Origin of the sequence: Pseudoalteromonas sp. DY56-GL22 (assembly GCF_041414715.1) — a bacterium.
Taxonomy (GTDB): Bacteria; Pseudomonadota; Gammaproteobacteria; order Enterobacterales; family Alteromonadaceae; genus Pseudoalteromonas; species Pseudoalteromonas simplex.
The window spans coordinates 115,344-173,014 of the sequence record NZ_JANHZR010000007.1 but is presented as its reverse complement, the minus strand read 5'-3'; the positions used below and the strand labels follow the sequence as shown (position 1 = coordinate 173,014).

The following is a 57,671-nucleotide window of genomic DNA, read 5'->3' as shown; positions in this document are numbered from 1 at the left end:
AGCACAAGTTTAGCTGGAAGACCCCCTTCAGAGGCGTCTCCTAAAATAACAACAAACTTTTGAGACACAAAAATAGTCATCAAAGTTAAAAATACGGCGACCTGCGACTTGAAGACTTCAGTGGTCAAATAACGAAAAATTAGCAATGCTCGCCCCTGTTAAACATCGAGTTTCACTGGAATAGTAAGGATTTTTGAGTAAACTAGTTATTTTACTCACTTTATTATATGTCATCAGTGTCAAATATCATACCTAGCAAGCGCATATAATCTTGCATTAATGGTACAGATGACATCTATTATGTGATATTGATATTCACATTAAGATAAAGTTCAAAAACACATAAATAGAGTCATGGTTTATGTACTAAGATTAGTGCTACTAAACTAAAAAATGTAAGAAAAGACTCGAAAAAGAAATTCTTACCCTTATAAATTAAGGTTATACGACTCAATATCAGGAGCAACAATGGAATTTAGCGTAAAAAGTGGTAGTCCAGAAAAGCAACGTAGCGCATGTATTGTAGTAGGCGTTTATGAGCCACGTCGTTTATCCCCCATTGGTGAACAATTAGATAAAATCAGTGACGGTTATATCTCAAACTTATTGCGCCGCGGCGATCTTGAAGGTAAGCCTGGCCAAGTATTACTATTACATCATGTACCTAATGTACTAAGCGAACGAGTATTGTTGGTAGGTTGCGGCAAAGAGCGCGAGCTTGATGACAAACAATACAAACAAATTATCTCAAAAACGATAAACACACTTAACGAAACAGGTTCAATGGAAGCGGTATGCTTTTTAACTGAGCAACATGTTAAGAGTCGTGATACTTATTGGAAAGTACGCCAAGCAGTTGAAACAACTCAGGACTGCTTATACACCTTCAATCAACTGAAGAGCAAAAAAAGCGACCCTCGTCGTCCTTTACGTAAAATTGTTTTCAACGTACCAACGCGTCGTGAGTTAACCATTGGCGAAAGTGCAATTGAGCATGGCTTAGCCATCGCTGCAGGTAGCAAGTTATGTAAAGACGTTGCCAATATGCCGCCAAATATCTGTAATCCTGCGTATTTAGGTGAGCAAGCGCAAGAAATCGCTGATAACTTCGATAATGTGACTGTTGATATTATTGGCGAAGAAAAAATGGCAGAGCTGGGCATGAATTCATACCTAGCGGTTGGCCGTGGTAGTGCTAATGAATCGGTTATGTCAGTGATCAACTATCAAGGTGGCGACAAAGACCAAGCGCCAATCGTGTTAGTCGGTAAAGGCTTAACTTTCGACTCTGGCGGTATTTCAATCAAGCCAGGCGAAGCCATGGATGAAATGAAATACGACATGGGTGGTGCAGCGGGTGTTATTGGTACTATGCGCGCACTTGTGCAAATGCAATTACCGATTAACGTTGTCGGTGTTTTAGCGGGTTGTGAGAACATGCCTGGCTCAAACGCTTATCGCCCTGGTGATATCTTAACCACTATGTCGGGTCAAACAGTTGAAGTGTTAAATACCGATGCTGAAGGCCGTTTAGTACTGTGTGACGCACTCACTTATGTTGAGCGCTTTGAACCAGATACTGTTGTCGACGTAGCAACACTGACTGGCGCATGTATTATCGCGCTAGGTTCGCATGCCACTGGTTTACTTTCAAACCACAACCCGCTTGCCCATGACCTACTAAAAGCGTCTGAGCAAAGTGGCGACCGTGCTTGGCAACTACCACTGTGGGATGACTATCAAGAGCAACTTGAAAGCCCATTCGCAGATTTCACCAACTTAGGTGGCCGTGCAGCAGGTACGATTACAGCGGCATGCTTCTTATCTAAATTCACCAAAAAATATAACTGGGCGCATTTAGATATCGCAGGTACAGCATGGCGTAGCGGCGGTAAAAACAAAGGCGCAACCGGTCGTCCGGTGCCTATGTTGACTCAGTATTTGCTTAACCGCGCAGGCGTGAGCGAAGCAAGTCACGATTAAGCCTTACCGCAAGCTTAAAACTAACCCTAAATAAGGCGCCAAATGGCGCCTTATTAATTGAAGCAATTCGCGTTCTATGTCAAAATCCCTGCTTTGATCTGTGTATCTGTGGGGACGAAAGTCACTATGAATATGAACGCACAATTTTACGTTCTAAAACAAGATGATAGTGCCCACCAAGCGGCTGGCGCTGTTTTCGATCTGGCAGCTAAAATTGCTGCGGATCAGTATCGTCTAGGTCATCGCGTATTTATTTACGCTGATAACACCGACACGGCCCACACAATCGACGACATCATTTGGTCATTTGAACCAGATAGTTTTGTACCACACAACTTACAAGGTGAAGGCCCTAAAGGTGGCGCTCCGGTTGAAATTGGTATGACTCCACCTGTCGGCAACAGAAAAATATTAATCAACCTAGCTGAACACCTACCGGATTTTATTCGCCGTTTTCAGCAGGTTTATGATTTCGTACCCGTTGAGCCAAATGCTAAGCAAGCCGCCCGTGAGCGGTTTAAAAAGCTTCGCCAACTGGGCGCCCATATTGCAACGCAAGAAATTGACATTTAAGCATTTATTTAAGGTTCTGTGTAATGGATAAAACCTATAATCCGCAAGATATTGAACAGTCTTTATACCAAGGCTGGGAAGAAAATGGCTACTTTAAACCGTCTGGCCAAGGTGACGCATACTCAATTATGATCCCGCCACCAAACGTCACGGGTAGCTTACACATGGGCCACGCGTTCCAAGATACAATCATGGATACGCTAACGCGTTTAAAGCGTATGCAAGGCAACAACACATTATGGCAAGTAGGTACTGACCACGCGGGTATCGCAACACAAATGCTTGTTGAGCGTAAGCTTGCTGCTGAAGAAGGTAAAACTCGTCACGACCTAGGCCGTGAAGCATTCATCGATAAAATCTGGGAATGGAAAAACCACTCTGGCGGCACGATCACTAAACAATTACGTCGTTTAGGCGCCTCTGTAGATTGGGACCGTGAGCGTTTCACTATGGACGAGGGCCTTTCTGAAGCGGTAAAAGAAGTATTCGTACGTCTTCACAAAGAAGATTTAATCTACCGTGGTAAGCGCCTAGTTAACTGGGATCCTAAACTTCACACGGCTATTTCTGATCTTGAAGTTGAAAACAAAGACAAACAAGGTCACATGTGGAACCTACGTTACCCTCTTGCTGATGGCGTAAAAACCAAAGATGGTAAAGACTACATCATTGTTGCGACAACACGTCCTGAAACAATGCTAGGTGATACAGGTGTTGCTGTTAACCCTGATGATGAGCGCTACCAAGATCTGATCGGTAAAGACATTTTACTGCCTATCGTAAACCGCCGTATTCCAATTGTTGCCGATGAACATGCAGACATGGAAAAAGGCACAGGTTGTGTGAAAATCACGCCTGCCCACGACTTTAACGATAACGAAGTAGGTAAACGTCACCAACTACCAATGATCAACATCTTCAATAAAGATGCAGCGGTATTAAGCGAAGGCGAAAGCTACACATTCGACGGTAAAGAGCTTGAATTAGATGCGCCAATTCCTGAGCGCCTACATGGCCTTGACCGCTTTGATGCACGTAAAGCGATTGTGAGCGAATTTGAAGAACTTGGTCTATTAGAAAAAATCGAAGATCACAGCTTAACTGTACCTTACGGTGACCGTTCTGGCGTAGTGATTGAGCCTCTTCTTACTGATCAGTGGTACGTGCGCGTAGCACCTCTAGCAGAGCCTGCAAAAGAAGCAGTTAAAAATGGCGATATTAAGTTCGTACCTCAACAATACGAGAACATGTACTTCTCGTGGATGAACGACGTACAAGATTGGTGTATTTCACGTCAGCTTTGGTGGGGTCACCGCATCCCAGCTTGGTACGACAACGAAGGCAACGTATACGTTGGTCGTGACGAAGCTGAAGTACGCCGCGACAACAACCTTGCTGATGATGTTGCACTTAAGCAAGACGAAGACGTTTTAGATACCTGGTTCTCATCTGCGCTTTGGACTTTCTCAACGCAAGGCTGGCCGGCAAACACTGATGATTTAAAAACGTTCCACCCGTCTGACGTATTGGTAACAGGTTTCGACATCATCTTCTTCTGGGTTGCGCGTATGATCATGATGACCATGCACTTCATCAAAGATGAAGACGGCAAGCCACAAGTACCATTTAAAACCGTTTACGTAACAGGCCTTATCCGTGATGAAAACGGCGATAAGATGTCTAAGTCGAAAGGTAACGTACTTGATCCTATCGACATGATTGACGGTATCGACCTTGAAAGCCTAGTTGAAAAGCGCACTGGTAACATGATGCAGCCACAACTAGCGAAGAAGATTGAGAAAAACACTCGTAAAACATTCGAAAACGGTATCGAAGCACACGGTACAGACGCACTGCGTTTTACCCTTGCGGCAATGGCTTCAACGGGCCGTGACATCAACTGGGATATGAACCGCCTTGAAGGTTACCGTAACTTCTGTAACAAGCTATGGAACGCGAGCCGTTACGTATTAATGAACACTGAAGAGCAAGACTGTGGTTTCGCTACAGATGCTGAGAAACAGTACTCACTTGCTGATCGTTGGATTTTAGGTCAATTTGAAGCAACGGTTAAAACCTATACTGAGCATCTAGAAAACTATCGTTTTGACCTAGCAGCAAACACCATTTATGAGTTCACTTGGAACCAATTCTGTGACTGGTACCTAGAACTGACTAAACCTGTACTGTTTAAAGGTAACGAAGCACAACAACGTGGTACTCGTCATACCCTAATCACGGTATTAGAAAGCCTACTTCGCTTAATGCACCCGTTAATGCCATACATCACAGAAACGATTTGGCAACGTGTTGCACCACTTGCAGGTATCGAAACTGCGGGCACTAGCATCATGGTTCAAGGGTTCCCTGTATATAATGAAGCAAATGTTGATAGCCAAGCGATGGACGACCTTGAGTGGGTTAAACAATTCATTCTTGCTATTCGTAACATCCGTGGTGAAATGGATATCAGCCCAAGCAAACCATTATCGGTATTGCTTGCGAATGCGTCTGACGAAGACAAGCGCCGCTTAACGGATAACGAAGCATTCTTAGCGTCGCTTGCTAAGCTTGAAGAGTTCACGCTTCTTGATAACAAAGACGATGCACCAGCGTGTGCAACATCGTATGTTGGTAACCTTGAGATCATGATCCCAATGGCTGGCCTAATCGATGTTGAAGCTGAATTAGCTCGTATTGCGAAGCAGCTTGAAAAAGCAGAAAAAGGCTTAGCACAGGTTCAAAACAAGTTAGCTAACGAGAAGTTCGTAAATAATGCGCCAGAGGCTGTACTTGCTAAAGAGCATGCTAAGCTGGCTGAGTTTACCGATGCGAAAGACAAACTATTAGCGCAAAAAGCGAAAATCGAAAGTCTATAACAGCATATATCAAGCGCGATTTATTCGCGCTTACAAAAAAGCCGCGCTATAACAATGTTATAGCGCGGCTTTTTAATGCTCTGTAGCAGCGACTTTACGTCGCGTTACAATTAAAATTTGTAGTTGTACTGAGCACCTACTAGAACTGCGTGACCTTTTGATTCATAGTCCCATGAAACATCTTGGCCAACTGATGCAGCTAGGCTGTCTTTTTCAGAGAAGTTTTGTGTTTTACCACGAAGAATACTTACACCTAGGTCAATATTTGAGTTTTCGCTGAATGCGTAGTTACCACCAAATGAGAACCAGAAACGATCTGTATCAGGGATAGAGATTGAAAGGTGAGATTGGTCTGCTGGCGACTCATCGTATGCAATACCTGCACGAAGTAAAAGAGCGTCGCTGTACTGGTAGTCAGTACCGATAGAGTAACGCATTGAATCAGAGAAGTTCTCTTCTTTAGAGAATACAGGTGCTTCTTGACTAGGCGTATAAGCTTCTAATTTTTGGAAGCTATCCCAGCCAGTCCATAAAATGCTGTAGTGCACGCCAAGCTTCTTATCGATTTGGTGTGAACCAGAGAACTCAGCAATGGCTGGTAAGGTTAATTTTAACTCACCCGGAACTTTAGTACCCGCTAAACCGCCAACAGCAGCTGGTAGTTGGTTTGAGTACTCACCTTCAAAGTCGATATCTGTTTCGCTGCGGTAGTTAAAACCAAAACGGTTGTTTTCGTCTAACTGATACATAGCACCAATGTTCCAACCAAAGCCGTAGTCGTCACCTTCAAGGTGAGCGATTTGCGTGCTCGCTGGTAAACCTAATGGGTTTGCACCTGCATTACGCACCACTTTCGCATCAGCATAAACATAGTTTAAACCAAGGCCTAGGCTGAACTGTTCGTTGATTTTGTATGAAGCACTTGCATTCATGTTAACAGTCACGATTTCAGTTTCGCCTGCGATAGAGCCTGCTGCGTAATCGTCTTTAAATTCAGTTGAAAGACCAAAGTTTGAAAAAGCACCAAAGCCTAAAGATACTTTGTCGTTTAATGGCATAGTGAAGTAACCAGCAGGAATAAATGCTGATGGCGCGATGCTATCGTCATCGATAGAGCTTTCATCTAAGCCGTATGCAGCACTTTCACCTTCTAAGCTAACATCTGGAATTACAGCAATACCTGCCACTGAGATTTGCTTGTCTTTAAATAAAGACATAAGTGCAGGGTTACGAGCAACAACTGAGGCATCGTCAGCAACGGCTGCTTCACCAGCGTATGCACGGCCTAAACCTGAAACGTTTTGCTCTGCTAATTGGAAAGCTGCAGCAAAGCTGTCAGCAGAAACAACAGCAAGTGATGCTGCAATTAGTGTTTTTGTGAACTTCATAAATCTGTGTCCTCTTGCAAACTTGTGCGAAAACTAATCCAACAATGAGGGCAACCTATTAGTTAAGCATAAAAGATTAGCACTGTATGTTGGCATTAGATGTTTTATTCTAATGATTATAAACTTTCGAACATTACCTTAATTAAGATCAAAAAACTGTAATTTTTCGTTAGAAATAGGTAAAAAACCCGCATTTTAACAACAAGATAACAACTTATTAAAACTCATCAGATCTCTGATTACAAACCAAACAAACGATATTAATTATCATTTGCATTGACTTATCGCATTTGTAGCTTTAGACTAAAAATAAAAGTTTCTCAGTTGAGTTTGAGTATGGAAATCGCCTTTATTATTGTGGCACTAATGTTATGCGGTGTGAGCGTTCATTATTTTTGTAAAGCAAATTATTGTGCATGTACTAAAGCAGGTGATTGCGACAACCCAGTCAATCACTATTGGTTAGGCGCTATGTTTAGCTCAGTTTTGTCTCTTTTATTGTGTTGCGTAGCCTTACATGTCGAAAAAGGGACGCTATTGTGGTTAGTTTTAATGATAAGTTGTTTTAGTGGGGCATTTATTTCAGCTAAACGCAGCGCCAAAAAACGCTGTGTTAAGTCTAAACAAGCAGATGCTCTTTTAACAAACGAGCCAAATTAAGCTGATAATCTAAGGGTTTAATACTGGCAATAATTTTTAGTTCTTTTTCCACGTTCAAATCGACATCTTTCGCCGTCACGTGGTGCTTATGTTTAGCATTATAAAATACTTTTACTTTTGGTTTGATTGGATTCTCGTGATTCCCTTCCATTACTAACGCTAAACGATCATTATTTAACTTAACAATAGTACCGACAGGGTGTACACCTAGACATTTAATAAAGCGCTGCACTAATTCAGAATCAAACATTTGTTTGTTCGCAAGTAAATAACGAAGCGCTGAGATTGGCTCTTCACCCATTTGATGAGGCCTATCTGCCGTCATAGCATCATAAACATCAGCAATTGCCATCATTCTTGCAGGGCGGCTAAGCTTTTCAGCGGTAATACCGCGTGGATAACCTGTACCATCTAAACGTTCATGATGATTTACTATCATATCAAGCATTAGTGGAGTAATGCCCTTCTCGCCTTTCACTAAACCTAAACTCTGCGCCACATGTTTTTTAACGACTTGCATTTCGTTATCATTCAATGCGCTTGGCTTAGATAAAACACCTTGCGGCATTTTAGCTTGGCCAATATCATGCAGCAAAGCTCCCATCGCCAGTTCTTTGATCGTCTTTTCTTTATAGCCTAAATACTTAGCAAACACACTCACCAAAATCGCAGTGTTGATCATGTGACGCCAGTTATAAATATGTTTATCTTTGAGACGAGTTAAAATAGTTAATGCATTGTGATTTCGAAAAACGGAGCCGACTATATCAACAGCAATGTCGTCAAGCACTGCCATATTCATTTTTAGTCCAGCTGTAATATCGGAATATAAACTTTGTAGCTTACGACTATGCTGCTCATAGTGAACACTAGCTTTTAGAAACTCTTGTTGAACCGTGATCCCTTGCGGCTCTTCATTAGCAGCAGGTTTTTGTTCAACCTTCGGTTTAGCCGGTTCAGGCTTTGGTTGGTATTTTTTAGGGAGTGCAACATCGCTTTGTGTAAAGTCGATGAGTAGCTCTTCAACCCCCTCAGAGATCAGGCGCTGAATAATTGTTTTATCACGCACTAAACCACGTGTTTTGATCTTAATACTATTTACATGCTCTTGTTGCTTACTGACACTGTCAACAAACATCCCTGGAACAAGTTCGGCAATGGGTAAGGTAATAAGCATAGGTAAGCTTAGCGCATATAAACATCGAGTTTTTTATTATCGCTAATTGATTACAAATGTCTATAGATTGAATAACGAATACGAAATAGGTATTAGTCGGAAGGGTAAACTAACGAGTCAAGCAACTCGCTAGATTGTGGTAGTTCAGTCTAAGAGCTGACGGCAGATAGCTGACAGCTCTCTAGCTGTTTATTCCTGAAAGTAAGTGCCCCAGCCGTCGTATTCAACGTCTGTTTGCTGAGCAAGCGCTTCTAACTTGTCTACGTCTTCCATAATGGCTTCTACATCAAGTTCACACTCAACAACCACGTCAAAGCTCCATACTTTCTCGCCGTCTTCTAGCTCAAGTTCAGCTGGTTCTTCAACATCGTAACCTAGTTTAAAAGCGGCTAAAGCTGCTTGCTCTAATTTTTCAAAATTTTCGCTAACAAAGTGGTGTTCCACTTCATAAAGTACTTCAGGATCTGAGCCATCTTCAAGCAATGAAGTAACGATGTCTTCAGTAATTTCGCGCCAATTTTCCATTATTTGTTTCTCACTTGAGCATCTAATTCAGTTATTTTAGCGGCCATAATCTGATGAACATGTGAAGCATGGTCACGAGCAGATACGTCTTTATCAAGATAAATCGGCGCTAACATTTCGAGGTAAATTGTACCATTATCCCAGCGATTTAGCTTAATAGTTTTGTGCGTTGTACTCATACAAACTGGTACAACTGGCACATCAGCACTCATTGCTGTGTGAAATGCCCCGGTTTTAAAGGGTAATAAACCGCGACCATAGCTTCGCGTGCCCTCAGGAAACATCCAAACCGACAAGCCTTTTTGTTTTATTTTCTCAGCTGATTTAGAAATTGTGCCCGCCGCTTTTGAGCGGTTAGCACGATCAATTAAGATATTGCCCGATAACCAATATAGCTGACCAAAAAACGGGATCCATTTGAGGCTTTTTTTACCAAGGCTTACGCAGTTCTCTGGCACCATGGCAGGTAAAGTGAATAGGTCATAGTTATTTTGATGATTTGCTACATAGACAGCAGGACCAATATTTTTTGGAGTCTCGTGATATTTAAGCTCTAGTTTGACACCTAAAATTTTAGCTACCTTGCAAAACCAACCCGCAATAATATGCACGTTATTTGTATGAAACGGCTTCACAATGCATAAAAGCAGCCCAAAAACACAGCTTAAAACAATAAATAACGCCATGAAAATTATGCGAAAAATAGCTAACAAACGAATTCTCCTCGTATTAATCAGCGCGCATTATAACGTGAAAAATAGCATTTCCATAGCTTTAAGCGCACATGTGTACGCTTAAAATTTCATAACGTTTTAACAATAAAAAGGCCTGCAATTGCAGGCCTCTGGTTTACTCAGTTACTTCACTTGGCGACTCATCACTGTCATCAGTTTGAGTCACTTCGACTACAGCTTCATCAACACGCTGTAAGCCTCGGGGTAACTTATTACCTCGTCTACCACGTTCACCATGATAATGCTCAAGATCAGCCGGTTTGAGTGTCAGTTTTCGTTTACCTGCATGCAGGGTTACGCTACTGCCCGCAGGCACCACAGCCAGCACTTTTACAAACTCTTCACGGGCTTGCACTTTCGCACTTGGGATAGAAATAATCTTATTTCCTTTACCTTTACTAAGCTTAGGTAAATCTCGCAGTGGGAATAACAACATGCGGCCTTCGTTAGAAATTGCCATACAGTAATCTGTTGCTACGTCAGTTACTCTAATTGGCGCGAGTAATTCACCGCCTTTAGGAACACTGACCAGCGCTTTACCGTTTTTGTTCTTACTCACCAGATCTTTAAAGTCACTTATAAAGCCATAGCCTGCATCGGAAGCCATTAACAACACTTGGTTGTCTTCTGCCATCACCACATGCTCAAAGTTGGCGCCAGAGCTTAAGTTAAAGCGCCCTGTCATTGGTTCGCCTTGGCTTCGAGCTGAAGGTAAACTATGTGCATCAGTAGCAAAAGCACGACCACTTGAATCTAAGAACACTGCAGGCTGGTTACTCTTACCTCTTGCTGAGGCTTTATAGCTGTCGCCTGACTTATAACTCAGCCCTTCAACATCTAAATCATGGCCTTTACCAACTCGTGCCCAGCCTTTTTCAGATAACACAACAGTTACTGATTCTGAAGGGATAAGGTCTTTTTCGCTTAGTGCTTTTGCTTCTAAACGTTCAACAACTGGTGAGCGACGATCATCACCATACATTTCAGCCGCTTCTTGAATTTCTTTTTTCATCAAGGTCGACATACGACGCTCTGAACCAAGCGTTTGCTCTAACTTGTCACGCTCAAGGGCAAGTTCATCTTGCTCACCTTTAATCTTGAACTCTTCAAGTTTTGCTAAATGACGTAGTTTTAACTCTAAAATCGCTTCTGCTTGAATATCTGTTAAACCAAAACGCTCCATTAAAACAGGCTTTGGTTTATCTTCAGTACGGATAATTTCGATAACTTCATCAATATTTAAAAAGGCCGTTAATAAACCTTCTAAAATATGTAAGCGTGCTAATACCTTGTCTAAACGGTGCTGTAAGCGACGGCGAACTGTTTCACGGCGGAACGTTAACCACTCAGTTAAGATACTACGTAAATCTTTAACTTGCGGACGACCATCAAGGCCAAGCATGTTTAAGTTTACGCGGTAGTTCTTTTCTAAATCTGTGGTTGCAAATAGGTGCGCCATTAATGGCTCAGCCTTGATGCGGTTAGAGCGCGGAACAATCACGATGCGGGTTGGATTTTCGTGATCAGATTCGTCACGTAAATCAGCAACCATCGGCAACTTTTTAGCATTCATCTGCGCTGCAATTTGCTCAAGCACTTTAGCACCTGAACACTGATGAGGCAGCGCGGTGATCACGATGTCACCTTGCTCTTCAGTGTAAATTGCACGCATCTTGATAGAACCACGTCCGGTTTGATAAATCTTACGAATATCGTCTTTCGGTGTGATGATCTCAGCTTCTGTTGGGTAGTCAGGCGCATGCACTAACTCAAGCAACTCTTCGATTTCTGTCTTTGGCTTATCAAGTAATAAACAACAGGCACTAGCAACTTCACGCACATTGTGTGGTGGAATATCGGTTGCCATACCTACTGCAATACCCGTTACACCATTGAGTAAGATGTGTGGTAAACGCGCAGGTAACACCATTGGCTCATCAAGTGTGCCGTCAAAGTTTGCGGTCCAATCGACAGTGCCTTGACCCAGCTCTTTTAGTAAAACTTCTGAGAACTTAGATAAACGCGCTTCGGTGTAACGCATTGCAGCAAATGACTTAGGATCATCGGCAGCACCCCAGTTACCTTGACCGTCCACCAGCGGGTAGCGGTAAGAAAACGGCTGCGCCATTAACACCATGGCTTCGTAACAAGCACTATCACCATGAGGGTGATATTTACCCAGTACATCACCCACGGTACGGGCTGATTTTTTATATTTTGCTTGCGCCGATAACCCCAGTTCGCTCATTGCATAGATGATACGACGCTGTACAGGCTTTAGACCGTCACCTACATGAGGTAAGGCACGGTCCATAATGACGTACATTGAGTAGTTTAAGTAGGCGTCTTCAGTAAAGCGCCCCATTGTTTGTTGTTCTATGCCTTGCATCAGCAAGGTATCTGTATCACTCATTAACGCTTACCTATTTTTTCTTAGCACTAACGCGATAGATCACATTAGCAAAGTCGTCTGAGATCAATAAGCTGCCATCTGCAAGCTCTGCAAATGCAACTGGGCGACCAAATGTTTCTTCGTTTTGCATAAAGCCTGTGATGAACGGGGTGTACTTAGTAATACGACCTTGTTCAACATTCGCTAGCATCACTTTGTAGCCTGACTTTTTACTACGGTTCCATGAACCATGCTCAGCAACAAAAAGCTGCTCTTTGAATTTAGCAGGAAACTGCTTACCGTTATAAAAATGAATACCTAAAGGAGCAACATGAGCACCAAGTGCAAGGGCTGGCGATTTGTAGTCAGCAATACTTTTACCTTTACCAAACTCAGGATCTAAAATCGCCCCAGCGTGAACATAAGGGAAACCATAATGCGCACCCTCTTCACCTTCACCAACACGGTTAATTTCACAAGGTGGCATGTCATCGCCCATCATGTCACGGCCGTTATCACTAAACCAAAATGCATTCGTTATAGGGTGATAATCAAAACCAACTGAATTACGAACGCCTTTGGCAATTGTTTTAATTTCTTTTGTGTCAACATCTAACGAGAAAATACGACCATATTTTTCGTCTTCAGCACAAATGTTACATGGTACACCCACTGGCACAATTAACTCACCGGTAGGTGCAAAACTAATGAATTTCCAGCCATGGTGACGATCAGTTGGAAACTTATCGTATACCACGTCGTATTTAGGATCTTTTAAATTTTTATCAACGTCTTTAAAACGGATGATACGTGACACTTCAGCCACATATAAATCACCATCTTTAATCGCTAAACCTGATGGCATTTCAAGACCTGTGGCAATAACCATTTTTCTGTCAGCCACACCATCACTGTTATGGTCAATCAACGCATAAACATTGCCTGCTTTACGTGAGCCTGCGTAAACAATACCTCTTTTTGATACCGCAATTTGACGTGCATTTTCTACATCATCAGCAAACAGGCTAATAGAAAACCCATCAGCAACTGTTAACTTATCAAGAATATCTTTTGCCATTGCAGGCGCTGATAACAAGCTCAGCGACAATAATGAGGTCAGTAGTTTTTTCATTTTTTCTTGCCCTTTAATTCGTTGCTAGCAACTAGGTTGCTACACCTTTAACTAAACTTCTGCGCGGTTACCGTGATCTTCTAACCACTGACGACGGTCTGACGAACGTTTCTTTGCAAGAAGCATATCCATCATTTCCATGGTTTGCTCTTCTTCATCTAAGGTTAATTGCACTAAACGACGCGTATTAGGATCCATCGTGGTTTCGCGTAATTGTAACGGGTTCATTTCACCTAACCCTTTGAAGCGTTGAACATTAACCTTACCGCGTTTTTTCTCAGCTTCAATGCGCGCTAAAATACCGTTCTTTTCGTCTTCATCAAGGGCGTAGTAAACCTCTTTACCAATGTCGATACGAAATAGCGGCGGCATAGCTACATACACATGGCCTTGTTTGATAAGCGATGGAAAGTGACGAACAAACAGCGCACAAAGCAAGGTAGCAATGTGTAATCCATCCGAGTCAGCATCGGCCAAGATACAAATCTTGTTATAACGCAGACCAGATAAATCACTTGAATCAGGGTCAATACCCAAAGCGACAGAAATATCATGCACCTCTTGCGATGCTAAAATCTGTCCAGATTCAACTTCCCAGGTATTTAAGATTTTACCGCGCAGCGGCATGATTGCTTGGAATTCACGGTCGCGCGCTTGTTTTGCTGAGCCACCCGCTGAGTCACCCTCTACTAAAAACAGTTCAGTACGGTCATTATCTTGGGCACTGCAATCCGTTAATTTACCCGGTAACGCAGGGCCTGAGGTAACACGCTTACGCACGACTTTTTTTGCAGCACGTAAACGGCGCTGCGCATTTGAGATACATAACTCAGCTAATAATTCTGCCGTTTCTGTATGCTCGTTTAACCATAAACTAAATGAGTCTTTTACCACACCTGATACAAACGCAGCGCATGAGCGAGAAGACAGCTTTTCTTTTGTTTGGCCAGCAAACTGTGGGTCTTGCATTTTAACCGACAATACGTAGCTACAACGCTCCCAAATATCATCTGGTGTTAGCTTTACACCACGTGGTAATAGGTTTCTAAATTCACAAAATTCACGCATTGCTTCAAGCAAGCCTTGGCGTAAACCATTAACGTGTGTACCGCCTTGTGCAGTAGGAATTAAGTTTACATAACTTTCAGCGATTGATTCACCGCCTTCAGGTAGCCAAACAACCGCCCAGTCAGCGCCTTCGGTTGAACTTGAAAAATCACCAATAAACGGCTCTTTTGGTAATACTTCAAAACCTTTAACTGCTTCAACTAGGTAATCTTTTAAGCCTGTTTCGTAATACCACTCTTGGCTTTCTTTGGTTTGCTTGTTAGTAAACTTAATGCGCAAGCCTGGGCACAATACCGCTTTGGCTTTTAATAAGTGATTAAGCTTAGTAATTGAAAAGTTAGCTGAGTCAAAATAGCTCGCATCAGGCCAAAAACGTACAGTTGTCCCTGTGTTACGTTTACCCACAGTACCAATGACGTTTAGATCTTCAACCTTGTCACCGTTTTCAAAAGCCATACGAAATTGCTGCGCATCACGGCGCACAGTGACTTCAACACGAGTCGATAGCGCATTTACAACCGAAATACCTACCCCGTGTAAACCACCTGAGAACTGATAGTTTTTATTAGAGAACTTACCACCGGCGTGCAGCTTGGTAAAAATAAGTTCCACACCCGGGATACCTTCTTCAGGGTGAATATCAATCGGCATACCGCGGCCATCATCGATAACCTCAAGAGAGTTATCTTCATGAAGGATGACATCTATTTTAGTGGCATGGCCTGCCATTGCTTCATCGACACTGTTATCGATAACTTCTTGACCTAAATGATTAGGTCGAACCGTGTCGGTATACATACCTGGGCGGCGTTTTACGGGCTCTAATCCGTTTAAGACTTCAATTGCTTCGGCGTTATAATTTTGCTGACTCATAGTTTTTATATCTTTTATGCGCTTAGCTATGTTTTACGTGATTTTAAGAAAATCTACAATACTTGCAAAGGTTTGTTCGAAGCCGATAAAACTATGATCGCCTCCAAATTCAACGTGTTGCTTACACTGAGAATAATATTTAACCGCCTGCTGAAACGGCAGTACTTCATCGCCCGTTTGCTGTAGCAAATAAATCAATGAAGGGGTGTCTAATTGCGGCAAATATAAACTGCGCAATGCATCCATGTGACGAGTACCAAGTTCATAATGACTATCTTGATACGGGTTATAATTTTCCCCTAAATAGTTACCGAGTAACTCAAATGGGCGAACCGCAGGGTTAATGACTACCGCGGGTATTGAATAACGCTGCGACAAATAGGTCGCATAAAAACCACCTAATGAACTACCTAGTAATACAGTATCATCATTTAGCAGTTGTTCTAATTGTAAAATTGCATGTAATGGCTCATGAGTTAATCGCGGCACCTGATAATCGACATCAAATTGCGCCATGTGCTCACCAAAACGAACAGCTTTGTAAGATTGCTCAGAGCTATTAAAGCCATGAATATAAATTACTCGTTTAGCCATACTACATCCGTGGTTAGCAGTAAGCTTTGTTGCTCATCAACTGTTAAGTCGATGAGTCGAAATGCGGGGCCTAAATCCTCTTGCTGCCACGCCATCGTGTGTTTGCTAAATTGGATTGAACTGGCAGGTGTCGCATACACACTAAGATTACGGTAGGTTTGCGTGTATTCATGATGCACATGACCATGGAACACGCCCACACACTGCTCAGTATTAACGCAGGTATTTAAAAACTGCGGGCCATTTTCTAGCATATGTTTATCTAGGTAGGCTTGAATAGGCAACGGGTTATGATGACAAAACACCACACTTTGAACCTGCCCTACCACTTGGCTCAACTCATCTAAATGCGTTTGTGTTACCCAGCCGGCCGGTGTCGGGCCTTTTGAGTTAGCTAACAGCAACTGCCCACCTAAAAAGGTAATGCGTTTATTGTTTAAAATTTGCGGGCTTATAAGCTTTTCATATTCAGCAAGTTCATCATGATTACCCGGCAGCCAAAACACCGGACAACTCAGCGCTGAGTCTGCTATTAATTTAGCAAAAAGCTGGTAAGACTCAGTGCTGTGATCTTGTGTTAAATCTCCACCAAATACCACACAATCCACATCTAATTCAGCAATCGCTTCTAAACAGCGTGAAAAATACGCTGCCGTATTCACGCTAAAGTATTCACCATGGATGTCTTTTGATAAGTGGCAATCAGTGATGTGGGCAACTTTCAGTGCTGTTTTATCAAAATGGAAGGCGTCACTAAACCAAGCCATTATTTACATCCCAATTTAAAACTGCTCGGCCGTTTTCAACACAAGCCACCAGCCAGTCATACAAAAAGGCGTTAAGCTGATATTTTTCATCTTTTTGGTGCATATTCGGATTAGGGTAAGCATAGGAAGGCTTGATGCGCTGATGAAAATCATGATGCACGATTTCGGCTACTTTCGCATCATGATACATGCGCACAGTTAAATACAAAGGCTTAACCGAAGGCAAATGACCGGCTTCTTGTCTGATAGAAATATCTGTGGTGTATTTTGCTGTATCGTCAACTTTAACCGCAAAAGTGCTGTGCCCTAATTGCACTTTACGTTCCTGACCTATACGTCGCTCATTAGGTAATAGTTTTAGCGCACGCACGTAATTATGCTCACACAAAGTTAAGTACTTAGGTAAGCTTTGAATATAACGCTGCTGGGCACTGACGTACGACAAAATAATCCCCTATGAGTTTTTCCAATCAGACAGTATACGTTGCTTATTCAGTGCTAACCACTGTAATGAGATAACTGTCGCTGCATTATCTATTTCACCCTGTTCTAGGCGCAGCATAGCTTCATCATATGACATTACATGAGTTTTGATATCTTCATCTTCATTATCAAGGCCAAAAATACCGCCTTGATACCCTGCTAAGTCAGTGCGCGCTAAATATAAATACAAACGTTCAGTGGTGCCGCCGGGGCTTGAAAGATACGACATCATAAATTCCAGCTCGTTAAGCTCAATACCGGCTTCTTCGAATGCTTCACGTTTGGCAACATCTTCATAATCAGTACTGCCATCAGCCATGCCTGCAATACACTCAAGTAACCAAGGTGACTGCTTTGATGCGAGTGCCCCGATTCTAATTTGTTCAATTAATAAAACTTGGTCAGTTTTAGGGTCATAAGGAAGTACAGCAACAGCATGGCCGCGCTCTAAAATTTCACGTTTAACTTCTACTGATTTACCACCCGCAAACAAGGCATGATGAAAACGATAGATATTAATTTGAAAGAAACCATTATAAACACGCTCAATTGGCTTTAACTCTATGTCATCATGGTTAAATTGTGAGATTGCTGATATTTTCATCCTTTATTTCCTTTACACTGCAAGCAAAAATTACGACCAATTATATTCTGTTACACTTGGACATGCAGATTTACGTAATTTTTTTTTGGTTATTCATTAAAAAAGAGTACCATGGTGATAGTACAAAATTGTCTAAGGACTGAACGAACAATGAAAAAAACTCTACTCGCTGCGCTGATCGGGTTTTCAAGCGCACTGACTGCAACAGCTAGTTATGCTGAAGACTTACTACAAGTTTACGAGATTGCTACAGCAAACGATCCTACCGTACTTAAAGCAAAAGCCCAAGCAGATGCGCAAGCTTATGAAAGTGATCGCGCGTTAAGTGCACTATTACCACAAATTGGCTTAAGCCTTGGTTATGAAACAACCAAGTCTGATCTTTATGAGGGTAATGATACTACAGGTTATGCTGGTTATGATTACGATCCTGATGTTTTCAACCGTGGTATTAGCCTAAACCAAACACTATTTGATTTAGGCGCTTGGAACTCGCTAGGCATTGCTGATAAGCAAGCATTACAAGCAGACGCTCAGTATGATTTTGCACGCCAAGATCTAATCGTTCGTGTAGCTGAGGGTTACTTCAACGTACTAAGTGCAATCGATAACCTTGAGTTTGTTCAAGCAGAAAAGCGTGCCATCGAGCGCCAATTGCAACAAACTAAAGAGCGTTATGCGGTAGGTTTAACAGCAATCACTGACGTACACGAAGCACAAGCTCAATATGATAACTCTGTTGCACAAGAAATTGTTGCTAAGAACAGTGTTGAAACAGCGCGTGAGCAACTTCGCGAAATTACTGGTAAATACCACGCAAAACTAGACATGTTGAATACAGATACATTTTCAACTGTTGCGCCAAATAAACAATCGTCTGAGTACATCAAAATTGCTGAAGACAACAACTTAAATCTGCAAGTTTCTAAAGTAACGGTTGATATTGCAAAAGATCAAATTGATTTAGCAAAAGCGGGTCACTATCCGAAGCTAACATTAAGTGCTTCTTACGGTGACAGCCTAACCGATCTAAATAGCAACTCACATCAACCTCGTGAAGATAGCGCTAAAATTGGCGTTAACTTTAGCCTACCGATTTACTCAGGTGGTGCTACAACTGCAGCAACAGATCAAGCTCGCGCTTTTTATGTTGCCGCAAGTGAAGACTTAGAAGCAAGTTTACGTGCAGTAACTCGCTCGGTTATTACATCGTATAACCAAGTAGTGTCTGACATTGCCACGTATAAAGCCTTACAACAAGCTGTTGTTTCTGCAGAAAGTGCACTTAAAGCAACTGAAGCAGGCTTTGAAGTTGGTACACGTACTATCGTTGACGTATTGATCAGCACGCAAAACTTATATAACGCAAAAAGTAACTTAGCAAATGTTCGTTACCGCTATGTTGTTTCAACACTTCGCTTGAAACAAGCTGCTGGTACACTAACTAGTGAAGACCTTATTGCTATTAACCAAGGTTTAAAAGAAATCTAAATATTTCTTCCAAACTTATACCAACAAAGCCAGCCTAGCGCTGGCTTTTTGTATTTTTAAACACTTACAGTTAAACTAGCTTTTTTATTTTTAGAGATTTTTTTGTGGTTAGTTCATCACCGTTTAAAGCGTCTTTTTTGGGCCCTCGCTACTGGTTAACTTGGGTTGGCATTTTCTTTTTATATCTTATCTCTTGGTTGCCACATAAATTGCAACTAGCGCTTGGAAAACTGCTCGGCCGTCTAGTACATCGTTTTATGAAACGTCGCCGCCATATTGCTGAGGTGAATATTCGCTTGTGCTTTCCTGAAATGCCAGAGCATGAACAACGCGAACTAGTTCGTAAAAATATGGAAAATACCGGTATTGCGATGATGGAAACCGGCATGGCTTGGTGGTGGCCCGAGTGGCGAGTTAAAAAAGTGTATGGCTCGATAAAAGGGTTAGAATATTTTCAGCAAATTCAGCAATCAGGCAAAGGCGTTTTACTTCTTGTTCCACACATTTTACACCTTGAAATGGCAAGTCGGGTAATGGGCTTAAAGCACCAAGGTATTGGTTTTTATCGCCCACATAATAATCCTCTAATGGAGTATTTTACTACCAATGGTCGCTTACGCTCTAATGAATATCTAATCGGTAAAAAAGATGTCAAAGGCCTACTGCAAGCCCTCAAAAACAAGAAGGTTTGTTACTACCTGCCAGATCAAGACTATGGCCGTAATCGTTGCGAGTTTGCACCGTTTTATGCGGTAAAAGATACAGCAACAACTACAGGTGCACTGCTATTTGCCAATAGTAAGAACTGCGAAACCGTAAGTTTAACGAGTCGTCGTGATGAGAATGGATGCTATCATCTAGAAGTGCTTCCTATTTTAGAAAATTTCCCTAGTGGCGATAACCTTGCTGATGTAACACGCGTTAACCAGCGTATGGAACAAGCAATAAACGTTGCTCCTGAGCAGTACATGTGGCTACATCGCCGCTTTAAAACTCGTCCAGATAAGAATGCACCTTCTTATTACAAGTAGAGTGACATTTTGCTGTATGTATGGTTTTATTAAGCTAATTAACAACAAGAGTATTAGAAATGTGGTTTTGGGTTAAGCATTTATCATTAGCTGTCATTTTGATTGCTGCTGCTATTTATTTTTTATTTGGCAGCGGTCCCGTATTAGATATCAAAAATACTCAAAATGCAGCAGCCCAAGGTCTATCACGCTTTTATTCAGCCCTTCGAAATCAGGTCAATGACAAAGATAACGAGCGAGATAAATATGTTCTTAAATTACCGACGCCTGAAACTAGTCTAGATGTCGCACTATTTGAGCGTGAAAAAGTCGTTGAGCCTTCATCGCCAAACTGGACAGGAGATATACAACCTCGTCGCTTTGAAAATGGCACGACTTTAAAAGATGTATTATCTGATTATGCTAAAAATGAAGATATTGTGTTGTATTGGTATCTTAGTAAAGACTACGTAGTAAAAGATCACTTTCGAGTTGATAGCAACTTCGTTTCTGCATTGTATCAAGTAGGTCGAGCAATCAACGATGATTTTGAAAATGAGGTTTACACTTATTTTTGTTTTAAGCAAAGAGCGGCTGTGATCACTGAGCTGCCCTCTGCTTATGTACGTGAAAATTGCCGCCGTTTAAAAAGCTAAAACACCTGCAGCCACGCCTGACTAACTAAGTCGATATGCTGAGTTAACTCAGCACGTGGCGCACAACGCCCCTGCTGATTCAAACTCATTACATGATAACGTGAACGATAGGCTATATACGCAGCCACTAACTCTTGCTGCATTTGCTCACTAATACAGCCTAAACGCGCCGCATCGGCTAGTATACGCACATTATCAGACCAGCTCGTTAGCTCTGGATGTTGCTTAGCATTATTTAGCACCAGATACTGAGTAATAAATTCAATATCTGTAATACCGCCCCTATCTTGCTTCAAATCAAACAGCTCATCGTTACCCTTAGCAAGGTGAGCGCGCATTTTTTCGCGCATCTCAACAACATCCGTTTTTAATTTTTCGTTATCACGGGTTTGGCATAACACATCTATACGAATTCGCGCGAAACGATCTTTTAATGATGCTTGACCGTAAATCATGCGTGAGCGAACGAGAGCTTGATGTTCCCAAGTCCATGCTTGAGTTTGCTGATAGTGGTAGTAACTTTCTAAATTAATAGCCAGTAAGCCTGACGCCCCTTCAGGACGTAAACGAGTATCAAGCTCGTACAAAATACCAGACGCCGTGCGAGTATTGAATAAATGCATTAAGCGCTGTGCAAGTTTTAAATAAAACTGACGCGAATCAATCGACTTATCACCATCGGTATAACTGCTGCCATCGTGGTTATGCACAAACACAAGGTCTAAGTCTGAATCGTAGCCAACTTCGAAACCACCTGTTTTACCGTAGGCGATTACCGCAAAGCCTTTTTCTTGCTCTGACGTATTAACGGGCTGACCAAAGCGTTCAACACACGCATGCCATGCAATATTGACCGCTTGCTCTACAATTGCCTCAGCAAGCGCTGTAAGGTGGTCGCTTACCTTCATCACGCTGAGTACACCTGTTGCATCAGCCGCTGCAATGCGTAGCTGATGCGTTTGCTTAAACTGACGAAGAGCTTCCATTTGCAGCTCTAGATCACCATGCTCAATGCGCAAGAAGTATTGTCTAATTTCATCTTTGTAAGCAGATAAAGGTGTCGGTTTATAAAGCACCTGAGGATCGATCAGCTCATCAAGTAAAATTGGGTAACGAGAGATATGTTCGCCAATCCATTTACTATGACAGCATAGTGCAACCAGTTGATTTAAGGCTCCAGGGTTTTCATACAACAGCTCTAGATAAGCGGTTCGTGAAATGATCTTATTCAATACTTGGCAGATCATCATAAAGGCGTCACTGCTCGCTTTTGCTATCGTTAATTGTTTAAGTAAAAGCGGCATTAATTTATCTAAAATGTCACGACCTCGACTACCAACCTTCGCCTTAGTTAAACGCGCCTTAAAATCTTCCAATGCTGCTTGCCAATCAAGGTTCGGCTCACACATCAGGCTAACATCCGTCATTTCCCATGCGCTGATGTACTCATTTTCACACGGGTCGCTGGTTTCACTTTCAAAACCAATCACCTGTTCGAATTCACCATGGACTTGAGACATGATCTGCTCGATACTAGACAAACACTGATTAAAATCGTCTTTATTGAGCAAATAACATAAACGTTGTTGGTTTAATTCGTCATCAGGTAGAGTTTGCGTTTGCTTATCAGCAAATATCTGTAAGTACTGCTCAATTTGACGTAAGTCTAAATAGTTTTGTGTAAGTAAATCAGCCTCTTTGTTGGACATAACCTGATTGTTAACCAGTTCTTTTAAAGCAACTAATAATGACTGAGTTTGCAGGTTAGCTTCGCGACCACCTCGCACCATCTGCAGCGCTTGTACCACAAATTCCACTTCTCGAATGCCCCCTGCGCCTAATTTAATATTGTTTGTAAGGCGTTTTCGGCGTACTTCTTGAGCTATCATTTGCTTCATTTTACGCAGCGATTCAATCACCGAGAAATCAATATAGCGGCGATAAACAAATGGCCGTAGCAATTCATAAAACTCATTCCAATAACGGTTTTCTGTGCCGATTAATCGCCCTTTTAGCATGGCGTAGCGTTCCCATTCACGTCCTTGCTCTTGATAATAATCTTCCATAGCATGAAAGCTCATCACCAAAGGCCCACTTTCACCAAATGGGCGCAGGCGCATATCAACCCGAAAGACTTGGCCATTTACCGTAGTTTGATTAAGCGCCATAATCAGCTTTTGCGCCACTTTGGTATAAAACACCTGCGCTTCAATAGAGCGACGCCCACCTTGCGTTGCAATATCACGAGGGTAAGAAAAAATTAAATCAATGTCAGAGGAGTAATTAAGCTCTCCTCCACCTAGTTTACCCATGCCTAAAACTAACATGTGCATTGCATTACCGTCATCATCAAGCGGCATACCACTAACTTTAGCTACCTGCGCAAACGCCCACTGATTGGCACTATCTATAAGCTGATTTGCAAGCGCTGAGATATAAGCGATGCTATCAGCGATTGGGTTTGCACAGCACAAGTCAAGAAAAGCTACTTTCAACCAGTACTTTTCTCGATACAAACGCAGTTTTGCCATTGCAGCATTGTCGTCAAGCTCATTGATTTCTGTACTACTTAGAGGAGGTTCAACTGCGCGGTTAGCAAGCTCGTTATCATCAAGTAACCAGTCTTTTAAGTTTGGCTGAGATTGTAAACAGTTCCACGCAAAGTCGCTTAAAGACAACAAGTTAATAATTTTCTGTTGTTCAGTTTGCCCCTCATACAAGCTCGCGAAGCGGGTTTGGCCTAACTGATGAAGTGACTCTGGAAGCGCGTGTAAATTACTCATTAAATACTCTCTTTTAACTTGCCAATAACCGTACTAGAATGATAATCAAAGAATTATTTAGCAGGGACCTGCATGTCATATTTATCACTATCTAACACTAGTTTAGTCGCGATTGCTATTAGTTTCGCTGTAATCTGCGCCACTATAGTACTGCTACGTATTCTAACGCAAATCAAAGCAAAACAAGCGCTTAAAGAAGAGCTTGCGCAACATGATAACTTTGCCATGGGAATAAGCTTTGCCAGCGAAATCATGGTCGTTATAGCAACTATCGCTTATATATTTGATGAGATTAGCTTAAGTGCAGCCCAATCTAATCCGCTAAAAGTACTTTTACTCATTGTGCTGTTGTTTGCTTTTATAAAAATAGGCCATTTAATTCATCGTAAATGGATTTTGCATCGCTTTAATGAAGAAGCCGCTATTCTAAAGCAAAATGTCTGCGCCGCCTTGGTCGATTCAGGCATGCTAATCGCAAACTGTATTATTGCTCTTGGTCTTTATAACTGGTGCCATACCCAAGGCTATAGCAGCTTATTGATCGCCACAGTGAGCTTTTTTGTGCTGCAAGGTATGTTTGCCCTTGATAGTAAAATCCGTGAGTATCGTTTTGCAAAAGCTAACCAAGGTGCATCGCTACAAAGTAATTTTAATCTAGAAAATACTTCCATCGGTATTCGCTACGCGGGTAAGTCTATTGGCCTTGCTCTTGCCGGTTATGCTGGTCTTGCCAGTGCATCATTTATTAGTGGTAAGATGGTAGAAAACTTATTCACTTTGGTATCTCATTGCGGTGCTATGTGGGTATTACTTTATATTTTGAGCTACATTATTAAGTATATTTCTTTACCGAATATAGATACTTCTCTTGAAGTTGATCATCAAGATAATATTGGTATTGCGTGTATTGAGTTTGCCGTTTTTGGCGCAATAGGCTATTTACTTATTAGTATGTTTTCAATTTGATACGGAAGTTTTAGTACCGTGAGACTCTATGCCCTTTAAAGTTAATGATTATTTACTAGTTGATATAGACAATGAGTTTAGCCGAGCCTTTACTGAGCATTACTTTGCGAGCGTTGAAGGCTCAACGCTTGTTGTGGCAGGCGCAAATAGCCGCCACATGGTCAAACTTATGTTTGATGAATTAATAAAAGATTACTGTTATTGCGACTTCAGTAATGAAATAAGTGTCTCTGAACTGGCCAGCTACCTGCATGAACACCACAACATTAAAGGTGTTTTAATTAATTTAACCGATTACCAATTAGCGGATGATGCACAAAAATTTATATACAATTCCCTACATAAAATACGTTATTTAGTAAAACAAGAAGAACAAGGTTTTAGCTTTGCGCCTTGCCCCGACAGCGCCCATATAAATCACCTTTCCTGTCAAACAACTATCGCTGAAACGACGACAGATCTTTTACCATTAGCTGAAGAGTTAAATAGAAAATAAATAATTGCACCTAAGCCGCTGTATACTTACCATATTGCTAAATTTATTGATAAGTGAAAGCCATGCGAGTTCCACATATTTACCAACCTTCAGCGATTTCTTTAAACACCCCAGTAGCACTAGATGATGATGCCGCAGGTCATGTTGGCCGCGTATTGCGCATGCAAGTCGGTGATAAGGTCTCGATTTTTAATGGTGAAGGAGGTGAATACCTCAGTGAAATTATTGAAGTGAGCAAAAAAAACGTGGTCGTTAAGCCACAGGAATTTGTTGATCATGATGTTGAGTCGCCTTTAAAGATTCACTTAGGCCAAGGTATTTCTCGTGGTGATAAAATGGATTTCACTATTCAAAAATCAGTCGAGCTTGGTATTACAGAAATCACCCCTATTTTTAGTCAACGTTGTGGCGTAAAACTAAGTGGCGATCGCCTTGCTAAAAAACATCAACAATGGCAAAAAATTGCAATTGCCGCGGCTGAACAATCTGGCCGCAACGTTGTGCCTGTTGTACACCCGCCTATAGACATAAAAGAGTGGCTAGAACAAGCAAGTGATGCGATTAAACTTACTTTGCACCCGCGTGCTGAGCACAGTATTAAAACGATTCAAATCCCCAGTGAAGGGGTACGCTTTTTAGTCGGTCCTGAAGGTGGATTTACCGATGAAGAAATTAACATTACTAAACAGCAAGACTTTGTTGATATCCGCTTAGGGCCACGTGTTCTGCGAACAGAAACAGCCGCTCTGACGGTATTGAGCGCATTACAATTGCAGTTTGGCGATTTAGCGAATTGAAAACAGTAAAAATACCCATATATCAAAGTAACAAAACACAGTATGGCATACGATTCTAAGGCAAAAATATGGCAATTAAGCTAGGCATAATCTCTGATCCAATTAGTGGCTTTAATATTAAAAAAGACACTGGCTTTGCAATGATGATGGAAGCACAAAAGCGCGGTTACGAAATTTACTACATGGAAATGGATGACCTTTCTCTACGTCAAGGTCAAGGCTATGCAACAGCTGCCAAAGCCCGTGTATTTGATGATGTTAATCACTGGTATGAATTAGAAGAAAAAGCCACCATTGCTTTAGCTGATTTAGACGTTATTTTAATGCGTAAAGATCCGCCTTTTGATACTGAGTACATCTACGCTACCTATATTTTAGAGCGTGCTGAGCAAGCTGGTACGCTGGTTATCAATAAGCCGCAAAGCTTACGCGATGCCAACGAAAAGCTATTCACGGCTTGGTTTAGCGAACATACGCCAGATACTTTAGTAACACGTAGCCAAGCAGACATTCGTGTATTTTTAGCTGAGCATAAAGATATTATTTTAAAACCCCTTGATGGTATGGGTGGTGCTTCTATCTTTAGAGTTAAAGAAGATGATGCCAATATTGGTGTGATCTGCGAAACATTAACCGAGCATGGTAGTCGTTTTGCAATGGCACAAAATTATATCCCTGAAATCAAGCAAGGCGATAAACGCGTTCTTGTGGTTGATGGTGAAGTAATGCCGTACTGCCTAGCGCGTATCCCGCAAAATGGCGAAACGCGCGGTAACTTGGCAGCAGGTGGTAGAGGTGAAGCACGTCCAATTAGTGATTCAGACCGTAAAATTGCAGAGGCTGTTGCACCTACACTGAAAGAAAAAGGCCTTATTTTTGTTGGTCTAGATATCATTGGCGATCGTTTAACTGAAATCAATGTCACTGCGCCAACGTGTGTAAAAGAGATTGAAGCTGCTTATGACATTTCAATCACTGGTCACTTATTTGATGCCATTGAAAGAAAACTGAGCCATACTTAATTTAAACAACAAAAGGGGCGACCTATGCAGTCATTAGAGAACCATTTCTTAATCGCAATGCCAAGCATGCAAGACCCTTTTTTTAAGCGTGCTGTTACGTATATTTGTGAGCACAACCAAGATGGTGCGATGGGCTTGGTAATTAACCAGCCTATCAATATCACCGTGGGCGAGCTTCTCGATAAAATCGAAATTGATAACGATAAAAGTAAGCAAGCAGCAGGCTTAGCTGTATATGCTGGCGGGCCTGTAAAAACCGATCGCGGTTTTGTTTTGCACTCACCAAAGCCTGGTTATGCAGCGAGTCAAAAGCTCAGCAGTGATATTATGATCACCACTTCAAAGGATGTGTTAGCAAGCCTAACAACGAGTGAAGCACCAGAACAATTTATTATCACATTGGGTTATGCTGGTTGGGATCAAGGACAGTTAGAGCAAGAATTGCTGGAGAATTCATGGTTAATTATCAAAGCAGACCCTGAGATCATCTTTAATACACCCGTTGAAAAACGTTGGGAAAAAGCGGTTTCGATGCTGGGTTTTGATGTCGGTCAATTAAGCTCTGAAGCAGGCCATGCTTAACATTTATAATTTTTAAGAATATGACAAAACGAACGTTTAAGGCACTCGGTGAACGCACCGTAATGGGTTTTGACTTTGGCACCAAAAGTATTGGTATTGCCATTGGTCAAGAGCTCACAGGAACAGCATCAAGTTTACAAGCTGTAAAAGCGAAAGATGGTATTCCAGATTGGCAACTAATTAAAAAACAAGTGGACGAGTGGCAACCAGATTTAATGGTGGTTGGTTTACCGCTTAATATGGATGGCACCAATCAAGAAGTTACCTTTAAAGCTAAGAAGTTCGCTAACCGCTTACACAACCACTTTGCTATACCGGTTGAAACGCAAGACGAACGACTAACCACCGCAGACGCAAAAGCGCGTTTATTCGAACAAGGTGGCTACCGAAACCTTGGCAAAGGTAATGTTGATAACATGTCTGCTGTGATTATCTTAGAAAGCTTTTTTGAGCAGTTTTATGGTGAGTAGGCGCCTTCAACGTATTTAAAGAGTGCCAGCACAGACAGTGCTGGCATGTAATTCCCTTTTGTTTTAACTAAGATTTACCTTTTTCGTCAAGGCCATCAATAGTCACACCCTGTAAGAAACCAGCCCCTTTTTGTTCATTGTTTTGTAGCTTAATCATTAAACGTAAGTCATTTGGCGAGTCAGCATGGTGCAGCGCATCAGCATAGTTAATGCGGCGCTGTTTATAAAGCTCAAATAATGCTTGGTCAAAGGTCTGCATGCCCATTTCTTTCGATTTAGCCATAGTTTCTTTAATAGAGCCGATATCGCCTTTTTTAATAAGCTCTGCCACCATGGGTGAGTTAAGCAAAATTTCGATAGCAGCGACACGCCCTTCCCCATCGGCAGTTGGCACCAACTGCTGAGCAACAATGGCGCGAAGGTTTAGTGCAAGGTCGTACTTTAACTTATCGTGCTTTTCTTTAGGCACCAAATGCATGATACGGTCAATGGCTTGGTTGGCATTGTTCGCATGCAGTGTTGCGACACATAAGTGACCAGTTTCGGCAAAGCTGAGTGCATATTCCATGGTTTCTTGTGAGCGGATCTCACCAATTAAGATCACATCGGGAGCTTGACGCAACGAGCTTTTCAGCGCTGATTCAAAGCTTTCTGTATCAAGACCAACTTCACGTTGAGTGATAATGCTTTTACGGTGCTCATGCACAAATTCGATAGGATCTTCAATAGTAAGAATATGACCACGTTGATTGCGGTTACGATAACCTAGAAGCGCAGCAAGCGAGGTTGACTTACCCGTACCAGTACCACCTACAAATAGCACTAAGCCACGTTTTGCCATAATCACGTCGGTTAACGTTGATGGCAAACCAAGTTCATTCACATCAGGAATTTGTGTTACGATACGGCGAATAACCATTCCAGCCCTGTCTCGTTGCCAAAAAGCAGAAACACGGAAACGACCTTCATCAGTAGCAATCGCAAAGTTACACTCTTTACTGTCATGAAATTCTTTGCGCTGTTTGTCGTTCATTGCTGACTCGACCAAAGCGAGTGAATCCTCATCTGAGAGTTTTTCATCGCTTAAAGGTATTAATTCACCGTTTACTTTTGCACTGACTGGCAGTTGGCTAGAAACAAACAAGTCAGAGCCTTTTTTGTCGATCATGACTTGCAAAAAATGATTTAAAGGTAAAGACATTTTATATAGCTCCGTTAGCCACCAAACTGGGTTTTATCTTGCGCTTTAGCTCGCGCATCAACATTAGTAATAATGCCGTAGTTAACCAAATTACCTAAACATTGGTCCATGGTCTGCATGCCATGCGATGCACCAGTTTGAATTGATGAGTACATTTGCGCAATTTTATCTTCACGGATCAGATTTCGGATTGCAGGAATACCGATCATGATTTCATGGGCTGCTACTCGGCCGCCGCCTACCTTTTTAAGTAAAGTTTGCGAGATTACGGCACGCAATGATTCTGACAACATTGAACGCACCATGTCTTTTTCTTCACCTGGGAACACGTCAATAATACGGTCAATGGTTTTTGGTGCAGAGGTAGTATGCAAGGTTCCAAACACTAAGTGCCCCGTTTCTGCCGCAGTCATTGCTAAGCGGATTGTTTCAAGGTCACGCAGCTCACCCACTAAGATTACATCCGGATCTTCACGTAGTGCACTTCTAAGTGCATTAGAGAAGCTATGCGTATCACGGTGAACTTCACGTTGGTTAATAAGGCTTAGCTTATTTTCATGTACGAATTCGATTGGATCTTCGATAGTTAAAATATGGTGATGTTTAGTTTGATTAATATAATCGACCATCGCCGCTAACGTAGTTGATTTACCCGAACCCGTTGGCCCAGTGACTAGCACCAAACCACGTGGATTGTCGGCAATGGTTTTAAAAATATCTGGGGCACCTAAATCATCCAGCGTTAAAACATCACTTGGGATAGTACGAAACACCGCCGCAGGACCACGGTTTGAATTAAATGCGTTAACACGAAAACGCGCAAGGTTTGGCACTTCGAAAGAAAAATCCACTTCGAGATTTTGTTCATAGTCCTTACGCTGATTATCGTTCATAATATCGTATACCAGACTATTTACATCTTTTTGTTCTAATGCTGGAATATTAATACGACGCACATCACCATCAACACGTATCATAGGTGATACGCCTGATGACAAGTGTAAATCCGAGGCTTTGTGTTGCACACTAAAGGCCAATAATTCGGTAATATCCATTTATGACTCCACAACCAACTGATAATTATATGGTTACAATAGCAGAACGACTTACATCCGCCTACGCAAGAATTGCTCAAGCTGCAAAAAATAATCACCGCGATGAGCAATCAATCAACCTATTGGCTGTTTCAAAAACAAAACCTGCCGACGATATTATTGCTGCCTATAAGCATGGTCAACGCCAGTTTGGCGAATCATACGTTCAAGAAGCGGTAACAAAAGTCACAGCATTGGCTGATTATAAAGACATTATTTGGCACTTTATCGGCCCTATTCAATCAAATAAAAGTGCCCAAGTTGCCTCACATTTTGATTGGGTACAAAGTGTTGACCGCACTAAAATTGCAAAACGTCTTAATGAGCAACGACCAGCCGACAAAGTCCCACTCAATGTATTAATTCAAGTTAATATTAGTTTAGAAGAGGCTAAGTCAGGCTGCCACCCAGACGAGCTAATGGCACTGGCCGAATTTATCAGTCAATGCCCTAATTTATGCCTGCGCGGTGTGATGGCGATTCCTGCCAAAACCGACGATGCCCAGCTACAATTACAATATTTTGAGCAATTAAGCGCTTGCTTTGATAAACTAAAGGCCCAATATCCCCAAGTAGACACCTTGTCGATGGGTATGAGTAACGATGTTGAAGCGGCGATTGCAGCGGGTTCAACCATGGTACGCATTGGCACGGATATATTTGGCCAACGAAATTAAAAGGTGATAACAGACATATGTCAGACAAAAAAATCGCATTTATAGGCACGGGTAACATGAGCTACGCCATCATTGGCGGCATGGTAAAGAACGGTTTTGCAGCAAAAAACATCATTGCAACCAATCGCAACCAAGAAAAATTAGCTAAGGTTGCTGCTGATTTCGGGGTGCAGACTACCGCGGATAACAACGCGGCACTTCGCGATGCAGATGTGATTGTCTTATCTGTTAAACCACAAATGATGGGCGATCTTTGCCAATCATTCCAAGATTCAGGCGTTGATTTTAGCGACAAGCTATTTATTTCAGTAGCAGCAGGTCTTACCGTAAACCGTTTACGAGAAATGCTAGGTCAAGATGTGAAAATGGTGCGTTGTATGCCAAATACACCATCATTACTCGGTCGTGGTGTTTCTGGTTTGTATGGCGCGGGTGAAACCGCTGAAGAGCACCAGTTTGTACAACAAGTTTTTGAGTGTACAGGCATTGTTGTGTGGGTTGAGCAAGAGTCACAAATCAACGACATCATTGCTGTTACAGGCTCATCACCTGCTTACTTCTTCTTATTTATGGAAGCAATTGAAGAAAAAGCGAAAGCACTTGGTTTTAGCGATGAAGATGCACGCCGTTTAGTACAACAAACAGCACTGGGTGCAGCCGAAATGGCACTGTCGCAACCAGACATCAGTATTTCTCAGCTACGTGCAAACGTAACCTCTAAAGGTGGTACGACTCACGAAGCTGTTGAGCATCTTAAATCACAAGGTTTAGTCGGTACTGTTGCAGATGCAATGGATGCCTGTATCGCTCGCGCTGAAGCGATGGAAAAAGAACTTTAAGCTTACTTTTTGAAGGTAAAACTATGCAAGCCATGCACTTTTTAGTTGGGATTATTTTTGATCTCTTTTTAATGGTGGTCCTTTTACGCTTTTGGTTACAAGCGGCAAAAGCTGACTTTTACAATCCTATGAGCCAGTTTGTGGTGAAAGCCACTTCGTTCGCAGTGAACCCACTTCGTAAAATCATCCCAGGAGTGGGTGGCTTTGATATTGCCTCGTTAGTGCTTGCTTATTTAGTTGCTGTAGCCAAACTCAGTGTTATTTTTCTGATGTTTTATAACGCTTGGGCGCCAGGTCCGGTATTTATTCAAGCGTTAATTACGGTCGTTAAAGAAGGTTTAAACTTACTATTTTGGGTATTAATTATTCGTGCTTTACTTAGCTGGGTAAGCCAAGGCTACAACCCTATTGAGGCTGTATTCCACCAGCTAACTGAGCCAATGTTGCGCCCTATTCGTAAGATTATCCCACCACTAGGTGGTCTAGACCTATCAATCTTAGTGTTGATTATTGGTCTACAGTTTTTACAGTTTTTAGTAATGGATTTAATTGGCTAAGCGTTTAACGTGAAGCAGTAAGGGGCCGAAAGGCCTCTTTTGTTAAGTGAGATATACCATGAAGCAATTTATTTATTTTTCTTTGATTGTATTGAGTTTATTTACAACCTTTGCCAAAGCTGATGAACAAGCAGGCGCCCAGTACAAGGTTCTTGGCCCTTGGGAAGTTCATTACATTGCATTTCCATCGACTTTTATTCAGCCAAACATTGCTAAAAACTATGATTTAGAGCGTAGCCCTAGCAAAGGGATTATTAATATTTCGGTATTAAAAAACAGCGATAAAACAGCGCAGACAGCAACTTTAACTGGCACTGCACGTAACCTACTTGGTAATAAAAAGCAGCTTACATTTAAAGAAGTTGTTGAAGGCGATGCGATTTATTACCTCGCGCAAATCGATTACAGCAACGAAGAAATTTACCGTTTTGATATCGAAATTAATCAAAACGGCAAACTACAAACGCTGAAATTTCAGCAAAAATTTTACGTAGATTAATAGACCTATGAACAACACCTTGGTTTTAGCCACGGGTAACCCTGGCAAAGTAAAAGAGCTGGCAAGCATGCTCAGCCCACTTAATATTAACGTGGTTCCACAAAGCGATTTTCAAGTGCCAGACGTGCCAGAAACAGGCACCACATTTGTTGAAAACGCCATTATTAAAGCGCGCCATGCAGCAAAGATCATAGGCATGCCTGCGATTGCTGATGATTCAGGCCTTGAAGTAGACGGCCTAAATGGTGCGCCAGGTGTGTACTCTGCACGCTTTGCCGGAGCGGGTGCCAGCGATCAAGATAATATCGACAAGCTACTAAAAGAGCTTGCTGATAACCCTGTTCGCAGTGCGCGTTTTTGGTGTGTGTTAGTATTAATGCGTCACGCCGACGACCCAACACCGCTTATTTGTAGTGCCTGTTGGGAAGGCGAAATCACCCATAGCCAAGATGGTCAGGGTGGTTTTGGTTATGATCCTGTTTTTTACGTACCATCTGAGCAATGCACTAGCGCTCAGTTAACTAAAGAGCAAAAAAATGCCCTTAGCCATCGCGGCCAGGCTTTAAAACAACTACTTGCGCAATTGCAGCAAAAAGGCGGCCTGTGAGTTTACCGCCTTTAAGTTTATATGTGCACGTGCCTTGGTGCGTGCAAAAGTGCCCATACTGTGACTTTAATAGCCATGGTCAAAAAGGCACAATCCCCGAAAAAGAATACGTTCAGCATCTTATTGATGATCTCAAGGCCGATTTGCACTTAGTGCAAGGGCGTAAAATCCACAGCATTTTTATTGGCGGCGGCACGCCAAGCTTATTAACCGGTGACGCTTATACTCGCCTACTTGGTGAAGTCGACAGATTAATTGGCCTAACTGATGACTGTGAAATTACCCTAGAGGCAAACCCTGGTACTGTCGAAACAGGTCGCTTTAAAGAATATGTTGCCGCTGGCATCAATCGTATTTCAATTGGTGTACAAAGCATGCAAAATGACAAGCTAAAAGCCCTTGGCCGTATTCATGGTGCTGATGAAGCAAGTTATGCGGCTAAACAAGCACACCAAGCGGGGCTAAACAGTTTTAATCTTGATTTAATGCATGGCTTGCCAGGGCAATCTGTTGAAGATGCCTTGAGCGACCTTGAAAAAATTATTGCCCTTAATCCTCCTCATATCTCTTGGTATCAACTAACCATTGAGCCAAATACGCAGTTTGCTTCTAAGCCACCGACCTTACCTCATGACGACACCCTTTGGGATATTCAAGAACAAGGTCAAGCGTTACTCGCCGCAGCAGGTTATGAGCAATACGAGATCTCAGGTTACGCAAAGCCCGGCTACCAATGCCGTCATAACTTGAATTATTGGCGATTTGGCGATTATCTCGGTATCGGCTGCGGTGCCCATGGTAAAATTACTGATGAAAATAAAGTCATCACCCGTACGGTGAAAGTAAAACACCCACGAGGTTATATGGATCTTGCCAAACCGTATTTATATCAGCAATGGCAAGTAGCAGAAGACGACTTAGCTTTTGAATTCTTTATGAATCGTTTTCGTTTAGTCGAACCCTGCCCCAAAGCTGATTTACCTTTGCTTACAAGTTTGTCACTGCAAAGTCAGGAACAAGCCTTGACTGAGGCAATTGCAAAAGGCTTACTAATTGATGATAAAGATAACTGGCAGGTAAGCCAAAAAGGCCATCGCTTTTTAAATGACCTGCTAGAATTATTCGTTTAAGAATTATAATTAAATTTCTAACAACTACAAAGGAACGATAATGCGTAAACTGACCTTCATCGCTGCGGCGGTAAGTGTTGCATTGCTTGGCGGCTGCCAACAAATGCAAGAGCAACCGAAGCCTGCACCAAGTGTACAAAGCCAACCTGTACAAAGTGAAATCGATAAAGCTAACGCCTTCTTCGAAGATACTTTTAACCGTGATGTAATGAAAAGCCCTATTTATCAAACATACATGGGCATCAAAAAAGATTACGACAAATGGGATGATGGCAGCGAAGAGCGCGTTTTAGAAGACTTTGAACAAACTAAAGCTGACCTAGTTGCGCTTAACGCAATTAACCGCGACCTATTAGATGACGCAACAAAAGTAAGCTATGACCTTAAAAAGCAAGACTTAGAAAACGAAATTGCTGATTTCAAATGGCGCCATTACAACTACCCTGTGAACCAAATGTTTGGTGTTCACTCGATGATACCTGCATTTTTAATCAACCAACATCAAATTGCCGATGTATCTGATGCTAAAGCGTATATCTCACGTTTAAATGGTGTTACAACGGTTATTGATCAACTAATCAAAGACCTTGAAGTACGTGCAGATAAAGGCATTATCGCGCCTAAATTTGTTTTCCCACACGTGATTGATTCAAGCAATAATATCTTACGCGGCGCACCATTCCATGACGGTGAAGACTCAACGTTACTAGCTGACTTTAAACGTAAAGTTAATGCATTAGAGATTGCCGACAGCGAAAAATCTGCACTTATCAGCGACGCTGAAAAAGCCTTAAAAGCAGCAGTAAAACCTTCTTACACTAAGCTAATTAACTTCTTAGCTCAGTTAGAAAAACGCGCTGATGACCGTGATGGTGCTTGGAAATTCCCTGACGGCGAAGCGTTCTACAACAACGCTTTAGCACGTACCACAACAACTGATTTAACAGCGAAAGAAATCCACACTATCGGTTTAGCTGAAGTCGCGCGCATTCACGACGAAATGCGTGCAATCAAAGATAAAGTAGGCTTTAAAGGTGACCTTAAAGCATTCATGCAATTCATGAAAACTGATAAGCAGTTCTACTACCCTAACACCGCTGAAGGTAAACAACGCTACCTTGATGAAGCAACAGCGCTTATCGATAACATGAAATCTCGTCTAGACGAGCTATTCATTGTTAAGCCAAAAGCTGACCTTAAAGTTAAAGCAGTTGAAGCATTCCGTGAAAAAGCAGCAGGTAAAGCGTTCTACCAACAACCTGCGCCAGATGGCTCACGCCCAGGTATTTATTACGCAAACCTTTACGACATGGAAGCAATGCCAACATACCAAATGGAAGCACTTGCATACCACGAAGGTATTCCAGGTCACCACATGCAAATTGCTATCGCGCAAGAGCTTGAAGGTGTACCTAAGTTCCGTAAGTTTGGCGGCTACACAGCGTATGTTGAAGGTTGGGGTTTATACTCTGAGCTAGTACCAAAAGAAATGGGCTTATACGAAGACCCTTATTCAGACTTTGGTCGTCTTGCGATGGAATTATGGCGCGCATGTCGCCTAGTAGTAGATACAGGTATCCACGCAATGAAGTGGACACGTCAAGAAGGTATCGACTACTACGTAAATAACACACCGAATGCGACGTCTGATGGCGTTAAAATGGTTGAGCGTCACATTGTAATGCCTTCACAAGCAACGGCATACAAAGTAGGTATGTTGAAAATTTTAGAGCTTCGTGAAGCGGCTAAAGAAAAACTAGGCGATAAATTCGATATTCGTGAATTCCACGATGTAGTACTTAAAAATGGTGCAGTACCATTAAATGTACTAGAGAAGTTTGTTGACCAATGGGTTGCTAAGAAACAAGCAGCTTAACCAATAAAGACTTGAAAAAGGCCGCTCAGCGGCCTTTTTTATTTATTTAAACAAGTAGTTGAGCTATAAATGTATAAATAATAAAAAACGAGTATCTCCATGCAAAGCGCGATTGAGCAATTGAACAGCCGACTTCAACATCATCAGTTAAAAGAACTCATTGCCGATTACCAAAGTTTATCGGGAGTTTTGCAAGCGGCACAATTACAGCATATCTATCAATTAGCGTGCAGTAGTGAAGTTAAATACTTGTTTTTACAAAATGTGGCAGCGCATTTACTCGAAGCAAGCCCGCTGCCAAGTGAAGCTGTAGGCTTAATTGATGATATCGATAAACTGAGCTTTTTCACGCCTGGTCTTAAGTTTCAAAATGCTTTTTGTATTACCGACAACCAAGGTAACACCCTATTACATCATTTATTTACGCAGTGTCAGGCTGATAACCTCCCCTTTAATTACTTGCGTTCGTTAATGTTATTTGAAAGCAACGAAAGCTTGGGTGTTGCGTTAAAAACATTAAATAAGCAGCAGCTCACTCCTATAGGTTGCTTTATAGCGCTAAACAGCACGACTCAGATGCTAGCCAAACATGAATTCTCTGCATTATTAGCCATGATGGAAGTCGACCAAAGTCACAGCCCGAGCGCAGTCAGCGCCTTGGTAAATACCCTTAAGCAATTTTATGGTGCCAATCAAGCAACGAGTAGCGACAGTAAAGTGCTGCTTTGCGCGGCCTATTTGCAAGTGCCAACGGCACAGTTATTAAACGCGCTCAATCAATAACTCCATGAATAAGGATGTTGTTAAAGCGTTTTTATCGCTCAGTAGTTTTACCGCCCTTAACCATGGTAGCCGTATTGTGCTTACCTTGTGCCTTGCAAGGTTATTAAGTACTGATGAGTTTGGTACTTTCGCGGCGTTACTCGCACTGTGTGAAATTTTGTTATTACCTGCGAGTATGGGCTTTGCATCATCTTTAATGCGTATTAGCTACCCGCTCTACAAAGCTCAGCAACATGACTTACTACGCGGCTTAAAACATGTTTATTTAGCGGCATCGTGTTTATTCGGGGTGATTTTTGTCGCTGCTGTGGTGATTAGCTTTCAGGCTATTTCACCGCACCAAAGCGCTCAAGAGCATGTGGCCTATTTACTATTACTGGTGCCGATTGGCGCCATTATGCAAAGCCAATCGGCTTTTTTAGTGGCTTTGAATAAACCAAAAATTGGCTTGATAACGCAGCAGTGTATTTTTGAATTGCTAACAGCGGGGTTTTGCTTTTTCGTGTACTTGATACGTGGCGACTTATCGTTAGTCGAGATTTGTATCTTGTTGTTTTGTAGCATCTTGTGCGTAGTCATTTATCAATATTGGTTAATCAAAAAAATGATCGTTGCAAGCACTGCCCGCTACCAAACCAAGCAATGGTGTAAAGACTCATTGATCATGCTCGCCAGTGGTGCAGGCACCGTGTTGGTAGCAAAACTCGATGTCTTACTGGTGCATCAATGGTTTGGTGCACAAGGCGTGAGTATCTTCTTTCCTGCAGTAGTGATTGCTGGCTTACTGACTATTTTAGGCAATGCCGCCAACCAATATTTAAAACCCATTTTAATGGCCGATGAGACGACCGAGCAGCAACTTAGCGAGTTAATGAAAGTGGTATGGCGTTTTAACTTTGCCGCTATTTTGCTACTTGCCCTGCTCGCAAAGCCACTACTCACTCTCTATGGCGAAAGCCAATTACAAGAAGGATTTTGGATTTTAATGCTGCTGTTACTCGGGCAGCTGTTATTACCAGCAAGAATCTTAGCCAGTAGCATGATCAAGTTAAAAGGCAACCCGCTTATCAACTTGTATGTCTTACTTGGTGCAACCAGTGTCACGGTTTTAATGGCAGTACTATTAAAAGATCAGTTTGGCTTATTGGGGGTGGCTGTGGCGTTTAGTGGCGGCTTTATGCTTGGAGCGATTTGCCGCATGGTGATTGTGTGCACACGCATGCGGCTACCTTTATCTGTGGTATTGGGTTTAGTCAGATAGATAATATTCAACACTGGTAACTACACGCACTTTTTTCAGCTGAGGTGTGTTTGAATCTCTATCAGAAATTGAAAACTGCCCCTGACGCGCTGTTTTAATTTTACCTAATTTAGACTGTGAATCTTTGGCAAATTTCATTGCTACTTCGCGGGCTTTTTCGGTTGCTTCTTGAATCATATTTGGCTTAATTTCATTTAAGCCATTAAATAAATATTGAATCCGCGTTTCGTAATTATCTTGTACTATCGCAATGCCTTGTTTGGCTAATTGGCTTACTGCGCCTAAGGCATTTTGCACTTTTTCAATATCATTTGAATAAACAATGACATTATTACGAGCAATATAACGAAACTGCTGATTCTCGCCGCCATATTCGCGAGCTTGTTTATCAATAATCGATTGGCTACCAAGGCTGATTTCTTCATCACTAAAACCATGTAGTTTTAAAAAAGCCACAACCGCATCACTTTTCTCTTCAACTCGACCCACTAGTTTTTCAAGGTTGTTATCGGCATCAGAAAACTGTAACGGCCAGATAACGGTGTCGGCTGGCACTTCCATTTCTGCTAGCCCTTTAACATGAACTGTGCGCTCCATGCCCTTTACATCAAGGGCTGCACTTTTCAATATAAAACCTAATCCGAGCAAACCGACCGCCAATGCACACGCTGCAATAACGATATTAAATGGTTGCGCTTTATTCATGCTTTTCTCCTTGATGTAGGTCACTGTTTTTGACTCGAAAAGTAGTTATAAACAGGTTATCTTATGAGTATAACTTTTAATACTTTGGAAGCGTGTCGGTTCTAGTTTGAGTGTATTAAACTTAACAGACCCTGAAGTTTTAACAAACATCGCAAGCGAAGGAAACAGCATGAGCGTTAAACGTATTAGCCAATTTTTTAATCCTAAATCGGTCGCGGTGATTGGCGCCTCAAATTCCCCTAACCGAGCGGGCTTTGTGGTGATGCGTAATTTACTACAGGGGGGCTTTAAAGGCCCAATCATGCCTGTTAGTTTAAATCACAGCGCTGTACACGGGGTATTAGCCTACCCAAGCATTGCTGCACTACCTAAAGTGCCCGACCTTGCGGTTATTTGTACTAATAAAAATACTTTAATTAACATCATTAATGAGCTTGGAGAACTTGGTTGTAAGCATGCGGTGGTAATTGCAGCGGGTTTAAACGTCGACCAAAAGCACGCATTAAAAGAAGCAGCTGCTGAGGCAAATGTCTCTTTACTTGGGCCTAATTGTTTGGGCTTACTTATTCCTCATATTGGTTTAAATGCCAGCTTTTCACATACGGTTGCAAGCCCAGGAAAGCTTGCTTTTGTATCGCAATCTGCGGCTGTTTGCTCAACCATTCTAGATTGGGCGAAAAACAAAGAAATTGGCTTTTCATATTTTGTATCTGTGGGTGATTGCCTAGATATCGACTTTGATGAGTTACTCGACTTTTTAGGCCGAGATGCAAAAACTAAAGCTATTTTGTTATATATCGATAATATTGAAGATATTCGCAGCTTTATTTCCGCAGCGCGAGCCGCTGCGTTTAGCAAACCCGTAATCGCCATTAAAACCGGTAAAACCAGTGCTGGTGCCCTAGCTGCAGAAATACACACTGGTGGCAAACAAAGCTCAGATGCAGTCTATGATGCGCTATTTCAGCGAGCAGGTATGCTTAGGGTAAACGACTTACGAGAGCTTTTCGCTGCGACACAAACGCTGGCAATGCACCCAAAACTTCTTAAAGTCGAGCAGCTAACCATTTTAACCAATGGCGGCGGCCCAGGTGTCATGGCTGTGGATACGCTCTTGCAAAGCTCAGGAAAGCTGGCTGAGCTTAGCGATGAGACTAGAGCTGCGCTTAATAAAGTCATCCCGCAATCAGAAATGACCTCAAATCCGGTGGACATTTTTGGTGACTCAGCGCCAAGACGCTATCAACAAGCCTTAGAAATCTTACTACAAGCTAAAGAAGTTAAAAACTTGCTGATCATTCATACCCCTTCAGCACTTGCACCGAGTGAAGACTATGCAGAGATCATTGTTGAAACCTTGGAAAAAATCCCAAAAATGGCTCGCCCTTATGTTATGACTAACTTTATGGGTGAAGATGCCGCCTATGCTGCACGTAAAGTCTGTACCAATAACGCTATTCCAACCTACCGTACACCTGAAGGTGCGGTTGGTGCGTTTATGCACTTGGTAAGTTATCGTCGTAACCAAAAACATTTAACGCAAACGCCAGAATCGAACACCGATGATGCAAAAATAAATAAAGACGCTGCACGCTCTGTGGTGAGCGAGTTTTTAGCCGAAGAGCAAAGCTATTTATCAACCCATGAAGCTAGTCAAATTCTCACTCATTATGGTATTGATTGTATTCAAACTGAGGTTGCTTACACGCCAACAGAAGCCAAAGAACAAGCTATTGAGCTCGGTTTTCCGGTAGCGTTAAAACTAATTAGCCCAAGTATTCCTTCTAAATCAGAAGTCGGTGGTGTTGTTCTTAATTTAAATGATGCGCAAGAAGTTGAGCAAACAGCCTTTGCCATGCTGCTACGAATCAAAAACACCTACCCTGATGCCCATATTGAAGGTTTTTCACTGCAAAAAATGGCGCCGCGAGCAGGTGCTAATGAGCTACGTATCGCCATCAAAACAGAGCCTAACTTTGGTCCGGTGATTTTACTAGGTGAAGCTGGCACCGGACTTGAGTTCGCACAAGCAGCAGTGGCATTACCGCCACTTAATATGAACTTGGCAAAATACCTAATAGCTGCGGCGCACGATAAAGGCGTACTTAAAGACCGCGTGCTACCAGAAAAAGTCGATAAATACCGTTTATGCGCCCTACTCACCCGTATTTCGCAGCTGGTTATCGATCAACCTGATATCACCAGTGTTGAACTTAATCCAATTTTAGCCAGTAACGGGCAGTTTTTGGTCCTTGATGCGACCATTGGTCTTAGCCGTTATAAAGCAAAAGCGAACCGTAAACGCTTGTGTATTCGTCCCTACCCAATTGAATTAGTTAAAGAAGTAACCCTTAAAAATAATACCCAAGCACAGTTAAGACCTATCAAACCGGAAGATGAGCAAGCACACTTAGAGTTTGATCAATCATTAAGCAAAGAAGACAGATATAAGCGCTTCTTCGGTGAATTACCGCAATTTAATCATGATCAGCTCGCGAAAATGACGCAAATTGATTATGACCGAGAAATGGCGTTTATTGTCAGCCAAGAGCAAAATGGTTCAGCCTGTACATTAGGGGTATCTCGAGTGTTAATGGATCCAGACAAGCTCGATGCTGAGTTTGCAATTGTGGTGCGCTCTGATTGCCAAGGTTTAGGGCTTGGTACAATATTAATGAATGCGGCGATTGAGCATTGTAAAAACCAAGGCGTTAAACAAATTTCAGGAATCACTTTACCTGAAAATACTGGCATGATTGAGCTGGCAAGAAAACTCGGGTTTAAGATCACCCGCGACTTTGAAGAAGGCAGCATTAATATGGTGCTAAAACTTAACTAAAACTGGATCATTATTTTGCATCGTTTAAGAAATTACACTGCACGAGTTTTTGAAGGTAATGGTAAATATCGACGTGTAGGACGCGCACTTGACGTGTTTTTGATGTCGCTGATCATGATCAATGTAGTGGCAATTGTTTTGGAGTCGGTTGGCCCTTTAGCAAAGCAGTATCATTATGAATTTTTAATGATTGAGCTGATTTCTGTTGCTATTTTCAGCCTAGAATATGTGCTCAGGCTTTGGTCATGTGTAGATAAAAGCGTGCACAAAGAAAGCACGCTGACAAACTCAAAGATTCGTATTAGGTATTTCTTCTCGCCCATGGCGCTGATTGATCTCATTGCGATTTTACCCACCATTCTAATGATGTTTGTGAGTGTTGATTTACGTTTCTTACGAGTACTTAGGTTAATGCGTATTTTTAAGCTCACTCGTTATTCAAGAGCGATGCAGCTATTACTAAACTCGTTCAAAGAAGAAAGCAGTTCACTGCTTGCTGCATTTTTTATAATGGCCGTGGTCTTGATCATCGCCTCATGCGGTATTTATTTAATTGAACATGATGTGCAGCCCGATAAATTTGGCTCTATACCTGCTGCAATGTGGTGGGCCATGGTGACACTTACAACCGTTGGTTATGGCGATGTGGTGCCTGTGACTCCTCTAGGCCGCTTATTTGGTGGTGCTATCACACTAGTGAGTATGGGCATGGTGGCAATTCCAACTGGTTTGCTAGCTTCAAGCTTTTCTGAACAGTTACGTAAACGCAGACAAGTGTTTACCGATGCAGTACATGAAGCCATTGAAGACGGCCACTTATCGCCAGTTGAAGAAGAACATTTAGAGAACTTACGCTATAAACTAGGCTTAAGTCAGCAAGAGGCGAACAAAGCGATTCATAACGAACTTAAAAACCGCAATCGTAATTTATATTGCCGCCACTGCGGTAAACGCCAAAATTAACTAAAGGGTAAAGCTTTGGCTTTACCCTAAAAACTCATCATCCCACAGGGTGTCTAAAAGCGCTTTTACTTCATCACCTGCTACAGGTTTACTAAATAGATAACCTTGAAAGTACTCACAGCCTAAAGAGCGTAAGAACTGCAATTGAGTGCGGTTTTCAACGCCTTCGGCAACACATTCTTTACCCAAGCTTTTTGCCAGCGTAAGCGTTGAGTTGATAATCGCTTCATCACCTTTATCAATACCAATATCATTAACAAAGCTTTTATCAATTTTTAGCACATCAACCGGAAAGCGTTTTAAGTAGGTCAGTGACGCATAGCCAGTTCCAAAGTCATCCATATAAATCCGACAACCAAGGGCCTTGAGTTTATCCATGCTCTGCTGTGCTTTATCTGAATCATGCATCATGACTGATTCAGTAATTTCAAAAACCACCGCACTGGCAGGCACTTTACTAGCTTCAAGCGCCTTATGAATATTTTCAACTAAGTTTACACTTTCAAAATCAAGAGCAGATAAATTAATCGAAATATATAAATCAGGATGCGTCGTGCGCCATTGACGAAGCTCAATCAAAGCTCGTGATAAAGTCTGCAGCATTATTTTGGTAATTAACCCTGAGCTTTCTGCTGCGTTCGCAAAATCTTCAGGCTTATATTCATCTTTATTTGGCCAACGTAAAAGTACTTCTAGCCCCGCGACTTGGCGTGACTCAGCACTTACTATTGGCTGATAAAAGTTACAAAACTCATGTTCTTGGTAAGCTTTACTTAACTGCGATTCTAAATGCAAAGTACGTTGCACTTGTAAGTTCATTTCTTGCTTATAAAACTGATAACCACCTTCGACCAGTTGTTTGGCGTGATACAGAGCCACATTAGATGCTTTTAATAATGCTTTGGTGGTTTGCGCATCATCAGGATAAACAGCAACTCCCACACTGAAGTTTACTTTTACTGCTTGTTGGCTGAGCTCGATATGCGTTTCAACACTATCCATCACTCGTCCACACAATGATAAAAGCTCATCTACTTGTTTAAAGTCTTCAGCTAAAATAACAAACTCATCACCATCAAAACGTGCAAGACTATCTTGCGGTCTGAGAACTTGCTTTAGACGTTTAGCAACACGTTTCAGTAACTCGTCTGACTCTTCCCGACCGAGTGAATCATTAAAATATTTAAAGCGTTTAATATTAATATTTAGCAAAGCGACTTTATTTTGATGATAAGCAGCTTGCTCAATTGCGTGATTAACTCGGTCATTAAATAAGGTTTTATTTGGCAAACCTGTTAAGGCGTCATAGTTAGCCAATAAGTGTAATTCACTCTCCGCCAATTTTTGCGCGCTAATATCAGTCACGATTATGACGTAACTATCTAGCTGACGATTACTTCCTGCAACAGCACTAATTTTAATTAATACTTGGCGCTTTTCACCAGTTGCTACCTCTACAACGTCTTCAGCTGAGAAATGCTCGCCAGACTGCAGCTTTTGCATCACTCTTAAATAATGTATGCGGGCAGCAATAGACAAACCGAGTGTTAGCGAGCGACTAGAACGAGGTTCAGCCGGAAAACCAAATGCATCTTGAAATGATTTGTTAGTAGCTCGAATTCGCAGATTTTTATCTAAGATAAACACCCAATCGCGAGTTTGCTCAAACGCTGCACCAAACAAGCGCGCGTTTTCTTCAAATACGAGCTCTCGTGTCATATTGGTATAGGTACCGGCTACTTTTTCTGGCGCATTATCTTGCCACTCAACTACTTTGCCAAAATCTTTATACCAGCGCCAATTGCCATCAGCATGGCGTAATCGGTAGGTGCAATTAAAATAACCTTTTTGTGTTGATAAAAACTCTAACCACTCTAAGCGGAAAGTTTGCTTATCGTGAGGGTGAATTCTTGCTAAGTAATCATCTAAATTAACACTGTCTGTTTCATAGCCTAGCTCATTCTTAAGGCGCGGTTGATATATAATTGGACTTTGTGAAGACCAATCCCACACACCTGAATGACTCCCTTCAAGCGCTAACTTTAAGCGTGCTTCACTTTCTTTACTTTCTTTATGGGCGGCAAGCAAAATTTGTTGCATACGATTTCGTCTAAAAACCCAAGCAGCGACAAAAAGTGCAACTAATAAAACATACAAAACAATGAATTGCGGAGCACGCCAAAGTGGGTACTTTACTTCAATATTTAATATAGCGGGTGGCGTTAACTCCCCTGTTAATGGATCTTTTGCCCATACTTTGAGTTGATACTTACCCGCACTAAGTTTTGGGAATAACACCCGGTTGTTGTTACGGGTATAGGTTTTTTGACCATCACCGAGTTGATACTCATAAATGATACGTTCTTGATAATTAAATGCCATTGCCGAAAAGGCAACTTCTAGACCTATGTCATCATGCTCAAGAACGACACTATCAATAGGCTGCTTTAGCTCGGCAGGTAGATCACGAGACATTAAATCAAGATTAGTAATATTAACGTGATCAATTAAAGCTTGCTGGTAGTGGTTATCCATAGGAGAAAAGTAAGTAAACCCTTTGAGCGTTCCATATACAATTTGCCCTGACTCAAGCTTTGTGAAAGCACCACTATTAAACTCTGTAGAGAATAGCCCCTCCGAGCCTGTAAATTGTTGAAAATGAAGATTATTAGGATTAAGCCGCCAAAGGCCTTTATGGCTGCTCATCCAAATCATACCCGCTTCATCAAGTACCATGTCATATAACAAGGTTCCTAATTTATTTTTTTCAAGGTCAATGGTATAGATATGCTCATAAGTGCTAGCATCTAGGCCGATCAAGCCAAAGTTAGAAAGCGATAACCACAGTACATTGTTATTATCTATGATGTATGACATCACATTAACGGCTACATTTTCGTGTTGCTCGGGAACAGTATAAATCGTTGTCAACTCGAAAGACTGCGGATCAACCTGATATAAAATACCTGCATTATAAAATAAAGGCGCATCGGGCTTAGAAGATAAGGCGGGTAAGAACCCATAAGCTAAAAATGGCTCAAATTCATCAAATTTCCCACCAAGTCGGGTCACTTTTTGGCTATCAATATTGTATACAAACATGCCGTAATCAGGGTGGACATAGTAAAGATCACCCGAGGGCATTAATAATATGCCATGCACCCAGTCGTTTATTAAAACCTGATTTTCAGGATTTGCAGCCTTAACAGGTGACGCTTGTTTTGTGTCTGGATCAAAACTCAAAATTCCCCTGTTAGTGTGTAACCACAACTTATCTTTATAGGGCATTATTTGGTAAACGCTGAACTCTGTCGTTATTAAGTCAACTTGGTAGTCTTTTAAGAACACTTCACTTTCGTTAGTCTGTAAGTCAACCGCTGTTAAACCGTTGTGTGTGGCCAGCCAAAGCCTATTTTTAAACTCCGCAATACTCCAAATCGAGTGATGTGATAAACCATCACCTCTCAGTGAGTTAGCAGTCACATTAATAAAGTTGTAATTATCATAAGATAAATAAAAGGCCCCATCATTTTTTGTCGCCAGCCACATGCCACCCGATTTATCTTTTACAACATCAATAATACTGTTATCAGCTAACGTATAGCCGCCTTCCCGTAAACGCTTATTTTTATTAAGCTCTGCTGTTACTAGGTCATATTCAAACAACCCTTTATCCGTACCTAAAGTAATCGCATCTTTTTCTTGAATAATGGTCCAAATATTCAAATCTTTTATTAAGGTTTTATTAGAGAAAGGCTTATTAGGAGTCTCAAACATCGCTTCTAAATTACTGATATCAACTTGATACAAACCTCTGACAGCACCGACTAGTAGAGTTGTTTGATCGATTACTGCAAATGATTTCACATAATTTTGATAAATATGACTTGGTTTTTGCTGTAAGTGCTCAAGCTTACGAACCTCACCGCTAGCAATTTGATATACATAAGCGCCATTACTTGTGCCCATAAAAATGAATCCGTTATAAGCATACAGCTCTCTTATAACACTGCTTTTTACACGCTCAGGGATTTCAAAAATTGAAGTGACTTGTTTTGTTTCTAAATCCAACTTGGCAAAGTCCCAACCCCGACCAAGCCATAGTGTTTTGTCATCAACAGCCACCATACTAAACACCGACTCAATAAAAATTTGCTCTTCTGTGGTGGGTTTAGCAATAAACTGCTGATAAGTATCGGAAGTGGGATCATAACGGAATAAACCCGCTTGTAGCGAAGCTATCCAAATATAGCCTTGAGGATCTTGGTAAATACGGTCAATGATGGCATCTTCAAGCTCACCATTAGGTCCTTTGATATGAACAACCTGATAGCCGTCGTAGCGATTAAGCCCCCCCTCAGTCGATAGCCAAAGATAGCCACTGTTATCAATGAGCATGGTGTTTACATAACTTTGCGATAAGCCTTCGCTGGTTGATAACCGTTTAACCTGTGAATAAGCGCAGTGGCTAAACAAGATAAAGCTCAAAAATAAAAAAATGGTTATACTAGAAAAGAACTTAGTCATTGACGTTCCAAATTGCTAACTTGGCACTGTGTCACGCGTAAAGTGCATCGCAACAATTTTTCGGTGTGCATAAAGTTCAAATAGTGATTGCAAGGAGTTTGGTAATGTTAATATATAGTTAAACCCATTTTGTAGATAAAAATCAATCAGATTTTGGTACACGAAGGTAAAAACAACCTTCTTTTGCCGAGCGGTTACGGCCGCAAGTAGCTGCGAAGCAACCCTTTGACCACGCCATAATTCATCTACATAAAGAGTAGACAAAAATAATAGCCCTGATTGGTCTTGTACTCTACACGCCGCGATTATCTCAGAATCTTTATAGGCAACCCATACTTGGTCAGCCTTGGTTGCTCGGCCACGTGCATTGTGTTTATCATAAAATTTATTTACTAACGGCGTTTTAATTGGCTCAAGTAAACAAAATCTAAACGCTGCCATGACTAGCTCATTAACGAAAGGTAATGCTCAAATTGTTGCTTAAGAAAAGCCTGCTCAGACATAGGACGATTATTTATTGCAGTATAAACACCTTCACGCGTATTTTTACCGCGCTTTATTTGATAAGCCCAAAATGATGCTTCGTAGTCCAATTGAATTTGATATTTTTGCTCTCTTGGCAATTTACATAAATTGAAACTCATACTTTCTCAGCTTTAATAATTTGATTTATCTAGTATAACAAAATTCAAACCGTTTAATCCGATAAATTAGCCCAAAAAAGCCTCTGACGAAACTTGATTTTAGCAACACTTGCCAGTAAATTAACGAGCAATTTATGTACGCAAGGAACGCATGTTGTCAAAATATCTGAGCCACAGATTCGCCTTTTTATTATTATTCTTTTGCTTTTCAAGTTTAGCCAATACCCACACTCTCTTTTTTAATCGTCCTGCTGATACTCCACAAGCTCGCTTTGTTATTGATTTACTTAAAATGGCCTATAAAGAAATTGGCTACGAAATAAGTATCATTGATTTTAGCCATCAAAATGCGCTGGAAGCCGCAAATCAAGGTGTATTAGATGGTCAGCTTGGTCGCATTGCTGATGTCAAAGAAGGCTATCCAAACTTAATAAAAGTGAACTACCCTTTATTTGATTTTAATTTAATCCTGCTAAAAAACTGCAAAACATGCTATTACCCAAAACTAAAATCGCTCGCAATCCAATCAAGTTACCCTGCAGCACAGAGTTACATTGAACGACACCCTTTTAAAGGTGATGTAATAAAAGTTAGAAATGTCACGGCTCAATTGAATCTACTTACGCAAAATCGTGTTGAAGGCGCAATTTTACTCGATTTTATGTTATCAACTAAACACCCTGACTTTGATCAAGATGCATTTCACAAACAAGTGCTGATGCCAATGCAGAGCTATCATTTTGTTCATAAACGTCATGAGAAACTAATACCCAAACTAACTAGAGTACTAGAGGAATTTGATGAAAATGGCACGGTGCAATTTTTAAAATCAAAGTACAATCTCACCGAATTTTAGAAATCAAACCCTCCTTGCTCAGGCGTTGATTGTTGATTTTCAGTTTGTTGCTTTTTCTGAAGGTAACGTTTGTAACGCTGTTGGCATAGACTGATCACTTTACGTTTTTCTGCATTGGTAAACTTATTCCAATAAAATCGCTCATCACGACTACGATAGCAGCCTTTACAATAACCCCGGTTATTAACTTGGCATATCCCTTTGCAAGGGCTTGGAATTTCAAATATTTCAATCTGTTGCATCACAAATGCCGGTTAATAAGTAATATTAAAAGTATAGCCTGAAAATTAACCATAAAAAAAGCCACTTTAAAAAGTGGCTTCTTAAACTATTTGTTTCGCTTACCTAGACTCGCTTGTTGCAAGTTCTGCTTTACGATGAAAAGGCTTAGCGTACATAGCTAATACCAAAGGCTTTAACTCCTCTGGCACTTTTGCGATACGCTCATTAAATGCAGCGGCATCTTTTTCATCAATCACAGCTTGCGTACAACCACCTGCAATATAATTGCCTGGGTGTAAGAAAAACGAATCAACAATTTGCTGATCAATAGTTTTTGCCAGCTCTTCAGGCGATTCACAGCCCGACTCAATTGGCTCGCCAAACGCTAAATGTACATGCCCTTTGGCGGTGCTAAAACCTTCAACAATACTAGCTATGTCTTCACCCTGCTGTTTCACATACTGGCCATGTTGCTGTTTATGATAAAGCTCTTTCGCTTTAGCAATCGCGCATGGCTCGTATTGATAAGAGATAGACACAGGTACAATTTTTAATTCGCGTACGTATTCAGCAAACTCTTTCTTCTGCTTGCGGCCTTGTAATTGCAACATTTTAAGCAGGGCAGGATCTGTTTGGTCAAAACCGTCTTTTGCTCGGCCTTCTTTTTGCGCTATCCAGATTGAGTGGCCTTCAGCAAGTGAGTCATAAATATAAGCAGACAGCTGCGACAGCGCTTTTAGCATCTCTTTCGGTGCTTTCGCTGAGCGCTTCACAATAAAGCTCTTGTTTAAACGCATTAACTCAGTGATATAAGGAATTTGCAGTAAGTTATCACCAATTGCGATACGAACTGTCGGCATGTTGTGCTTGAACAAGCCCCAATTAACGAGCGCAGGATCAAGCACTATATCGCGGTGATTAGAGATAAATAAGTAAGCTTGTTTTGGGTCTAGTTTATCGATGCCCGAAAACGTTACTTCTGAAGTCGTACGGGTGATTAGTTTATTTAAATAATCAGCCACTTCATGCTGAACTTGCTCAACCGATGCGGTGTTGCCCCACTTTTTACGCAGCTGACTGCGCACTAATGGGCGAGTAATAAATGGGAAGTTCGATAAAAAGCGCGGTAGGTTATACTTAGCGATTACATCTACAAAGGCATTATCAGCAATCAAACGCGCTACTGAATCAGCTACTTCATCATCATTGTAAGGTCTTATGTCGGCGTATTTATCCACACTTTCACTCATTAAAAAACTACTTAAGTTAAAAAACGGCACGCTGAGCGTGCCGTTAAAAATAATTGGCGGATTATAACTCAGGCAATTTTAAATGCGAACCGAGACGCGATAGTTAACCAAATTAAATGCCAATCAATGTATAAAATATTTATCTATAACAATTAATTAAGCAATGCTCTTACCAGTTTGCGAGGATTTTTTTAATACCATTTTTAACAGCAATCTGAGTATTAAAATTGCCAACACAATACCTGCAGCAAGGCTTAACCAATGAGGTAGAACCTCGTGCTCTTCACCCATCATCGGCGCTACCACAAAACCATATTGCGCCACTAAATAATCGGTTAAAAAGCCAAAAGCCAGTGCCGTGCCAATCACACCTATTAGGTAGGCAAATACCGCTCGCTTGCCAAGCTCTTTACCAACGACACCAAGCGTTGCGATATTGGTTGCCGGCCCAGCTAACATAAACACCAGCACCGCCCCCGGAGATACACCACTGAGTAATAAACCTGCCGCTATAGGTGTCGATGCAGTTGCACAAATATACATAGGAATACTGATTAAAATAACCACCAGCATAGCAAGGATGCCATTCCCCCACTGGCTTAAAAAAGATTCTGGTACATAAGTTTGTACAAGCGCTGCAAAGAATAAACCGATCATTAGCCAAATCATGGTGTCTTCAAGCAGCTTATTGCAACTAAAGCTCACCGCGCGTTTCATTTTGCTAAAACGACTTTCAACGGCTTTGGTTGGCTGCTCACTGCTACAACAGCTTTTCTGTATAGGCGCTGCTTTTTCTGTTGAGCAACTTTGTTGCTGCTCCTGTATTGGTTGCGATTCCTTGCTACTACAACAACTTTGTGCGGGCTTTGCTGGCGCCTCTTTACTGCAACAGCTCGTTGTGGTCACAGGCTTTGGCTGTTTACTACTACAACAAGAGTCTGCTTTAGTACTTTCTTTATCTGATTCTGTACTTTGTACTTGTTGGAGTTCACTGTCTTTCCCCACTAAGACGCCGGCCACAATGGCGCTGCACACGGCGGCAATAGGACGTATTATCGCCATAAATGGGCCTAGCAACACATAAGATACCGAAACCGAATCGACCCCTGTTTCAGGGGTTGAAACTAAAAATGCGGTGGTGGCACTTTTCGATGCCCCCGCTCTTCTTAAACCAATGGCTGCTGGGATCACACCACATGAGCACAAGGGCATTGGAGCACCTATAAAGGCTGCTTTAACTGTGGTCCACAACCCTTCTTTGCCTAAATGCCGGTTAAGAAAGTTAGCAGGCAAATATACATTGAGAAGACCTGCTATGAATAAGCCCAGCATTAACCAAGGTGCTGAGAGTAAAAACAGATGCCAAAAATTATTGAGTAAGTCCATCGATATCCTCCAGCGTCGTTAGTATTGAGCAGTTTTCAGCAGGCTCTTCACCGCCACAACATTTATCTGCCAACAATGAAAGTGAGTCATAAAAGCGAGTAAGCTCTGCAATTCTTTGTGCAACGAGGTCACGTTTTTGTAACGTCATTTCTTTAACTTCATGACAAGAATGCTGATCTTTATGAAACTTAATTTGCAGCAACTCTTTAATCTCAGCCAAACTAAAGCCAACATTCTTTGCTCTGAGAATAAACGCCATTTGTTTATGGTCATTCTCAGAATAAAAACGATATCCCACGTCTGAACGCGAACTAGGCGTTAACAAACCATGCTTTTCGTAGTACCGTAGCGTATCTGTTGAGACACCCAACTGACGGGCAAACTCACCTATTTTCATCACCGTCTCCATTGTGAAGCGTTTATTTATTATGCTCACTATAAACCTTGGAGTACACCCCAAGGTCAAGCAATAAATTAAAAAAGGAAAGCACATGAATATTACTGTCCTTGATGCAGCAACATTAGCCAACACATCGTTAGATGCTTTAGCGCAATTAGGTAAATTAACCTGTTACGATTTAACCGCTAAAGAACAGGTTGTTGAGCGCTGCCAAGATGCCGATATCGTTATCAGTAATAAAGTGGTGATTGATCAGCACGCCATGAGCAAATTACCTAATTTAAAATTAATATGTGTTGCAGCGACAGGGACTAACAACATTGATTTAATAGCAGCCAAAGAGCATAGCATTGCGGTGACCAATGTCGCGGGCTATTCAACACCGAGCGTGGTGCAGCACACCTTTACTCTCATCACTAACTTACTGGGCAATACTCACAGATATATTAATGATTGCCAGCAAGGCTTATGGCAGCAAAGTCCTATGTTTTGCCGTTTAGATTACAGCTTTAAAGAAATTGCAGGCAAAACATTGGCAATTATTGGTTACGGTTCACTAGGTAAAGCCGTTGCCGATGTAGCGCGTGCTTTCGGTGCTAATGTCATCATCAGTGAACGAAAAGGCCATGCACCTCGTGAAGGTCGTGTTAGTTTTAATGATGCTCTAACCACAGCAGATATTATTAGTGTTCACTGCCCACTTACTGATGAAACACGCAACCAAATCGCCGCGACAGAATTAAGCATGATGAAACCGACAGCTATCATTATTAATACTGCTCGTGGTGGGATTATCAATGAAGCCGATTTAGCTGACGCATTAGCTAATAATGTTATTGCCGGAGCTGGTGTTGATGTACTCAGTAAAGAACCTGCAGAGCAATCAAATCCGCTGGCACAGTATAAAGGCGCAAACTTATTACTTACTCCGCATATTGCTTGGGCCAGCCAAGAATCTATCGTGCGTTTAGTTAACGAAATTGCTTTGAATATCCAAGCATTTAATCAAGGCGAGATGCGTAACAGGTTGGTCTAAATCGCAATTTATTAGTCAATAGAGCTAAGTAGTTAGTAATTTATTACTTGGCTCTTTACCTAAAAACAACCTAAGAAACTGATTTAATTTACTTTTATAAGTTTGGCAAGTAGTTTGCAATTAAGTGAACAACTATAAAACAATTTCTACGGGATAAAATAACATGAAAAAAGCACTTCTAATTGCCGCGCTAACTGCACCATTTTTAACTGGTTGTGTCATTGCTGTTTCTGACGGTGAAGCAGACACACATTGGGCTGGTAGCTCATCTAGCTGGCAAAAGCAGCATAAAAATAACCGTGAAGTGATTTCTAACCTTGCATTAGATACCAGCTACCAAACTGTATTAAACAAACTAAATACTCCTAACTTTACCGAGTTATTAAAGCAAGGTGATGATGTTTACCAAGTATTATTCTATGCAACCCATAGCATTCACTCTGATGGCAAGATGACTAAAGACGAATGTACACCACTGGTATTTAAAAATGATAAGTTAATTGGTGTGGGTGATACGATTTATAAATCACTTAGCAATGGCTAGCTTGCATATTTAAATTCTGTAAGTAGGCAGCTATTGCCTACTTATGTTCACTCATAGCTATCATTCTCGATACTATCTGATCACGCCCAGCATCTTTTGCCTGATAAAGACCTAAATCAGCTTCTTCAAGTAATGTTTGCTCTGCATACACCTGGCCATTTTCCGTGGTCGCAATACCAATACTAATTGTGACATGGTCGGCATTTAGTGACGCTTTATGCGGAATGTTTAACTCATTAACGGCATTACGTAATTTGTTTGCAAACGACATAGCTTCTTTTGCAGAGGTATTTGGAAGTACTGCTGCAAACTCTTCACCGCCATAACGAGCAACAAAGTCACTACCTCGCTCACATGCTCCAACTAAGGCATGAGCAATTTGTTTTAAACAATCATCGCCTGCTCGGTGACCATAACAATCGTTGTAACGTTTAAAGTGATCAACATCCATTAATAATACTGATAATGGTGTTTGATCACGACGACAACGACGCCACTCTCGCGCTAAGTTTTCATCTAAATAACGTCGGTTTGGGATCTCTGTTAGGCCATCAATTGAGGCGAGCATTTCAAGCAAGTCATTTTTTTGTTTGATCATTAATTGATTGCGCACACGTGCACGAACGATCGCTGCACTAAAAGGTTTGGTGATGTAATCCATCGCCCCTAATTCTAACCCTTTAGCTTCATCATCATGGCTAGTATTTGCCGAGATAAAGATTACCGGTAGCATGCTTGTCGTTGCGTTTTCTTTTAATTTGTTGAGTACTTCATAGCCGTCGATTCCTGGCATTACAATATCCAAGATCAACAGATCCACACTTTGTGTTTTTAGAAACGTCAGTGCTTTTTCGCCACTCTCAACACAAAAAACATCATAGTCTTGCTGTAATGTTTTTTCTAATACCAAGCGGTTTAACGGATCGTCATCAACAATCAGTACCTTGGCTCTTTTCAACATCAGTAGATCCTTGTTCGATGATAAAGGCAATAACCTGTTTTATTTGGCATTGCAACTCATCAATTAATTGTTCGGAAAGTTCACCTTTAGCTTTTAGTGTAGCCTCGCAATGCTGAGCGCACGCTGACAATCGTTTAAACCCAAGGTTACCAGCCGATCCTTTCACATTATGCACCACGCGGATCAACTCGTCGGTAGTCTTTAATGTAGAAATTTGTATTAACTGCTCTGCTGCCATAGTCGCAAACTTCGACAACATAGTTAATACTAAATTATTATCATTTCCAAACTGAGATAAGATAAAAGCCTTATCAAAAAAAGCTTCTTTTGAGTTTTTAAGCTCACTCATTGCTAAAAACAATTTACTCGCAACAATAGGTTTAGTTAGGTGTTTATTCATTCCTGCCGCAATTGAATGCTCAATATCTGCAGCCTCACTATGAGCGGTAAGCGCGTATATCGGCATTTGCTCTTTGGTGTATAATTGACGAATAATTCGCGTCGCTTGGCAACCATCCATCACAGGCATTTGAATATCCATAAAAATTACGTCAGGCTTGATCTCTTTAGCAATTTCTATACCTTTTTTACCATTTAGAGCACAAATGACAGTAATATCTATTTGCTCCAAAATACTCTTAATGATGCTCAAATTAAGCGGATTATCATCAACTGCAAGTACTAAAAGTCCAGATAAGTCAGTACTCGAAGGCAAACAAACTAATTCTCTTTTTGTAGGTCCTGATGCTTTATCTAGCTGTAAGCAAAAACTAAATTTGCTGCCTTTACCTTTTTCACTATCAAGTTTTATCTCTCCGCCCATTAAAGCGACTTCATATTTAACAATCGCTAAACCTAAACCGACCCCCTGATGAGAGCGTGTTAAAGACTCATCTCCTTGCGTAAAAGCATCAAATAACCGCCCTTGATCAGCCTTATTTATACCTATACCTGTATCTTTAACTGTAAAACAAATTAGTTGCTGCTCTAAAGACTCTTCAATCAGCTCTAAACACAGAGTTATTGTGCCTTGTTCAGTAAACTTGGCTGCATTTGTCAATAAATTGGCTAATACTTGCTGCAAACAAATTTGGTCGCCAATTAAGAATTCGTTGATGTTCTCGTCACGGTCAATGATAAAATCAATGCCTTTATTTGTGCATAAGGGAGTGATCACGCCTCGACTAAAATCAATTAGATCAGATAAACTCATAGGCGCTTTATTCATTTCCAGTTGAGCACTTTCGGCACGTGCAAAATCAAGCATTCGATTTAAAAGCGTCAGTAAACTATTAGCTGCTGTTTTTGCCTGCTCTGCATGAGTGCGCTGATGCTCAGTTAGCCCTTGCAATGCAATAACATCAATTAAGCCTAGTACTGCATTGAGTGGTGTGCGTATTTCATGACTGAGATTAGCAATAAAGCGGCTTTTAGCGAGCGTTGCCCGCTCAGCATCATCTTTTGCTTGCACTAAATCCGTCACATCCTGTACATGAACAACATAATAATCTGGTGTTTGCTCGGCATTCCAAACTAGGGACACACTAATTTGCAGCCAGCGCTGCTGTTCTTGCTGCTCAAGACTAAAGTGATAAACTTTTTTCTTCTCATGCAGCAGCTCTGTCAGAGTATTTTTCAACGTCTGATAAGACTGCTCAGCAAATAAGTTTGTCAACTCGAGGCCATTAACGTTTTCAATTGCAAAGATTTTTCGTGCCGCTTTATTTGCTTGCAGCACTTGATCTTCAAGTGATACCAGAAGCACCCCATTCGCTGCGTACTCCATAGCACTGCGCAATTTCGCTTCTGAGCTTTGTAGTGCATTCAGTGCATTATACTGCTCGGTAATATCACGACCAATCGCCATGGTACCAAGAAATTGCTGGTGCTCGTTGTAAAATGGCACAATGCTAAAAAGGTAAGTTTTCTCATAATTTGAAAGACGAGTTTGATACGTTTTTTTGTCTCTTAAAACCTGCTTCTCAAGTTCATTTAACTCGCCGTTATCATCGCTAATATCACATAATTGCTGGCCTACTAACTTCTCTTGTGGCAAACCAATATAGCCTTCATACGCTTTATTACAGCCTAAAAACGAGCCATCAATATTCTTAAAATAAATAAGATCCGGCACGTTATTGAGCATGGTATTTAATAACGCTAAGTGACGTTCTTTCGCATCAATACTACGACGCAATTGTTTTGACTTTACCTGTACCTGAGAGTCAAGCGCTTTATTCGCCTCTTGTAATGATTGGACGAGCTCTTCATTGCGGCTAAACACTCGTTTTACACGGCTGAACCAAGGCTGCCAATCGACAGGAATACGATAATGAACTAACGCTTGTTTACCTTCATCATGCTGCTCAAGGTAATTCATTAAGTGCGTCATTGGTTTTACAAAAATACGTTGACTCAGCCAAAAAACAGCGCTGAACATCATCACTAAAAACACACTCAAAAACGCGAATTCTAAAAAGATGTCGTAGCCAACAGGTTCACTCAGGGCCTGCTTTGATTCATAGAAACGAGTGTAAATAGGTAAATTTGTTGCTTCTTGCACTAAATGGCTGTGGTTATTCTTGCGCATATCGACAGCAACATTCGGCCAATATTCGCTGGCACTGATGGCAGTGTTAAGCGCTGTTTTTGAGCTGGCAATAACTTGGTTATCTTGATTGATAAAAATATACTCACCATAGTTAGGCG

At 41.5% G+C, this 57,671-nt stretch carries 52 protein-coding genes (2 of these 52 cut by a window edge); 27 read left to right on the top strand and 25 right to left on the bottom strand.

Annotated elements, in window-relative coordinates; genetic code table 11:
* Window positions 1–146, bottom strand: the 5' portion of a protein-coding gene (gene lptF, locus NO991_RS15890) for an LPS export ABC transporter permease LptF (protein ID WP_300362528.1). The gene continues 967 nt to the left of window position 1, outside the view; 146 of the gene's 1,113 nt are visible here — the first part of the coding sequence; the start codon lies at window positions 144–146; the stop codon falls past the left edge of the window.
* Between the two features lie 322 nt (window positions 147–468).
* On the opposite strand from lptF, the gene pepA reads away from it, so the two are divergent.
* The 3 genes from pepA to NO991_RS15875 all read left to right on the top strand — a co-directional run bounded on the left by pepA (window position 469) and on the right by NO991_RS15875 (window position 5,435).
* A complete protein-coding gene (pepA, locus tag NO991_RS15885; protein ID WP_062570143.1) occupies window positions 469–1,983 on the top strand; it encodes a leucyl aminopeptidase in 1,515 nt (504 codons plus the stop codon).
* Window positions 1,984–2,109: 126 nt separating this feature from the next.
* A complete protein-coding gene (locus tag NO991_RS15880; RefSeq protein WP_054552639.1) occupies window positions 2,110–2,556 on the top strand; it encodes a DNA polymerase III subunit chi in 447 nt (148 codons plus the stop codon).
* A gap of 23 nt (window positions 2,557–2,579) precedes the next feature.
* Complete coding sequence (locus NO991_RS15875) at window positions 2,580–5,435, top strand: valine--tRNA ligase (protein ID WP_138616286.1); 2,856 nt, start codon at window positions 2,580–2,582, stop codon at window positions 5,433–5,435.
* 110 nt (window positions 5,436–5,545) lie between these two features.
* Here NO991_RS15875 and NO991_RS15870 read toward each other — a convergent pair whose 3' ends face one another.
* Window positions 5,546–6,823 carry an outer membrane protein transport protein gene (locus NO991_RS15870; RefSeq protein WP_054552641.1) on the bottom strand — a complete coding sequence of 426 codons (1,278 nt, stop codon included), beginning with the start codon at window positions 6,821–6,823 and terminating at the stop codon, window positions 5,546–5,548.
* Between the two features lie 336 nt (window positions 6,824–7,159).
* Between NO991_RS15870 and NO991_RS15865 the strand changes: the two genes are divergently transcribed.
* The gene (locus NO991_RS15865) at window positions 7,160–7,483 is read left to right on the top strand and encodes a hypothetical protein (protein ID WP_054552642.1); all 324 of its coding nucleotides are present in this window, start codon (window positions 7,160–7,162) and stop codon (window positions 7,481–7,483) included.
* On the opposite strand, the gene NO991_RS15860 is transcribed toward NO991_RS15865, so the two are convergent.
* The 10 genes from NO991_RS15860 to NO991_RS15815 all read right to left on the bottom strand — a co-directional run bounded on the left by NO991_RS15860 (window position 7,443) and on the right by NO991_RS15815 (window position 17,832).
* Window positions 7,443–8,660, bottom strand: coding sequence for an HD-GYP domain-containing protein (locus tag NO991_RS15860; RefSeq protein ID WP_138598897.1), 1,218 nt, complete (start codon window positions 8,658–8,660; stop codon window positions 7,443–7,445). The two genes, NO991_RS15865 and NO991_RS15860, sit on opposite strands and share 41 nt — an antisense overlap.
* A 189-nt stretch (window positions 8,661–8,849) precedes the next feature.
* Entirely contained in the window at window positions 8,850–9,185 is a 336-nt protein-coding gene (gene rraB, locus NO991_RS15855) for a ribonuclease E inhibitor RraB (protein ID WP_054552644.1), read from the bottom strand.
* Window positions 9,185–9,871 (bottom strand): 1-acylglycerol-3-phosphate O-acyltransferase, encoded by a 687-nt coding sequence (locus tag NO991_RS15850; protein WP_082389235.1) that lies wholly within the window; start codon window positions 9,869–9,871, stop codon window positions 9,185–9,187. The genes rraB and NO991_RS15850 overlap by 1 nt, the downstream gene beginning before the upstream one ends.
* Window positions 9,872–10,034: 163 nt before the next feature.
* The gene (gene parC / locus NO991_RS15845; RefSeq protein WP_054552646.1) at window positions 10,035–12,332 is read right to left on the bottom strand and encodes a DNA topoisomerase IV subunit A; all 2,298 of its coding nucleotides are present in this window, start codon (window positions 12,330–12,332) and stop codon (window positions 10,035–10,037) included.
* 10 nt (window positions 12,333–12,342) lie between these two features.
* Window positions 12,343–13,443 carry a sorbosone dehydrogenase family protein gene (locus NO991_RS15840; RefSeq protein WP_371352175.1) on the bottom strand — a complete coding sequence of 367 codons (1,101 nt, stop codon included), beginning with the start codon at window positions 13,441–13,443 and terminating at the stop codon, window positions 12,343–12,345.
* Between the two features lie 51 nt (window positions 13,444–13,494).
* A complete protein-coding gene (gene parE, locus NO991_RS15835) occupies window positions 13,495–15,384 on the bottom strand; it encodes a DNA topoisomerase IV subunit B (RefSeq protein ID WP_054552648.1) in 1,890 nt (629 codons plus the stop codon).
* 33 nt (window positions 15,385–15,417) lie between these two features.
* Window positions 15,418–15,978 carry a YqiA/YcfP family alpha/beta fold hydrolase gene (locus NO991_RS15830; protein WP_054552649.1) on the bottom strand — a complete coding sequence of 187 codons (561 nt, stop codon included), beginning with the start codon at window positions 15,976–15,978 and terminating at the stop codon, window positions 15,418–15,420.
* Window positions 15,963–16,745, bottom strand: coding sequence for a metallophosphoesterase (locus NO991_RS15825; protein ID WP_294407134.1), 783 nt, complete (start codon window positions 16,743–16,745; stop codon window positions 15,963–15,965). Before NO991_RS15825 ends, NO991_RS15830 begins: the two co-directional genes overlap by 16 nt.
* Entirely contained in the window at window positions 16,732–17,190 is a 459-nt protein-coding gene (locus NO991_RS15820) for a DUF1249 domain-containing protein (protein ID WP_138598894.1), read from the bottom strand. Before NO991_RS15820 ends, NO991_RS15825 begins: the two co-directional genes overlap by 14 nt.
* Window positions 17,191–17,199: 9 nt before the next feature.
* Window positions 17,200–17,832, bottom strand: a complete 633-nt coding sequence (locus NO991_RS15815; RefSeq protein WP_300581604.1) for an NUDIX domain-containing protein — start codon at window positions 17,830–17,832, stop codon at window positions 17,200–17,202.
* 150 nt (window positions 17,833–17,982) lie between these two features.
* On the opposite strand from NO991_RS15815, the gene tolC reads away from it, so the two are divergent.
* The 3 genes from tolC (at window position 17,983) to NO991_RS15800 (ending at window position 20,989) form a co-directional block, all read left to right on the top strand.
* Entirely contained in the window at window positions 17,983–19,323 is a 1,341-nt protein-coding gene (gene tolC, locus NO991_RS15810) for an outer membrane channel protein TolC (protein WP_300361365.1), read from the top strand.
* Between the two features lie 104 nt (window positions 19,324–19,427).
* Entirely contained in the window at window positions 19,428–20,354 is a 927-nt protein-coding gene (gene lpxL / locus NO991_RS15805; protein WP_054552654.1) for an LpxL/LpxP family Kdo(2)-lipid IV(A) lauroyl/palmitoleoyl acyltransferase, read from the top strand.
* A 59-nt stretch (window positions 20,355–20,413) separates the two neighbouring features.
* Complete coding sequence (locus NO991_RS15800) at window positions 20,414–20,989, top strand: TcpQ domain-containing protein (RefSeq protein ID WP_054552655.1); 576 nt, start codon at window positions 20,414–20,416, stop codon at window positions 20,987–20,989.
* Here the strand turns inward: NO991_RS15800 and glnE are convergent.
* On the bottom strand, window positions 20,986–23,772 hold the full coding sequence (gene glnE, locus NO991_RS15795) for a bifunctional [glutamate--ammonia ligase]-adenylyl-L-tyrosine phosphorylase/[glutamate--ammonia-ligase] adenylyltransferase (protein WP_300543403.1): 2,787 nt from the start codon (window positions 23,770–23,772) through the stop codon (window positions 20,986–20,988). The genes NO991_RS15800 and glnE overlap by 4 nt on opposite strands.
* 72 nt (window positions 23,773–23,844) lie before the next feature.
* Between glnE and NO991_RS15790 the strand changes: the two genes are divergently transcribed.
* From NO991_RS15790 to ruvX, 6 genes are all read left to right on the top strand, one after another.
* Window positions 23,845–24,738, top strand: coding sequence for a hypothetical protein (locus NO991_RS15790; RefSeq protein WP_054552657.1), 894 nt, complete (start codon window positions 23,845–23,847; stop codon window positions 24,736–24,738).
* Between the two features lie 28 nt (window positions 24,739–24,766).
* On the top strand, window positions 24,767–25,234 hold the full coding sequence (locus tag NO991_RS15785) for a hypothetical protein (protein ID WP_054552658.1): 468 nt from the start codon (window positions 24,767–24,769) through the stop codon (window positions 25,232–25,234).
* 62 nt (window positions 25,235–25,296) lie between these two features.
* Window positions 25,297–26,031 (top strand): 16S rRNA (uracil(1498)-N(3))-methyltransferase, encoded by a 735-nt coding sequence (gene rsmE / locus NO991_RS15780; protein ID WP_166338850.1) that lies wholly within the window; start codon window positions 25,297–25,299, stop codon window positions 26,029–26,031.
* A 68-nt stretch (window positions 26,032–26,099) separates the two neighbouring features.
* Window positions 26,100–27,053 (top strand): glutathione synthase, encoded by a 954-nt coding sequence (gene gshB / locus NO991_RS15775; protein ID WP_300360372.1) that lies wholly within the window; start codon window positions 26,100–26,102, stop codon window positions 27,051–27,053.
* A 24-nt stretch (window positions 27,054–27,077) separates the two neighbouring features.
* Window positions 27,078–27,635 (top strand): YqgE/AlgH family protein, encoded by a 558-nt coding sequence (locus tag NO991_RS15770; RefSeq protein WP_054552661.1) that lies wholly within the window; start codon window positions 27,078–27,080, stop codon window positions 27,633–27,635.
* A gap of 20 nt (window positions 27,636–27,655) precedes the next feature.
* Window positions 27,656–28,105, top strand: a complete 450-nt coding sequence (gene ruvX, locus NO991_RS15765; protein ID WP_054552662.1) for a Holliday junction resolvase RuvX — start codon at window positions 27,656–27,658, stop codon at window positions 28,103–28,105.
* Between the two features lie 67 nt (window positions 28,106–28,172).
* Here the strand turns inward: ruvX and NO991_RS15760 are convergent, their stop codons facing one another.
* Together NO991_RS15760 and NO991_RS15755 are read right to left on the bottom strand one after the other, a co-directional pair.
* Window positions 28,173–29,306, bottom strand: a complete 1,134-nt coding sequence (locus NO991_RS15760; RefSeq protein WP_054552663.1) for a PilT/PilU family type 4a pilus ATPase — start codon at window positions 29,304–29,306, stop codon at window positions 28,173–28,175.
* Window positions 29,307–29,320: 14 nt separating this feature from the next.
* Window positions 29,321–30,361 carry a type IV pilus twitching motility protein PilT gene (locus NO991_RS15755; RefSeq protein ID WP_054552664.1) on the bottom strand — a complete coding sequence of 347 codons (1,041 nt, stop codon included), beginning with the start codon at window positions 30,359–30,361 and terminating at the stop codon, window positions 29,321–29,323.
* Between the two features lie 2 nt (window positions 30,362–30,363).
* Between NO991_RS15755 and NO991_RS15750 the strand changes: the two genes are divergently transcribed.
* The 9 genes from NO991_RS15750 (at window position 30,364) to NO991_RS15710 (ending at window position 38,629) form a co-directional block, all read left to right on the top strand.
* Window positions 30,364–31,077: a YggS family pyridoxal phosphate-dependent enzyme gene (locus tag NO991_RS15750; protein ID WP_235373226.1), complete on the top strand. Its 714-nt coding sequence runs from the start codon at window positions 30,364–30,366 to the stop codon at window positions 31,075–31,077.
* A 17-nt stretch (window positions 31,078–31,094) separates the two neighbouring features.
* Window positions 31,095–31,916: a pyrroline-5-carboxylate reductase gene (gene proC / locus NO991_RS15745; protein ID WP_138616272.1), complete on the top strand. Its 822-nt coding sequence runs from the start codon at window positions 31,095–31,097 to the stop codon at window positions 31,914–31,916.
* Between the two features lie 23 nt (window positions 31,917–31,939).
* A complete protein-coding gene (locus NO991_RS15740; protein WP_058586592.1) occupies window positions 31,940–32,473 on the top strand; it encodes a YggT family protein in 534 nt (177 codons plus the stop codon).
* A 58-nt stretch (window positions 32,474–32,531) separates the two neighbouring features.
* Window positions 32,532–32,972: a DUF4426 domain-containing protein gene (locus NO991_RS15735; RefSeq protein WP_054552668.1), complete on the top strand. Its 441-nt coding sequence runs from the start codon at window positions 32,532–32,534 to the stop codon at window positions 32,970–32,972.
* Between the two features lie 7 nt (window positions 32,973–32,979).
* The gene (locus tag NO991_RS15730) at window positions 32,980–33,579 is read left to right on the top strand and encodes an XTP/dITP diphosphatase (RefSeq protein ID WP_300360361.1); all 600 of its coding nucleotides are present in this window, start codon (window positions 32,980–32,982) and stop codon (window positions 33,577–33,579) included.
* Window positions 33,576–34,709 carry a radical SAM family heme chaperone HemW gene (gene hemW / locus NO991_RS15725; protein ID WP_300360359.1) on the top strand — a complete coding sequence of 378 codons (1,134 nt, stop codon included), beginning with the start codon at window positions 33,576–33,578 and terminating at the stop codon, window positions 34,707–34,709. The genes NO991_RS15730 and hemW overlap by 4 nt, the downstream gene beginning before the upstream one ends.
* A gap of 40 nt (window positions 34,710–34,749) precedes the next feature.
* The gene (locus tag NO991_RS15720; protein ID WP_138598887.1) at window positions 34,750–36,585 is read left to right on the top strand and encodes a DUF885 family protein; all 1,836 of its coding nucleotides are present in this window, start codon (window positions 34,750–34,752) and stop codon (window positions 36,583–36,585) included.
* A gap of 99 nt (window positions 36,586–36,684) precedes the next feature.
* The gene (locus NO991_RS15715) at window positions 36,685–37,368 is read left to right on the top strand and encodes a hypothetical protein (protein WP_138598886.1); all 684 of its coding nucleotides are present in this window, start codon (window positions 36,685–36,687) and stop codon (window positions 37,366–37,368) included.
* 4 nt (window positions 37,369–37,372) lie between these two features.
* On the top strand, window positions 37,373–38,629 hold the full coding sequence (locus NO991_RS15710) for a lipopolysaccharide biosynthesis protein (RefSeq protein ID WP_138616268.1): 1,257 nt from the start codon (window positions 37,373–37,375) through the stop codon (window positions 38,627–38,629).
* Here the strand turns inward: NO991_RS15710 and NO991_RS15705 are convergent.
* A complete protein-coding gene (locus tag NO991_RS15705; protein WP_054552674.1) occupies window positions 38,618–39,334 on the bottom strand; it encodes an SIMPL domain-containing protein in 717 nt (238 codons plus the stop codon). The genes NO991_RS15710 and NO991_RS15705 overlap by 12 nt on opposite strands.
* 169 nt (window positions 39,335–39,503) lie before the next feature.
* Between NO991_RS15705 and NO991_RS15700 the strand changes: the two genes are divergently transcribed.
* Both NO991_RS15700 and NO991_RS15695 read left to right on the top strand, forming a co-directional pair.
* Window positions 39,504–42,173, top strand: coding sequence for a bifunctional acetate--CoA ligase family protein/GNAT family N-acetyltransferase (locus tag NO991_RS15700; protein ID WP_054552675.1), 2,670 nt, complete (start codon window positions 39,504–39,506; stop codon window positions 42,171–42,173).
* A 9-nt stretch (window positions 42,174–42,182) separates the two neighbouring features.
* Window positions 42,183–43,136: an ion transporter gene (locus tag NO991_RS15695; RefSeq protein WP_300360374.1), complete on the top strand. Its 954-nt coding sequence runs from the start codon at window positions 42,183–42,185 to the stop codon at window positions 43,134–43,136.
* 21 nt (window positions 43,137–43,157) lie between these two features.
* Here NO991_RS15695 and NO991_RS15690 read toward each other — a convergent pair whose 3' ends face one another.
* The 3 genes from NO991_RS15690 to NO991_RS15680 are packed head-to-tail and all read right to left on the bottom strand — an operon-like array spanning window position 43,158 to window position 48,307.
* Window positions 43,158–47,663 carry an EAL domain-containing protein gene (locus NO991_RS15690; RefSeq protein ID WP_300360353.1) on the bottom strand — a complete coding sequence of 1,502 codons (4,506 nt, stop codon included), beginning with the start codon at window positions 47,661–47,663 and terminating at the stop codon, window positions 43,158–43,160.
* Window positions 47,664–47,678: 15 nt separating this feature from the next.
* Window positions 47,679–48,104 (bottom strand): GNAT family N-acetyltransferase, encoded by a 426-nt coding sequence (locus NO991_RS15685; protein WP_054552678.1) that lies wholly within the window; start codon window positions 48,102–48,104, stop codon window positions 47,679–47,681.
* 2 nt (window positions 48,105–48,106) lie between these two features.
* Window positions 48,107–48,307 (bottom strand): DUF3283 family protein, encoded by a 201-nt coding sequence (locus NO991_RS15680; protein ID WP_036966037.1) that lies wholly within the window; start codon window positions 48,305–48,307, stop codon window positions 48,107–48,109.
* Window positions 48,308–48,458: 151 nt separating this feature from the next.
* Between NO991_RS15680 and NO991_RS15675 the strand changes: the two genes are divergently transcribed.
* Entirely contained in the window at window positions 48,459–49,163 is a 705-nt protein-coding gene (locus tag NO991_RS15675; RefSeq protein ID WP_166338838.1) for a transporter substrate-binding domain-containing protein, read from the top strand.
* Here the strand turns inward: NO991_RS15675 and NO991_RS15670 are convergent.
* The 4 genes from NO991_RS15670 to zntR form a co-directional block, all read right to left on the bottom strand.
* On the bottom strand, window positions 49,160–49,405 hold the full coding sequence (locus NO991_RS15670; protein WP_138598880.1) for a DUF1289 domain-containing protein: 246 nt from the start codon (window positions 49,403–49,405) through the stop codon (window positions 49,160–49,162). The genes NO991_RS15675 and NO991_RS15670 overlap by 4 nt on opposite strands.
* A gap of 99 nt (window positions 49,406–49,504) precedes the next feature.
* Entirely contained in the window at window positions 49,505–50,635 is a 1,131-nt protein-coding gene (locus NO991_RS15665; protein ID WP_300581430.1) for a 1-acyl-sn-glycerol-3-phosphate acyltransferase, read from the bottom strand.
* 156 nt (window positions 50,636–50,791) lie between these two features.
* Window positions 50,792–52,021: an SO_0444 family Cu/Zn efflux transporter gene (locus NO991_RS15660; RefSeq protein ID WP_300416747.1), complete on the bottom strand. Its 1,230-nt coding sequence runs from the start codon at window positions 52,019–52,021 to the stop codon at window positions 50,792–50,794.
* On the bottom strand, window positions 52,005–52,418 hold the full coding sequence (gene zntR / locus NO991_RS15655) for a Zn(2+)-responsive transcriptional regulator (RefSeq protein ID WP_194442228.1): 414 nt from the start codon (window positions 52,416–52,418) through the stop codon (window positions 52,005–52,007). The genes NO991_RS15660 and zntR overlap by 17 nt, the downstream gene beginning before the upstream one ends.
* A 94-nt stretch (window positions 52,419–52,512) precedes the next feature.
* On the opposite strand from zntR, the gene NO991_RS15650 reads away from it, so the two are divergent.
* Window positions 52,513–53,457 (top strand): D-2-hydroxyacid dehydrogenase, encoded by a 945-nt coding sequence (locus NO991_RS15650; protein ID WP_300543431.1) that lies wholly within the window; start codon window positions 52,513–52,515, stop codon window positions 53,455–53,457.
* A 163-nt stretch (window positions 53,458–53,620) separates the two neighbouring features.
* On the top strand, window positions 53,621–54,001 hold the full coding sequence (locus NO991_RS15645; protein ID WP_054552683.1) for a DUF3192 domain-containing protein: 381 nt from the start codon (window positions 53,621–53,623) through the stop codon (window positions 53,999–54,001).
* 37 nt (window positions 54,002–54,038) lie between these two features.
* Here NO991_RS15645 and NO991_RS15640 read toward each other — a convergent pair whose 3' ends face one another.
* Window positions 54,039–54,962, bottom strand: a complete 924-nt coding sequence (locus NO991_RS15640) for a diguanylate cyclase (RefSeq protein WP_054552684.1) — start codon at window positions 54,960–54,962, stop codon at window positions 54,039–54,041.
* Window positions 54,931–57,671: the 3' portion of an ATP-binding protein gene (locus tag NO991_RS15635; protein WP_371352173.1), read on the bottom strand. Its footprint extends 688 nt past the window's final position; the window shows 2,741 of its 3,429 coding nt (coding positions 689–3,429); the start codon falls outside the window, past its right edge; the stop codon is at window positions 54,931–54,933. The genes NO991_RS15640 and NO991_RS15635 overlap by 32 nt, the downstream gene beginning before the upstream one ends.

What these genes read in the sequence shown, in the direction of transcription:
- pepA (WP_062570143.1), top strand. Translation starts at nt 469, where the DNA reads ATGGAATTTAGCGTAAAAAGTGGTAGTCCAGAAAAGCAACGTAGCGCA.
- NO991_RS15880 (WP_054552639.1), top strand. Translation starts at nt 2,110, where the DNA reads ATGAATATGAACGCACAATTTTACGTTCTAAAACAAGATGATAGTGCC.
- NO991_RS15875 (WP_138616286.1), top strand. Translation starts at nt 2,580, where the DNA reads ATGGATAAAACCTATAATCCGCAAGATATTGAACAGTCTTTATACCAA.
- NO991_RS15870 (WP_054552641.1), bottom strand. Translation starts at nt 6,823, where the DNA reads ATGAAGTTCACAAAAACACTAATTGCAGCATCACTTGCTGTTGTTTCT.
- NO991_RS15865 (WP_054552642.1), top strand. Translation starts at nt 7,160, where the DNA reads ATGGAAATCGCCTTTATTATTGTGGCACTAATGTTATGCGGTGTGAGC.
- NO991_RS15860 (WP_138598897.1), bottom strand. Translation starts at nt 8,660, where the DNA reads ATGCTTATTACCTTACCCATTGCCGAACTTGTTCCAGGGATGTTTGTT.
- rraB (WP_054552644.1), bottom strand. Translation starts at nt 9,185, where the DNA reads ATGGAAAATTGGCGCGAAATTACTGAAGACATCGTTACTTCATTGCTT.
- NO991_RS15850 (WP_082389235.1), bottom strand. Translation starts at nt 9,871, where the DNA reads ATGGCGTTATTTATTGTTTTAAGCTGTGTTTTTGGGCTGCTTTTATGC.
- parC (WP_054552646.1), bottom strand. Translation starts at nt 12,332, where the DNA reads ATGAGTGATACAGATACCTTGCTGATGCAAGGCATAGAACAACAAACA.
- NO991_RS15840 (WP_371352175.1), bottom strand. Translation starts at nt 13,443, where the DNA reads ATGAAAAAACTACTGACCTCATTATTGTCGCTGAGCTTGTTATCAGCG.
- parE (WP_054552648.1), bottom strand. Translation starts at nt 15,384, where the DNA reads ATGAGTCAGCAAAATTATAACGCCGAAGCAATTGAAGTCTTAAACGGA.
- NO991_RS15830 (WP_054552649.1), bottom strand. Translation starts at nt 15,978, where the DNA reads ATGGCTAAACGAGTAATTTATATTCATGGCTTTAATAGCTCTGAGCAA.
- NO991_RS15825 (WP_294407134.1), bottom strand. Translation starts at nt 16,745, where the DNA reads ATGGCTTGGTTTAGTGACGCCTTCCATTTTGATAAAACAGCACTGAAA.
- NO991_RS15815 (WP_300581604.1), bottom strand. Translation starts at nt 17,832, where the DNA reads ATGAAAATATCAGCAATCTCACAATTTAACCATGATGACATAGAGTTA.
- tolC (WP_300361365.1), top strand. Translation starts at nt 17,983, where the DNA reads ATGAAAAAAACTCTACTCGCTGCGCTGATCGGGTTTTCAAGCGCACTG.
- NO991_RS15800 (WP_054552655.1), top strand. Translation starts at nt 20,414, where the DNA reads ATGTGGTTTTGGGTTAAGCATTTATCATTAGCTGTCATTTTGATTGCT.
- glnE (WP_300543403.1), bottom strand. Translation starts at nt 23,772, where the DNA reads ATGAGTAATTTACACGCGCTTCCAGAGTCACTTCATCAGTTAGGCCAA.
- NO991_RS15790 (WP_054552657.1), top strand. Translation starts at nt 23,845, where the DNA reads ATGTCATATTTATCACTATCTAACACTAGTTTAGTCGCGATTGCTATT.
- NO991_RS15785 (WP_054552658.1), top strand. Translation starts at nt 24,767, where the DNA reads ATGCCCTTTAAAGTTAATGATTATTTACTAGTTGATATAGACAATGAG.
- rsmE (WP_166338850.1), top strand. Translation starts at nt 25,297, where the DNA reads ATGCGAGTTCCACATATTTACCAACCTTCAGCGATTTCTTTAAACACC.
- gshB (WP_300360372.1), top strand. Translation starts at nt 26,100, where the DNA reads ATGGCAATTAAGCTAGGCATAATCTCTGATCCAATTAGTGGCTTTAAT.
- NO991_RS15770 (WP_054552661.1), top strand. Translation starts at nt 27,078, where the DNA reads ATGCAGTCATTAGAGAACCATTTCTTAATCGCAATGCCAAGCATGCAA.
- ruvX (WP_054552662.1), top strand. Translation starts at nt 27,656, where the DNA reads ATGACAAAACGAACGTTTAAGGCACTCGGTGAACGCACCGTAATGGGT.
- NO991_RS15760 (WP_054552663.1), bottom strand. Translation starts at nt 29,306, where the DNA reads ATGTCTTTACCTTTAAATCATTTTTTGCAAGTCATGATCGACAAAAAA.
- NO991_RS15755 (WP_054552664.1), bottom strand. Translation starts at nt 30,361, where the DNA reads ATGGATATTACCGAATTATTGGCCTTTAGTGTGCAACACAAAGCCTCG.
- NO991_RS15750 (WP_235373226.1), top strand. Translation starts at nt 30,364, where the DNA reads ATGACTCCACAACCAACTGATAATTATATGGTTACAATAGCAGAACGA.
- proC (WP_138616272.1), top strand. Translation starts at nt 31,095, where the DNA reads ATGTCAGACAAAAAAATCGCATTTATAGGCACGGGTAACATGAGCTAC.
- NO991_RS15740 (WP_058586592.1), top strand. Translation starts at nt 31,940, where the DNA reads ATGCAAGCCATGCACTTTTTAGTTGGGATTATTTTTGATCTCTTTTTA.
- NO991_RS15735 (WP_054552668.1), top strand. Translation starts at nt 32,532, where the DNA reads ATGAAGCAATTTATTTATTTTTCTTTGATTGTATTGAGTTTATTTACA.
- NO991_RS15730 (WP_300360361.1), top strand. Translation starts at nt 32,980, where the DNA reads ATGAACAACACCTTGGTTTTAGCCACGGGTAACCCTGGCAAAGTAAAA.
- NO991_RS15720 (WP_138598887.1), top strand. Translation starts at nt 34,750, where the DNA reads ATGCGTAAACTGACCTTCATCGCTGCGGCGGTAAGTGTTGCATTGCTT.
- NO991_RS15715 (WP_138598886.1), top strand. Translation starts at nt 36,685, where the DNA reads ATGCAAAGCGCGATTGAGCAATTGAACAGCCGACTTCAACATCATCAG.
- NO991_RS15710 (WP_138616268.1), top strand. Translation starts at nt 37,373, where the DNA reads ATGAATAAGGATGTTGTTAAAGCGTTTTTATCGCTCAGTAGTTTTACC.
- NO991_RS15705 (WP_054552674.1), bottom strand. Translation starts at nt 39,334, where the DNA reads ATGAATAAAGCGCAACCATTTAATATCGTTATTGCAGCGTGTGCATTG.
- NO991_RS15700 (WP_054552675.1), top strand. Translation starts at nt 39,504, where the DNA reads ATGAGCGTTAAACGTATTAGCCAATTTTTTAATCCTAAATCGGTCGCG.
- NO991_RS15690 (WP_300360353.1), bottom strand. Translation starts at nt 47,663, where the DNA reads ATGACTAAGTTCTTTTCTAGTATAACCATTTTTTTATTTTTGAGCTTT.
- NO991_RS15685 (WP_054552678.1), bottom strand. Translation starts at nt 48,104, where the DNA reads ATGGCAGCGTTTAGATTTTGTTTACTTGAGCCAATTAAAACGCCGTTA.
- NO991_RS15680 (WP_036966037.1), bottom strand. Translation starts at nt 48,307, where the DNA reads ATGAGTTTCAATTTATGTAAATTGCCAAGAGAGCAAAAATATCAAATT.
- NO991_RS15675 (WP_166338838.1), top strand. Translation starts at nt 48,459, where the DNA reads ATGTTGTCAAAATATCTGAGCCACAGATTCGCCTTTTTATTATTATTC.
- NO991_RS15670 (WP_138598880.1), bottom strand. Translation starts at nt 49,405, where the DNA reads ATGCAACAGATTGAAATATTTGAAATTCCAAGCCCTTGCAAAGGGATA.
- NO991_RS15665 (WP_300581430.1), bottom strand. Translation starts at nt 50,635, where the DNA reads ATGAGTGAAAGTGTGGATAAATACGCCGACATAAGACCTTACAATGAT.
- NO991_RS15660 (WP_300416747.1), bottom strand. Translation starts at nt 52,021, where the DNA reads ATGGACTTACTCAATAATTTTTGGCATCTGTTTTTACTCTCAGCACCT.
- zntR (WP_194442228.1), bottom strand. Translation starts at nt 52,418, where the DNA reads ATGAAAATAGGTGAGTTTGCCCGTCAGTTGGGTGTCTCAACAGATACG.
- NO991_RS15650 (WP_300543431.1), top strand. Translation starts at nt 52,513, where the DNA reads ATGAATATTACTGTCCTTGATGCAGCAACATTAGCCAACACATCGTTA.
- NO991_RS15645 (WP_054552683.1), top strand. Translation starts at nt 53,621, where the DNA reads ATGAAAAAAGCACTTCTAATTGCCGCGCTAACTGCACCATTTTTAACT.
- NO991_RS15640 (WP_054552684.1), bottom strand. Translation starts at nt 54,962, where the DNA reads ATGTTGAAAAGAGCCAAGGTACTGATTGTTGATGACGATCCGTTAAAC.